This window comes from Kitasatospora putterlickiae, from assembly GCF_039527695.1.
Taxonomy (GTDB): Bacteria; Actinomycetota; Actinomycetes; order Streptomycetales; family Streptomycetaceae; genus Kitasatospora; species Kitasatospora putterlickiae.
This window is the reverse complement of record NZ_BAAAKJ010000105.1, coordinates 7,217-49,801: the sequence shown is the minus strand read 5'-3', so window position 1 is coordinate 49,801 and position 42,585 is coordinate 7,217. Positions and strand designations below refer to the sequence as shown.

Genomic DNA, 42,585 nt, shown 5'->3' with positions numbered 1-42,585 from the left:
CGGTTCACCGGACGGGCCTTCGGCCTCGCTGGCGGTAGCGGTGGGATTCGAACCCACGGTGGAGTTGCCCCCACACACGCTTTCGAGGCGTGCTCCTTTGGCCGCTCGGACACGCTACCGAGGGGAACTCTACCGGACGGGTGGCGCGGGAACGAAATCCGTTCCCGGGGCGGGATCCGCGGCGGGGGCCGGCGGTGCGGTTCAGCGGTGGGCGTCGAAGAAGGCGCGCAGCTGCTCGCCGCACTCGTCGGCGAGGACGCCCCAGATCACCTCGGGCCGGTGGTTGAGCCGCCGGTCGCGCATCACGTCGAAGAGCGAGCCGGCCGCGCCGGCCTTCTCGTCGAGGGCGCCGTAGACCACCCGGTCGATCCGGGAGAGCACGATCGCGCCCGCGCACATCGTGCAGGGCTCCAGGGTGACGACCAGCGTGCAGCCGTTCAGCCGCCAGCCCTCCCGTCGTCCGTCACCACCCTCGCCCGACGCGCTCGGCGCGGCCCCCCCGAGCTTCGCGGCGGCCTCGCGGATGGCGACCACCTCGGCGTGGGCGGTCGGGTCGCCGACGGCCTCGCGTTCGTTGTGGCCGCGGCCGAGGATCTCGCCGTCCGGGCCGAGGACGAGCGCCCCGACCGGGACGTCACCGGTGGCCGGCGCCAGGGCGGCCTCGGCGATGGCGAGGCGCATCGGCGCCGCCCAGCGGTCACGGACCGGGTCGGGGCGGACGGGAGCGGGCAGCGGCGGGATCGGGCGGACGGACTGCATGGCATCCAGTGTCGGGCATGGCGGCGGTCCGGCGTCCGGAGGGAGGACACGGAGCGTTACCGGACGGCCTCCAGGACCTCGCCGCAGCCGAGCGCCTCGGCGATCTCCTCCAGGGCGTCGCCGGGCACCGCGCCCTCGCCGCTGAGCGCGATCAGCTCGTCGGCGGCGAGGCCGAACTCGGTCAGCAGGTGGGCGTCGCCGAGCGGGCCGACCGGGACGCCGCCGCGGCCGTCGCCGTCCTCGTCGTCCTCCTGCTCCTCGGCCTCCGCGTCGTCCTCCAGCTCGGCGACCAGGTTGTCGAGGTCGCCGAACTCGCTCTCGCCGGCCTGGTCCACCAGCTCGTCGGTGAGGACGGAGCCGTAGGAGCTGCGGGCGGCGGCGGCGCCGTCCGACACGAAGATCCGCGGATCCTCCTCACCGTCCACCCGGACGATGGCGAACCAGGCGTCCTCCTGTTCGATGAAGACCAGGACGCTGTCGTCGTCCTGGGTCGCCTCGCGGGCCAGGTCGGCCAGGTCGGAGAGGGCTTCGACGTCGTCGAGCTCCGTCTCGCTGACATCCCACCCGTCCTCGGTGCGAGCAAGCACTGCAGCGAAGTACGCCACCAGGGACACTCCCAAGATCTCGGTCTCGGCTGTCGGCGCTCGCGGGCGGCGCGGAACTGGCCGCCCCCGCGCCAGAGGCGGTCCGCTGTTCGGACCGTCCCATCGGAATCGTGACAGAAAGCACGGCTTTGCGGGGGGTGTTCTGCAGCGCGTCTTTGCAGGTCGTGTCGGAAGGGCCGGCCGCCGGACGGTCTACCGGGACCGGGCGGCGGCGGGCGGGTGAAGGACTCGTGCGGGGCCCGTCAGAACCGGAAGGTTCGCATCCGCATCGCTTCGCGCATCCGGCGCTCCTTGGTCCGCCGGGGCTGCACCCGCTCGCGCAGTTCCCTGGCCTCGGTGAGCTCGCGCAGGAAGACGGCACGACGCCTGCGGCGCTCCGCCTCGGTCTCCGGCCGGTCCGGGGGCGGACCCGTGCGGTCGCCCGACGCGGCCGTGGCCCCGTCCGCCGAGCCGTCCCCGGGGTTCGGGTTGCTCGTCATAGGACGTGACTTTCCCAGATCGGCCGGGTTGATACCACAGGAGGCCGATCCGTCCGGACATTCTCACCACGTCACGGCGAGTCACCGCGCGACCCGCACCCGCCCGGGTCGGCCCGCGGCCCGGCCTGGCACGGCGTGTCGTACGGGCGTCCGGACCCGGGCTAACCTCGACGCATGCGGATCCACGTCGTCGACCACCCCCTGGTCGCCCACAAGCTCTCCACCCTGCGCGACGAGCGCACCGACTCGCCGACCTTCCGTCGCCTGACCGACGAGCTGGTGACCCTCCTCGCGTACGAGGCCACCCGGGACGTCCGCACCGACGCGGTGGAGATCACCACCCCGGTGGCCGTCACCACCGGCACCCGGCTGTCCTACCCGCGTCCGCTGGTGGTGCCGATCCTGCGGGCCGGCCTCGGCATGCTGGACGGCATGACCCGGCTGCTGCCGACCGCCGAGGTCGGCTTCCTGGGCATGGTGCGCAACGAGGAGACCCTGGAGGCCTCCACCTACGCCACCCGGATGCCGGACGACCTCTCCGGCCGCCAGGTGTACGTGCTCGACCCGATGCTGGCCACCGGCGGCACGCTGGTCGCGGCGATCCGGATGCTGATCGAGCGCGGCGCGACCGACGTCACCGCCGTGGTGCTGCTGGCCGCCCCCGAGGGCGTCGCGGTGATGGAGCGCGAGCTGGCCGGTCTGCCGGTCACCGTGGTCACCGCCGCCGTCGACGAGCGGCTGAACGAGAACGGCTACATCGTCCCGGGCCTCGGCGACGCCGGCGACCGGCTGTACGGCACCGCGGGCTGAGTCCCGCTCCGGCCCCGGTACGGGAAAGCCCCCCGGCGCTCCGCCGGGGGGCTTCGTCGTCGTGCGGGCCGGTCAGCAGCTGCCGGTGGTGCTCGGGGCCGGGACCGGCTTGGTGGCCAGGGCCAGCGCGGCGGCGGCCTGGGTCTCGTCCAGCAGCGCGTTGTAGCTGTCGCCGATGACGAAGTCCACGGTGGTGTCGGTGCGGGCGTCGGCGGTGCTGGTCGCGCCCGCGATCACCGAGCCGACCAGGGTGGACGCCCCGGCACCGGCCGGTCCGGCGATCACCTGGGCGGTGCCGGGCACCTTCTTGTCCAGCTCCGCCGGGGCGTTGCCGACCTTGCCGATGGTGAAGCCGCGCTTCTTCAGCTCCTCGGCGGTACGGGCGGCCAGACCGGCCTTGGCGGTGGCGTTGTAGACGTTCACGGTGACCGCCGCCGGCTGCGGGACGGCCGCCGGGTCGATCGGAGCGGCCGCCGAGCCCGGCGCGGTCGGGGTCGCCGCCGGGGCCGGGGCGGCCAGTGGCTTGCCGGACGGGGTGGCGCAGGCCTCGGCGGAGGCGTTCTTCCCCTTGCCGCTGAAGATGTCCCAGAGCTGGAGGCCGCCGAGCCCGATCAGGGCCAGCGCGAGTACCACGCCGATCAGCGCGAGCACCTTGCGGCTCCGTTTCGGCGGGCGGCCCAGCCGGGGGTACGAGTTGCCGGTGATCCGGTACTGCTTCCCCTTCAGGCCTTGGGGAGTCAACATGCTCACGGTTTGTCTCCCCCTCGTGCCAGGGCGGGGATCGGGTGACGGTGGGCGCAGGAACCACGCGAACGCGGTGTCACGCGGACGCGGTCGCGGCCGTAGTCAGCAGATTAGTGCCGGACAGCGGTGAAGGTACTAAACGATCATCATCAGGAGTACGCCGGTACCCGAATGGCGGCACCGCGAACCGCGCCCGGGTACGAACGGACCGCCCCGCGGAAGCAGCCGCGGGGCGGTCCGAACGCGTGCGGGGCCGTTCGGCTGGTCCCCGGTCATTCCATTTCGAGGACACGGGCGTGCAGCACCTGGCGCTGCTGGAGCGCGGCGCGGACCGCGCGGTGCAGTCCGTCCTCCAGGTACAGGTCACCGTGCCACTTCACGACGTGCGCGAAGAGGTCCCCGTAGAAGGTGGAGTCCTCCGCCAGGAGGGTTTCCAGATCCAGTTGTCCCTTGGTGGTCACCAGTTGGTCCAGTCGCACCGGGCGCGGGGCGACGTCCGCCCACTGGCGGGTGCTGGTACGGCCGTGATCCGGGTACGGCCGCCCATTGCCGATGCGCTTGAAGATCACACGGAAAGCCTACCGTTTGGGCGGCGGATGGCGCAGCAGCCGCGACGCCGCCACGCGCACGGGTACGGGCTGCGGGCGGGGGATTGCGGCTGTTTCATGGGAAATGTCGTGTAGGTCCCGCGTGGCAGCCGTCCCTTCGCCGGACCGCCGTACCGCTCTGGAGGGTCGTCCGATGTCCGCTGCCGTTCCGTCCGCCGTCCGGGAGATCGCCGACGGGTACGCCTTCACCGGGCCCGCGCTGGACCTCGGCGCGGTGCTGCTGGACGGCGCCGCGTACGCCGGCGCTCCGGTGCGGGTGCCGCTCGGGGTGCTCAACCGGCACGGCCTGGTGGCCGGGGCCACCGGCACCGGCAAGACCAAGACCCTCCAGCTGATCGCCGAACAGCTCTCCGACCAGGGCGTGCCGGTGTTCCTCGCCGACATCAAGGGCGACGTCTCCGGGGTGGCCGCGCCCGGCGAGCCGGGCGAGCGGACCGCCGCCCGGGCCGCCGAGGTCGGCCAGGACTGGCGGGCCCGGGGCTGCCCCGCCGAGTTCTACGCGCTCGGCGGCCAGGGCACCGGCATCCCGCTGCGGGCGACGGTCACCAGCTTCGGGCCGCTGCTGCTGGCCAAGGTGCTGGAGCTGAACGAGACCCAGGAGGCCTCGCTCGGCCTGGTCTTCCACTACGCCGACCGCCGGGGCCTGGAGCTGTACGACCTCAAGGACCTCACGGCGGTCATCACCTTCCTCACCTCGCCCGAGGGCAAGGAGGAGCTGAAGGGCATCGGCGGGCTCTCAGCCGCCACCGCCGGGGTGATCCTGCGTTCGCTCACCCTGCTGGAGAACGAGGGCGCCGGGGCGTTCTTCGGCGAGCCGGAGTTCGACACCGCCGAGCTGCTGCGGCGGGCCGAGGACGGCCGGGGCGTGGTCTCGGTGCTGGAGCTGCCCGCCGTGCAGGACCGGCCGAGGCTCTTCTCGACCTTCCTGATGTGGCTGCTCGCCGACCTCTACCAGGAGCTGCCCGAGGTCGGGGACCTCGACCGGCCGAAGCTGGTCTTCTTCTTCGACGAGGCGCACCTGCTGTTCAAGGGTGCCTCCAAGGCCTTCCTGGAGGCGATCACCCAGACCGTGCGGCTGATCCGTTCGAAGGGGGTGGGGATCTTCTTCGTCACCCAGACGCCGAAGGACGTGCCGGGGGACGTGCTGGCGCAGCTGGGCAACCGGGTGCAGCACGCGCTGCGGGCGTTCACCCCGGACGACGCCAAGGCGCTCAAGGCGACGGTGTCGACCTTCCCGAAGTCGCCCGCGTACGACCTGGGGGAGGTGCTGACCTCGCTGGGGACGGGCGAGGCGGTGATCACGGTGCTGTCCGAGAAGGGCGCGCCGACGCCGGTCGCGGCGACCAGGCTGCGGGCGCCGCAGTCGCTGATGGGGCCGCTCGATCCGGCGGCGCTGCGGGCGGCGGTGGACGGGTCGGCGCTGGTCGGGAGGTACCGGGACGCGGTCGACCGGGAGTCGGCGTACGAGAAGCTGGCGGCGCGGGCGGCCCGGCCGGAGGCGGAGCCGGTGCCGGAGTCAGTGCCCGAGCCGTCCGGGGAGCCGCGGCGGGAACCGGAGCGACGGGAGAAGGAGGGCGGCGGGCTGCTCGGGTCGTTGCTGAGCAATCCGGCGCTGAAGTCCTTCGCCCGCTCCGCCGGGACGCAGCTCGGGCGGGAGATCTCCCGGAGCCTGTTCGGGACGTCCCGGCGGCGCAGGTGAGCGAAGGGCCGTCCGCGCTCGGACGCCGCCTCGGACGCCCACGCGGCCGCAGCCGGCGCCGTCGGGCTCAGATGCCCAGGTCGTCGAGTTCCTTGAGCAGCGCGGTACCCGGGCCGCTCGGGTTCGCGGCGGTCTTCGGGGTGTCCTTCGGGGCGTCCTTCGGGGCCCGGTCGCCCCGGTTCCGCAGCAGCCAGGCGCCGGCCAGGCCGCCGATCAGCCCGCCCAGGTGGCCCAGCCAGCTGACGCCCTGCGCGCTCGGCAGCACGCCCAGCAGCAGGTACGAGTACACCGCCGCCACGGCCACGCCGATCAGCGTGTCCACCAGGTTGCGGTCGAAGATCCCGCGCAGCACCACGTAGCCGAAGTACCCGTAGACCAACCCGCTGGCCCCCGCCGTCACGGTGTCGGGCCGCTCGAAGAGCCAGACCGTCAGCCCGCTGGACACCACGATCAGCAGCGTCGCCAGCAGGAACCGCTTCATCCCCCGGTAAGCGGCCAGGAAGCCGAACGCGAACAGCGGCCAGGAGTTGGCCTCGATGTGGTCCCAACCGAAGTGCAGCAGCGTGCTGGTGAAGATGTCCGGCAGCTCGTCCAGCCGCCCGGAGCTGATCCCGTACTCGTAGGAGAGCCGGTAGTCGTCGAGCCAGTTCGCCACCTGCACCGCCCAGATGACGGCCAGGGCGCCGAGCATCGTGAACAGCGCGGCGCGGGAGTCGCGGAGCAGACGGGCGAATCGCGGGGACATAACCCGACTGTAGGGCCGGAGTGGACGGTTGGTCACCCCACTAAGGTGAATCCTGTGCGTCCTGTCCGACGGCCCGAACCGGGGCCCGGGCAGCCCCTTTCCCGCCGTGCCGAGAGGTGACCCTCCATGAGTGTGCGTCCGCCGCTGCCGTACGAGTTCCTGCCGCAGGTGCCGTCCTTCCCGCTGACCAGCGAGGACATCACCGAGGGTGGGACGCTGGCCAAGGAGTTCGTCCACGGCGGGGACAACGTCTCGCCGCAGCTGGCCTGGTCCGGACTGCCGGAGGGGACCCGCTCGATCGCCGTCACCTGCTACGACCCGGACGCGCCGACCGGCTCCGGCTGGTGGCACTGGCTCGCCCTCAACCTGCCGGCCGACACCGCCGGGCTGGCGCGGGGCGCCGGGGCCTCCGACGCCGACCTGCCGGGGGAGCGCTCGTTCCACGCCCGCAACGACTTCCCCGGCAACAAGTACGACGGCGCCGCCCCGCCGCCCGGCCCGGCCCACCGCTACGCCTTCGCGGTGCACGCCCTCGACGTGGACGCGCTGGACGTCGCCGCCGACACCCCGCCGGCCCAGGTCGGCTTCAACATCACCTTCCACACCCTGGCCCGCGCCGTCATCACCGCCGAGTACGGGGTCTGACCCGCGTGCCGGCCGCTCCGACCGCCGAGGTCTGGCGACTGCCGGAGCAGGACGTCAGGGCCGGCCGTCGGGCGGTGGCCTGGACGGTCGGTCCGGACGGCGGGCTCGCGGTGCTGCTGGTGGACGGCGGGCGGGCCGGGTTCGTGCTGCCGCCGTTCGACGGGGAGTTGGTCACGCTGACCGACCGGGGCGAGCGGCGGCGGCCGCTCGCCCAGGTGCCGGTCCAGCCCGGGCATCTGGCGCTGCTGCCCGGCCACCGGGTGCTGGTCGCCGCACACCGCGCGGGTCGGGGGGACGACGACGCGGCGCCGAACGCGGTCGTCCTCGACGGCGAGGGACGGCCGGTCCGTGACCTCTCGCTCGGTGACGACCTCCTGGCGCTCACCACCGACCGCGACGGCCGGGTCTGGATGGCCTTCGGGGACGAGGGCGTCTACGGCGACCACCCCCTGGCCCGCCCCGGACTGGTCGGGACCGACGCCGGCGGGCGGGTGGTCTGGCGGCCGGGCAAGGGCGAGTTGCCCGAATGGCCGCTGGAGGGCCTGGCCGCGGCGACCGAGGGCGAGGCGGCCTGGCTGGCCTGGTACTCGGAGGACCTGACCGGCTTCCTCACCCGGATCGACCCGGCCGCCGGGACCTCGCGCAGCGTGCCGTCCCCGTTCAGGGAACCGCTGGGCTTCGCGATCACCGGCGACCGGGGTGTCTTCCTCACCCGGGGCGGCGAGTTGGCCTGGTACGGGCGGACGGCCGGCGGCCGGTGGACGGAGCGGCGGCGCGGTGTGCCGCCGCTCGCCGGGGAGCTCGACCAGGAGCGCGCGTTCGGTCGGGACGGTGTGCTGTGGTTCCGGGCGGGCAACGCCTGGTGCCGGGTGGAGGCCTGAGCCGATCGTCAGCCGGCGGCGCGGGTGGCGCGGCCGGCGAGGTCGTGGAGGCGGGTGCGCATCTCGGGCGGTGAGTGGACCTCGAATTCGCAGCCGAGCATGAGCAGCCGTACGGCCAGCCAGTCGAGGGCGTCGGTGCGCGAGCGGAAGCGGCAGCTGTGCTCGTCGAGCGGCTCGATCTCGTCGGCGTCGCCGTAGCCGCCCAGCCGGTGGCGGGCCTCGTCGGCGGGCAGGTGGAGGGTGGCCTCCAGGGTCGGGGTGGGGGACTGCCGGCGGAGCTTGCCCGCGACGTACGCGGCGGCGTCCTCGGCGGGGAGCGGGCGCGGGGTGAAGCGGGCGCCGGTGGCGAAGGGCTCGCTGATCCGGTCCACCCGGAACAGCCGCCAGTCGTCCCGGTCGAGGTCGAATCCGACCAGGTACCAGCGGCGGCCGGCCGAGACCAGCCGGTCCGGTTCGACCTGGCGCCGGGTCCGGGCGCCGTCGCCGGCCCGGTAGCCGAAGCGCAGGCGCTCGCGGTTGGCGACGGCGCCCGCCAGCACGGTGAGGTCCTCCGGGTCGACGGTCGGGCCGTCCCCGGCGAGCAGCGGGAGGGTGGCCCGGTCGAGGGTGGCGACCCGGTGCCGGAGCCGGCCGGGCAGTACCTGGAGCAGTTTGCCGAGGGCGCGCACCGAGGCCTCCTCGATGCCGACCACGGCGTGCCCGGCCGCCGTCCGCAGGCCGACCGCGATGGCCACGGCCTCCTCGTCGTCGAGCAGCAGCGGCGGCATCGCGGTGCCCGCGACCAGCCGGTAGCCGCCGACCGGGCCCATGGTGGCCTCGACCGGGTAGCCGAGGTCGCGGAGCCGGTCGATGTCGCGGCGGATGGTGCGCGGACTGACCTGGAGCCGGTCGGCGAGCTCGCTGCCGGGCCACTCGCGCGGGGTCTGGAGGAGGGAGAGCAGGCTGAGGAGTCGTGCCGGGGTGTCCGTCATGGGATCCAGGGTGCCGGAAGTGGCGGTCAGGACCTGACCTAGATGCCCCGTAACCTCGTCGACGTGCTGATGAGGAACGGCGACGAGGAGCGTGTGGTGGGCAGGGACAAGACGGGGGATCCGGTGGCGGACCGGCGGAGGTGGATCGCGCTGGCGATCGTGATGACGGCCTCGTTCATGGACCTGGTGGACGTCACGATCGTGAACATCGCGATCCCGAGCATCCAGGAGTCCACGGGCGCGTCGTTCTCCGCCGTGCAGTGGGTGACCGGTGGGTACGCGCTGGCCTTCGCGATCGGCTTGATCACCGGTGGCCGGTTGGGTGACATCTACGGCCGCAAGCGACTGTTCCTGATCGGCATAGCCGGTTTCACGTTCGCTTCGGCGCTGTGCGGTTTCGCGGGCGGCTCCGAGATGCTGGTCGCGATGCGGATCCTGCAGGGCGGCACGGCGGCCCTGATGGTGCCGCAGGTGCTGTCGATCGTGCACGCGACCTTCCCGGCGGAGGAACGCGGCAAGGTGTTCGGCCTGTTCGGCGCGGTGGTCGGGCTCGGCGCGGTCAGCGGACCGCTGATCGGCGCGCTGCTGACCGAGTGGGACGTGCTCGGCCTCGGCTGGCGCCCGATCTTCCTGATCAACCTGCCGGTCGGGATCGCCGGCCTGCTGCTCGGCCGGGTCTACATCGGCGAGTCGAAGGCCGAGCGGGCCCTGCGGCTCGACCTGCCGGGCGTCCTGCTGGCCAGCGCCGCACTGCTGATGCTGATCTACCCGCTGACCCACGGCCGGGAGGCCGGCTGGCCGCTCTGGGGCCACCTGGTGATGGCCGGCAGCCTGCCGGTGTTCGCGCTGTTCGTCGCCTACGAGCGGGTGAAGACCCGGCGGGACGGATCGCCGCTGGTGGAGCTCTCGCTGTTCCGGGTGAAGTCGTTCGCGGCGGGCATCGGCGTCCAGCTGACCTTCGGCGTGGTCTCCGGGATCTTCTTCCTGGTCTGGACCCTCTACATGCAACTGGGCCTCGGCTGGAGCCCGCTGAAGGCCGGGGCGACCGGCATCCCGTTCTCGATCGCCGTGTCGACGGCGGCCGGCGTCTCCGTGCAGAAGCTGGTCCCCCGGTTCGGGCGCAAGGTGCTCCAGGCGGGCGCGCTGGTGATGGCGCTCGGCGTGCTCGTCTACATCGCCGAGGCGCACCGGTACGGCGCCGGCATCGCGCCCTGGCAGATGGCGCTGCCGCTGGTGGTGATGGGCCTCGGGATGGGCCTGATCGTCGCGCCGATCACGAACGCGGTGCTGGCGGAGGTGCCGAGGGAGCACGCGGGTTCGGCGTCCGGACTGATCAACACGGTGAACCAGGTGGGCCTGGCGCTCGGGCTGGGCCTGGTGTCGGTGGCGTTCTTCGGCGAGGTGCCGGCCGGGGCGGTGGCCGGCGAGCCGTTCATCGGGGCGTTCCAGCACGCGATGTGGTGGGTGCTGGGGGTGCTCGGGGTGGTGTTCCTGCTGATGTTCGCGCTGCCCGGCCGGCGGAAGGCGGCGGTCGCCGGGGCCGTGGCGGAGAAGGCCGAGCGGGAACCGGTCCTGGTGTAGCCCCCTCGGTGACGGACGTCCGGCCCCGGTCGCGCGACACGCGCGGCCGGTGCCGGACCCTCAGGCGCGGACCTTGGTCTTCGCCCGGGCGTCCTTCGCGGCCTTCTCCTCCTTGGCGGCGCGCTTCACCTCCTGCTTGGTGGCGCGCACCTGCTCCAGCGACTCCGGCCCGGTGATGTCCGCGACCGAGCGGAACGACCCCTCGTCGCCGTACAGCCCGGCCGCCTCCCGCCAGCCCGCCGGCCGCACGCCGTACTGCTTGCCGAGCAGCGCGAGGAAGATCTGCGACTTCTGCTTCCCGAACCCCGGAAGGGCGTTGAGCCGGCTGAGCAGTTCGCGCCCGGTCGCGACGTCCTTCCACAGCGCGCCCGCGTCCCCGTCGTACTGCGCCACCAGGAACTGGCAGAGCTGCTGCACCCGCTTCGCCATCGCCGCCGGGTACCGGTGCACGGCGGGCTTCTCGCACAACAGCGCGACGAACTCCTCCGGGTTGTAGGTCGCGATCTCATGCGCGTCGAGGTCCTCGTGCCCCAGCCGCCGCGCGATCGTGAGCGGGCCGGTGAACGCCCACTCCATGGGCACCTGCTGGTCCAACAGCATCCCGACGAGCGCGGCGAGCGGGCTCCGCCCGAGCAGCTCGTCTGCCTCGGGCTGCTGTGCGAGCCGCACGGTGACGTTCATGGGGATGACCTCCTCGGAGCGTGGACTCGGGTCGCGCCCAGTCTGCTGGACGGGCGCTGAGGGGGCCGCGTCAACACGCCATGACCCGGTGATTCCTTGGAACCAAGGGGTGGTTCGTCGGCAGAGTGTGTGGAGGTGCGGCGTGGCTACTCCAGGCCGAGGGTCAGGTGGGGGTAGCCGAGGTGGACGCGGGGGCCGAGGGCGGCGTCCAGGGTGCTGATGAAGGCCTCCAGGCGGGCGGTGGCCTGGGGGACGGTGTCGGCGTCGCCCTTGAACTCGAACTCGACGAAGTCGCCGAGGCCGGCCACGGTGTCGAAGGCGACGGCGATTCCGTCGAGGTGCCACTCCTCGCGGGTCTTGTCGACGACGGTCAGCTCGGTGAAGTCGAGTGAGTCGAGCAGCCGCCGGACGGCCTCGGCGTCGGCGACGGCGCTCTCGTACTCGTCGCAGTGCGTCTTGACCGGTGACGCGATCGGGTGGAAGCGCTTGAAGTTGACCGACGCCGCCCCGTCCTCGACCCGGACGCGCAGCCATTCGGAGACCACCTCGTTGTCGAGGAAGTCCCGGTGCGGGGCGTTGTAGTACGTGTCGACCTGCCGCGCCGGCCGTCCCGGCGTGGCGCCGAGGGCGGTCAGCCGGGCCTTCAACTCGGCTGCGGGGCTGAGGAGTCGGAACTTCTGCTCGACCTCGGTGTACTTCACGGCGGGTGCTCCCCTGGGTGGAACGTTGATCGGGTTCGACGTTCGAGGCTATTCGATCGCGGTGACCGGGGCCGTGAATTCGGATCGGCGGTCAACTCGGTTTGTCCGCAAGGCGAGTAGCCAATTTGTCGGCACGGCGGAAAAGAGGAAACGGGAAACGCCCGCAATCCCCGTTCGGCCTGGCGGTGTGCGTGTCACCATTCTCGGCGGAGGCAGGGGAGAGTCCGCTTCCGGTCCCGGATGGCGACAGGTGGCCGGACGGTTCGAGGAGGGGGTTGGCATGCGCACGTCCAATTCGCCCGCGAGTGGTTTCGGTCCCGAGCTGCGCAGACGGCGGCTGGCGGCCGGACTGACGCTCACCCGGCTCGCCGAAATGCTCAATTACAGCAAGGGCCACCTCAGCAAGATCGAGCGCGGGCACAAGGCCCCGCCGCCCGACCTGGCCCGCCGCTGCGACGCCCAACTGGGCGCCGGCGGCGAGCTGGAGAGACTGGCGCCGCCCGAAACGGCCGCCGGGCGCGGAACGGGGGCGGGCGCGGTCGCGGACGACGAGGAGTCGGTGCTGCTGCGGGTCGACCGCGACGGCGTCCGCTGGCCCGGCGGTGGGCTCGGCAGCGGGCTCGGGCGGCGTCAACTGCTCACCGCCGCCGGTGTGGTGGGGGCGGTCGGAGTGGTCGGGGCGGGGCGGGCGGAGGCTCAGGAGGCGGCCCAGGGGACACCCCGGCCGGACGCCTCGCCGGCGGAGATCTTCCGCGCCCAGTTCGACCACATGCGCCTGCTCGGCCAGAGCACCGACCCCGCCCTGCTGCTGCCGATGCTCACCGTGCAGACCCACACCCTGCGCGAACTCGCCCTCCAGGCCGACGCGGTGGCCCGCGTCCGGCTGCTCGGACTGGCCGCGCGGTACGCCGAGTTCGCCGGCTGGATGGCCCAGGAGGCGGGCGACGACCCGTCCGCGCTCTGGTGGACCGCCCGCGCCGTCGAGCTGGCCGAGGGCGGCGACGACCGGGACCTCGGCTCGTACACCCTGGTCCGCCGCGCGCTGGTCACCTTCTACGCGGGCGACGCCGCCGCCACCGTCGGCCTGGTCGACCCCGTGGTCCGGGACGGTCGGCTGCCGCCGCGCATCCGCGGCCTCGCCGCCCAGCGGGAGGCCCAGGGGCACGCCCTGGCCGGTGACCACACGGCCAGCCTGCGCAGTCTCGACCGGGCGCGCGAGCTGCTCGCCCGGTCCGCCGCCGACGGGGGTGACGGGGGTGACGGGGGTGACGGGGAGCCGGTGCTGGGCAGCGGCAACCTCGCCGACCCCGCCGCCATGGTCACCGGCTGGTGCCTCTACGACCTCGGCCGCCCCGACCGGGCCGCCGAGGTGCTCGACCGCGAGTGCGCCGCCATCCCCGCGCACGCGGTGCGCACCCGCGCCCGGTACGGCCTGCGGCGCGCCCTCGCCCATGCGGCGGCCGGCGAGGTCGAGCACGCCTGCGCGCTCGCCGCCGACCTGCTCGCGCTGGTCCCCGGACTGCGGTCGGCGACGATCGCGACCGACGTCGCCCGGCTGGACCGCGAGCTGTCCCGGTTCCGGGCCAACCAGGCGGTGCGCGGCCTCCAGCCCGCGCTCGCCGCCGCGCTCCACCCCGGGTCCTGAGGACCCCGCCGTCGCGCTTCCCCGGCGCCGACCCGTCCGGCCGTCCACCGGCACCCACTCACCGGAGAGGTGATTCCGCCATGCCCGACATCTTCGTGAACTACCGCAGCAGCGACGAGGACACCGGCGCCGCCCTGATCGAACGCGAGCTCTCCCGGCGGTTCGGCAGCGAGCGGGTGTTCCGCGCCAGCAAGTCGATCAAGGTCGGCCGCCGCTTCCCGCAGGAGCTCCTGACCGCCGTGCGCCGCAGCAGCGTGCTGGTCGCCGTGATCGGCGAGCGCTGGGCCGACGCCCGCACCGCCGACGGCTCCCGGGCGCTGGACGACCCGGAGGACTGGACCCGGCGGGAGATCGTCGAGGCCTTCGAGAGCGGCGCCCTCGTCGTCCCGGTGCTGATCGGCCGGGCCACCCGGCTCAACCGGTACGACCTGCCGCCCGAGCTGGCCGAGTTGGCCGACTGCCAGTACCGCCGGCTGGACACCCGCAACGCGGAGGGCGACCTCGCCCGGATCGGCGACGACCTCGCCGAGGCGGTCCCCAGGCTCGCCGAGGCGGAGCGCGAGATCGCCCGCAGCGCGGAGGCGGTCGGCGAGGCCGGCGACCGGGCGAACGCCGGGTTCGGCCGGCCCCGGAACTCCACGCACCGGCAGAGCGGCGGGATCGGCCCGGTCGGCGGCGACGTCGGCACCTTCATCGGCAACGCCAGCGGCCCGGTGAACACCGGCAACGGCTCGCAGGACCTGCGCGGCGGCGTGCACTTCAACGGTGACGGCGGCAACTACGTCGAGCGGGGAACGGCGCAGCAGTGGTTCGGCGCCCGTCGGACCGGCCGCGAGGACCGCGACCGGTGACGGAGGGCACGGCCGGCACGGGCGGCACCTGGATCGACGAGGCCCGGGGGCCGACCAACACCGGGCCGGGGCCCCAGTACGTCCTCTACGGCGCCGCCGGACTCCCGGCGCCCCGGCCCAGGGTGGACCCGGCCCGGGTGGCCCTGGAACACCGCCGTTGGCTGCGGGGGCGGTTCGTCCCGCCGCCCGGCTTCGGTGAGGCGCAGAAGCGGCTGGAACGGCCCGGCACGACCGTCCTGCTCACCGGACCCCCGGGCAGCGGGCGGCGAACGGCCGCGGTGATGCTGCTGCACCGGGTGGAGGGAACGACGACGTCGTTCGTCGAACTCTCCTTCTCCCCCAATGACGAGGACGGCACGGCCCCGGAGGCGGGCCACCGGCTGCTGCTGGACCTCTCCGGCATCTCCGAGGAGGACTACGAGGCGACCCAGCGCCACCTGTACGGCTACTGGGCCAGGGTGGAGCAGGCCGGCGCCCGCATGGTCGTCGTCCTGCCGTCGGGCGGCGGCCAGGAACCGCTGCCCGACCTCCAGCAGCTGGTGGTCGGCATCGGGCGGCCGAGGGAACTGGCGGTGCTCCGCAGGCACTTGGCGGGAACCCAGGTGTGGTTGGCGCCGGAGGAGCTGCGCGGACCCGAACTCACGGAGCACCTGCGCGACTTCGCGATGCGTGACGTGCGGCGCTTCGCGGGCTTCGTGGCCCAGGCGAAGACGGACGAGCCGACCGGGGCGCCCGCCGGGTGGATCGGCCGGGCGCTGGGCGCACTCAGCGACCGTGCCGGGGAGGTGGCGCTGCGGGTCGCCGCCCTGGAGTCGGGCCCGCAGCGCGCGCTGCTGCTCGCGGCCGCCATGCTGGCCGGCGCCCCGGCGGACGCGGTCTTCCACCACGCCGAGCGGCTGCTCGGCCTCGTCCCGCACACCCCGGACGAGAAGCCGCTGCTGGAGCGGGCCGACCTGGCCGAGCGGCTGAAGGCGCTGCCGTCCCTGGAGGTCGACGGGCGCGGCCGGATCCGGTTCGTCGGGCTGGCGTACGACGCGGCCGTCCGCACGCACTTCTGGACGTACTTCCCCGGGCTGCGGGAGGGGCTCGGCCGGTGGGTGGAGGACGCCGTGCGCGCGCCGCACCCCGCGCTGGGGACGGCGGACCGGCGGCTGCTGGTCGAACGCTTCACCGAACAGAGCCTGCGGGCCGCCGACTGGCGGGTGCTGCACGCGCTCGCGGGCACGTGGGCCGCGGATCCCCGCCGGGCGGACGAGGCGATGACGGTGCTCCGGCTCGGCCTCGAACACGAGCGGTACGGTGCGGGCTTCCGGTCCAGGATCTACGAGTGGGCGATCGGACAGGTGTCTCCGGCGCTGGCCACCGTGCTGGCCCGGGCCTGTGGCGAGGTCATGGCCCGCGGGCACCCGGACCAGGCCCTGGTCCGGCTGCACCACCTCGCGCGCCGCACCGGTCGCGACGGCCCGGCGGACGTGGCGCAGGCCCTGTACGAACTCGTGCGCCGGGACCGGCGGTTGTACCTGAAGCTGCTCGCCCGGTTCTGGGACGGGCTGGCCTCCGGGCGCGACGCGGCGGCCGACGTCCGGCTCTTCCTGGAGCTGGTGGGCGAGCCGCCGCCCCGGCAGGCGGTGCCGGACGACGCGCTGGCCACCACCTGGGCCAAGGTCCTGGCGGTGGCCGGGCGGGAGCGGTGGGCGGAGGCGGTGCACCGGTGGCTGACGGTGGCCCGGGCCGAGCCGCGGGCGGGCGAGCGCCTGCTGGACGTGCTGGTCGAGGCCGCCGAGGCGCGGCCGGAGCGGTTGACCGCGCTGTACCTGACCGCGCACGCGTGGGCGGTCGACGGGCCCCCGGACGAGCGCTCCGCGCGGGCCGGGGTGGCGGCGCGGTTCTGGCGGAGGATCGACATCGCGCAGGGCATCGAGCCGGACGAGGAGCCGGTCCGGGTGCCGCGCGCCGAGGAGGGGACCAGGTGAGCTCCATGGAACAGACGCGTACGGCGGCGGCGGCCGTCGCCGCGGGGGCGGTGCCCGTCGCGCTGGGGCTGGCGATGGGATGGCCGGCCCCGGTCTGGGCGCCGGCGGGCGCCGCGGTGGTGGCGCTGGTACTGCTGGTCTCGGCGACCCGGGTGCGGCCCGCGCCCGGGCCTTCGCCGGTCCCGGCGGCGGCACCGCCGCCCGTCCCGGATCCGGATCCGCAGCCGCCCGTCGAGCCCCCGTACCGGCGGACCTCGGTGACGGGGGTGGCGCTGCCCAGCGCGGTGCCGGACTACGACTTCCTCTTCTCCGCGACGGTGTGGTGGCGGGAGGTGGCCCCCCGGGGCGGCGTCGCCCACGCCGCGCCGGGCAGCCTGGCGATCGAGGCGGTGCTGGCCCGCGCCAGGGCGGTCACCGAGCAGGAGCACCCCGGGCGGCCGGAGTTGGTGCGGCACCGGCTGGACGGCGTCCTCGGCACGCCGAGCCCGGACACCTCCGGGATCGTGGTGGCGATGGCCGAGGGGGTGGGCCTGGGGCTGTCGGCGGCGGACCGTGAGCGGCTGGACCGGCTCTCGGAGGTGCGCAAGGCGGAGGAGGTCTGGGAGCACGAGCGCCGCCACGAGCGGAGCAGGCGCGCCTACCTCGGTGAGGACGTGCTCAAGTCGCCCGGCAGCGCGGTGGTGTGGTGGCTGGCGCGGAACGAGGAGGAGGTGCGCGAGGCGGTCGACATGATCGGCCCCCTGGCGCGGCTCGCGGCGGCGGCCAACGACGAGGCGGTGGACGCGCTGTACGCGTACCCGGCGGCCGGGGCCCCGTTCCTGGACCGCGTCGTACCGGCGATGGCGGCGGGGGGCGGTGCGGCGGAGGCGGACGAGCGGGGGCCTTCGGTCGTCGGACCGCTGAACAGCCTGATGCGCGACATCCGGCTCCAGGGGGCCGACGCGCGCACGGTCTACGCGCACCGGGTGGCCCGGATCACCGAGGCGGCCGGCCGGCCCGAGGAGGCGGCCCGGATCCAGGAGAGCCTGGTGGAGGACGCGGTCCCGGCGGAGGACCCCGACGGGGTGCCGGGGCGGCGGGGGTTCGTGGTGGGCCCGGTGCGGCCGCTGGGTGCGGGCGAGTCGGAGCCCGGGCCGGTCACCTCGGCGTGGGAGGTGCTGCGCGGGCCGGTGAACGGGGATCCGCGGGGGGCGGGGGCCTCGCCCGAGGAAGGGTGGGGTGGGGCCGACCAGTCGCACTAGTGATCTAGCCGAGGGCGGCGAACTGGGCAGGTGTTCGAGTGGACTGACCTATCTCATATGACTGTTCCGTTTCTCCGGCTGAGATCGTTGAACTCGGGTAAAGCTGAGTCGGCCTTGTCGACGCGCCCAGAAAGGCTCGCCCGGTGTCCCAGCCGTTCGAACTGCCGTCCTTCTACGTGCCGCACCCCGCGCGGCTCAACCCGCACCTCGACGAGGCCCGGGCCCATTCCTCCGAATGGGCCCGGGACATGGGCATGCTGGAGGGATCGGGGGTCTGGACCCGGGCGGACCTGGACGCCCACGACTACGGGCTGCTCTGCGCGTACACCCACCCGGACGCGTCGGCGGAGGCGCTGTCCCTGGTCACCGACTGGTACGTCTGGGTGTTCTTCTTCGACGACCACTTCCTGGAGGTCTTCAAGCGCACCAACGACCGGGAGGGCGGCAAGGCGTACCTGGACCGGCTGCCGCTGTTCATGCCGGCCGACCCGGACGCGGCCGTGCCCGAGCCGACCAACCCGGTCGAGGCCGGGCTGGCGGACCTGTGGCGGCGCACCGTGCCGGTGATGGGCGAGGACTGGCGGGTGCGGTTCGCGGAGAGCACCCGCAACCTGCTCAACGAGTCGCTCTGGGAGCTCGCCAACATCAACGCCGGCCGGGTCGCCAACCCCGTCGAGTACATCGAGATGCGCCGCAAGGTGGGCGGCGCGCCCTGGTCGGCCGGGCTGATCGAGTACGCGGCCGCGGCGGAGGTGCCGGCGGCGGTGTCCGGATCGCGGCCGCTACGGGTGCTGATGGACGCCTTCTCGGACGCCGTCCACCTGCGCAACGACCTGTTCTCGTACCAGCGCGAGGTCGAGGACGAGGGCGAACTCAGCAACGGCGTCCTGGTGCTGGAGAGGTTCCTGGAGTGCACCACGCAGGAGGCGGCCGAGTCCGTCAACGACCTGCTCACCTCGCGCCTCCAGCAGTTCGAGAACACCGTCGTCACCGAGCTGCCGCAGCTGTTCGCGGACACCGGGCTGGACCCGGACGGCTGCGCCCGGGTGCTGGCCTACGTCAAGGGGCTGCAGGACTGGCAGGCCGGCGGGCACGAGTGGCACATGCGCTCCAGCCGGTACATGAACGGCGGCGGGGCGGCGGCGGGCGCGGCCACCTGGTGGGACCCGTTCGCGATCGGCGGGGTGGGGACGTCGGCGCTGGACGTCCTGAAGTCGGGCGGGGCGCTGGACGACCTGGCCGGTGAGCTGGGCTCGTTGAGCCGGTCCGGGCCGGTGACGGCGGCCTGGGCGCCGACGGTCGGGGAGTCGCCGGTGGCCGGGCTGCTGGAGGCGCTCAGGGCGGCGACGGCGGGCCGGGGCGCGTCGTTGGAGTCGCCGGGGACCGGCCCGGTCGGGGGTTCGCGCGGGGACGTCGACCCCGGGGTGCGGCGGGCGCGCTCGCACGCGCACGTGCCGTTCCAGGCCGTCGGGCCGTCCCGGCTGCCGGAGTTCCGGCTGCCGTTCACGGTCGAGCTGAACCCCTGCCTGGAGGCCTCCCGGCTGCACACCCTCGAATGGGCGGGCCGGATCGGGCTGCTGGAGACCCGGCCGGACGATCCCAGCGCGGGGGTGTGGACCGCCGAGCGCATGGCCGACTACGACCTGGCGCTCTGCGCGGCCGGCATCCACCCGGACGCCTCCGCCGACCAGCTCGACCTCACCACCGACTGGCTGGCCTGGGGCACGTACGCGGACGACTACTTCCCGGCGGCGTTCGGCCGGACCGGCGACCTGGCGGGCGCCAAGGCGGTGCACGCGCGCTTCCGGCTGTTCATGCCGGTCGACGGCGAGCCGGCCGCGGAGCCGCTCACCGCGCTGGAGCGCGGGCTGGCGGACCTCTGGGAGCGGACCGCCGGACCGATGACCGCCGAGGCGCGCGGGAGGTTCCGCGAGGCCGTCGAGAAGATGACGCTGAGCTGGATCTGGGAGCTGAACAACCAGGTGCAGAACCGGATCCCCGATCCGGTCGACTACCTGGAGATGCGCCGCTCCACCTTCGGCTCCGACCTCACCATGAGCCTGTCCCGGCTGGCGCACGGGAACGTGGTGCCGCCCGAGGTGTACGTCAGCGGTCCGATGCGCTCGCTGGAGAACGCGGCCGCCGACTACGCCTGCCTGATGAACGACCTGTTCTCGTACCAGAAGGAGGTCGAGTACGAGGGCGAGGTGCACAACGCCGCCCTGGTGGTGCAGAACTTCTTCACCTGCGACTACCCGGCGGCGGTGCGGATCGTCGACGACCTCATGCACGCGCGGCTCGACCAGTTCCGGCACGTGGTGGCCGAGGAGTTCCCGGTGCTGTTCGAGGACTTCGGGCTGGACGGGCCGGCTCGGGCGGTGCTCGCCGGGTACGTCGGGGAGCTGGAGAACTGGCTCGCCGGGATCCTGATCTGGCACCGGGGCTGCCTGCGGTACCGGGAGGAGGACCTGCTGCGGCACTTCGGGCGGGAGGCGGCCGGGGTGCCGGGCACCGTCGCGGAGGAGGCCGTCGAGCCGGGCGGCGGGGTGCTGGGCGCCCTGCTGGTGCGGCCGACCGGGCTGGGGACGTCGGCGGCCACGGTGGCGGGCGCGGTCGGCACGGTGGGCGTGGCCGGGTAGCGGGCCGCCGGGGTGTGCGGCGGTCCGCCGGGGGTTCCGGCCCCGACCGGCCGCCGCCTTCCGCTGTGCGCGCGCGGACGGGCGGGGGACTGACTAGGGTGGCGAATCGGGACAAAACGTCACACGAGAGGGCTTCGTCATGGTTGCGCTACCCGAGGGGACGCCCTGCTGGGCCGACGCGATGTTCGCCGACCTGGAGGGCGCCAAGGCCTTCTACGGCGATGTGCTCGGCTGGACCTTCGGCGAGTCCTCGACCGAGTACGGCAGCTACACCCAGGCCTACTCCGACGGCAGGGCGGTCGCCGCGATCGTCCCGCCGATGCCGAACCAGGAGGGCGCGGTGACCTCCGCCTGGTGCCTCTACCTGGCCTCGCCCGACGCCGCCGGCACCGCCGAGAAGATCCGCGGCAACGGCGGCGAGGTGCTGATGGGCCCGATGACGGTCGGCGAGTTCGGCTCGATGGTGATCGCCAAGGACCCGGCGGGCGTCGTCTTCGGCGTCTGGCAGGCCGGCACCCACGAGGGCTTCGAGAAGCAGGGCGCGCCGGGCGCGTACACCTGGGCCGAGGTGGTCACCCGCGACGGGGGCGCCGCGGACGGCTTCTTCCCCGCCGTCTTCCCGTACGCCGTGAAGCGGATGGAGTCCGGAGAGGTCGACTACAAGATCTACAGCGTCCGGGAGCAGCCGGTGCTGGGCCGGATGCAGGCGGGCCCGCGGGACCTGCCGCCCGAGGCGCCGAACTACCTCAGCGTGTACTTCGCGGTGGACGACTGCGACACCACCGTCGCCAGGATCACCGAGCGGGGCGGGAAGCTGTACTTCGGGCCGATGGACAGCCCGTTCGGCCGGTTCGCGGCCGTCGGCGACCCGCAGGGGGCGGCGTTCGGCGTGATCGACCTCGGGAGGACGGCGGGGGACGTGCCGGCCATGGCGGCGGAGTGACCTCCGGCGGCACGGCGCTGCACGGGGAGCGGGCGGACCTGCTGCAGACGCTGGACAGGCACCGGGGCTTCCTGCGGTACACCGTCCGCGACCTCACCGACGAGCAGGCCGCCCGGCGCGGCACGGTCAGCGAACTGTGCCTGGGCGGGCTGATCAAGCACGTCAGCGGGACGGAGGCGCGCTGGATGCGGTTCGCCGTCGGCGGCGCGGCGGCGATGGAGGCCGAGCCGGTCGACTGGGCGGGGCAGTTCCGGATGGCCGAGGGGGAGACCCTGGCCGGGCTGCTCGCCGCCTACGAGCGGGTGGCCGCCGAGACGGACGCGCTGGTGGCGAGCCTGCCGGACCTCGACCGGGCCCACGCGCTGCCGGCGGCGCCGTGGTTCGAGCCCGGGGCCGCCTGGTCGGTCCGGCGGGTGCTGCTGCACGTCATCGCCGAGACGGCGCAGCACGCCGGGCACGCCGACATCATCCGGGAGGCGCTGGACGGGGCGAAGACGATGGGCTGAGGCCGGGGCGGGAGCGGAGCGCGACGCGGGGCGGCTCGTACACGGCGCGGTCGCCGCGGGGATCAGTCGCCGGTCAGGTACCGGCGGCCCGGGATCTGCTCGAAGATCAGATTGGTCCGGGTCTGCGCCACCGCGGGGTGGGTGGTCAGGTGGTCCACGACGAAGTCGCGCAGCTCCTCCGGGCCGGCCACCCCGACGTGCAGCAGGTAGTCGTCGGACCCGGCCATGTGGAACACCGCCAGCACGCCCGGCAGATCGGGGGCGCTGCTCCGGAAGCTCTCGATCCGCTCGCGGGTGTGCGCCCGGAGCCGGACCGAGATCATCGCCTGCAGCGGCAGCCCGATGGCGGCGGGGTCTATCTCCGCCCGGAAGGCGCGGACGATGCCGCGGTCGCGCAGCGCGCGGACCCGCGCCAGACAGGTCGAGGGGGCGATGCCCACGGCCTCGGCGAGCGCGTTGTTCGGCGTGCGGGCGTTCTCGGCGAGGACGCGCAGGATCGCGCGGTCGGTGTCGTCGACGGGCGCCCGGTGGGCCTGCGGAAAATTCGGCACGCCGCTCAGAGTCCCCGACCGTGCCGCAGATCCGCAAGGCGGGCACGGGTGATTCCGAATCTTCTGCGGAAGACTTTCGCGCGGGCGGTCGAAAGTTCCATCCTGGCGGACGAGCGGCCCCGGTCGCCCCCGTCCCCAGCGAACCCGGAGCGCCGCGCCCATGAGCCCCACGACCGTCCACGCCGCCCCGGCGCACATCGACGCGGCGCCCGAGAGCGGGGACTTCGCGATACCCGCCGAGGGACTCACCGACGGCGAGCGGCTGCGCGCCCTCGACCGGATGGACGGGTACCTGACGCGCAAGCGCCGGCACCTGGTCGGCTACCAGGCCACCCAGGAACTCGCGGGCAGCGCCCTCGACCTGGCCCGCTTCATGCTGAGCAACATCAACAACCTCGGCGACCCGTTCCAGAGCGGCGGCTACAAGCCGAACACCAAGGTCGTCGAACGCGCCGTGCTCGACTACTACGCGCGCCTCTGGCACGCCGGGCGCCCGTACGACCCGGCCGACCCCGAGTCGTACTGGGGCTACATGCTCTCCATGGGCTCGACCGAGGGCAACATGTACGCCCTCTGGAACGCCCGCGACTACCTGACCCGCCCCGGCGCGCCCCGCCCGGTGGCGTTCTACTCGGAGGACACCCACTACTCCTTCGCCAAGGCCGTCCGGGTGCTGGGCGTCGACACCTTCCACGCGGTCGGCGCGGCGGACTACCCGGACGAGTGCCCGCTCGGCGGCGACTGGCCCGCCGAGGTGCCCTCGCTGCCCGGCCCGTCCGGCCACCCCTGGGACGGTCCCGGCGCCGTCGACGTCGACAAACTGGCGGCGCTGGTGGAGTTCTTCGCGGCGAAGGGCCACCCGGTCTTCGTCAACTTCAACCTCGGGAGCACGTTCAAGGGCGCCCACGACGACGTCCGCGGCGCGTGCGAACGGCTGCTGCCGGTCTTCGAACGGCACGGCCTGCTGCCGGAGGCCGGAAGCGGCGAGCGCCGGGGCTTCTGGATCCACGTGGACGGGGCGCTCGGCGCCGGGTACGCGCCGTTCCTGCGGATGGCGGCGGAGGATCCGGCGGCGTACGGCTGGGCGCCCGAACCCGGGGCCGGCGCGCCGGAGTTCGACTTCGGCCTCACCCTGCCGAGCCGGGCCGGCGGGGACGTCGACCCGGTGGCGTCGATCGCGATGAGCGGCCACAAGTGGGCCGGCGTGCCGTGGCCGTGCGGCGTCTTCATGACGAAGGCCAAGTACCAGCTGGAACCGCCGACCCGGCCCGAGTACATCGGCGCGCCGGACAGCACCTTCGCCGGATCCCGCAACGGCTTCTCCCCGCTGGTGCTCTGGGACCACCTGTCCCGGCACTCCTACCGCGATCAGGTCGACCGGATCCGCCGCTCCCAGGAGCTGGCCGGCTACCTGGAACGCCGCCTGCGCGAACTGGAGGAGCGGACCGGCGCCGTGCTCTGGCCGGCCCGCACGCCCGGGGCGATCACCGTGCGCTTCCGCGAGCCCGGCGCCGACCTGGTCGCCAAGTGGTCGCTGTCCTGCGAGACCGTCCTCACCACCCCCGGCGACCCGGGCACCCCGCGCCGCTACGCGCACGTCTTCCTGATGCCCTCCGTCGACCGAGCGAAGCTCGACGCCCTCCTCGCCGACCTCGCCCGCGACCCGGTCATCCTCGGCGCCACGGCCTGACGGGGCGGACGGGGCGGAGGGGGCGGAGGGGCCGGACGGGGCCGGTTAATTCGGTGGCACGGGCGCCGGCGGGGTTGTTACGCTCGCCGCCCCGACCGCTTCCGTCGGGTTTCATCTACTTTGGGCCACCGTGCCCGCCGAGAGGGTGTCTTGATGTCCCGGACCGCGCCGAGTGCGCCTCGCCACACTGTCTGACGGATCGTCGTCGAGGCCGCTCGGCCTGCTCTTGCTGTCATCGTTGACCTCCAGCAAGGAGCACCCCGGGTGTCCAGCACCACCAACACCACCGGCAACACCGGCAACACCCTGAAGACCGCCACCTTCGCCTGCGCCTGGTGCGGCCTGACCGTGTCCACGTTCGCCTCCGACGGCGCGCGACGCAACCACTGCCCGTCCTGCCTGCACTCGCGGCATGTCGCCGACCACGTCGAAGGCGGACCGAGCGCGTGCCACGGGCGGATGTCGCCGATCGCCATCGCCGTGCTGCGCACCGGCGACTGGATGGTCGTCCACCGCTGCGTGCGCTGCGACGAGTTGACGTCCAGTCCGGTCTGCCCGGACGACAACCAGCTCATCCTGATGCGCGTCGCCGTCCGGCCGCTGGCCCAACCCCCCTTCCCGCTCGAAGCGTTCGGGTCGCTCTGAACCGCCCGGTGAGAGGGGGAGGCGAACCGTGCCACGCCAGAAGAACCGCGACCACCGCCGCCGGCAACGCCCCAAGGACGTCCCGTACGCGCGGGGCGGGCGCCGGGCGGGCGATTTCCGGTGCGTCGGCTGCCGGTTGGACGTCCCCACGGACGCCCCCGGGACGGCGCACCGCAACCACTGCCCGAACTGCCTGGCCAGCCTGCACGTCGACCGCCGGATCCCCGGCGACCGGGCCGCCGACTGCCGCGGCCGGATGGAGGCCCTGGGCATGTCCGTCCGCGCGGACGGCGAGTGGCTGATCGTCCACCAGTGCCTGTCCTGCGGCGAGTTGAGCACCAACCGGATCGCCGGTGACGACAATCCGGTGCCGCTGCTGAGGCTCGCCCTCAAGCCGCTGCGGGACGCGGCCTTCGCCCGTCGCACCCTGCTCAACCTGTAGCGACGGCAGCGGAGACGAACGGAAGGAGGGGAGGGGACGGGGAGCGGGGTACCGGGTCCGGGACTCCGGCGGGAGCCGGGTCCTCCTGCCTCCGGGCGACGCCGGGCGGGGAGCCCGCTCCCTAAGGTCGGGAGCGTGATCACCGCGGTCCGCCCGCGCGGCGGGCACCGCCGTCACCCGCGTTCCCTCCCCCTTCCGCGCCCTCGTCGCGCCGTACCCAAGGAGCCTGCGCATGTCCGCTCGCCGTTCCCGCCACCCCCTGGGCGGCCGTGCCGCCGTCACGGGCACGCCGCCCCGGCGCGCCCTCGCCCTGCTGCTCGCGACGGCCGCCGCGCTCGGCGTGGCCGGCACGGTCCCCGCCGCGGCGGCGCCGTCCGCCGGCCCGAAGGACGATGTGCGGGCCGGACTGGAACGGCTGGTGAAGGAGGACCGCTACCCCGCCGCGATGGCCGCGGTCTCCGGACCCGACGGGCGCGTCCGCAACTACACCGCCGGCGTCGCCGACCTGCGCACCGGGGCGAAGGTGCCGGTGGACGGCCAGGTGCGGGCGGGCAGCAACACCAAGACCTTCGTCGCCGCGGTCGTCCTGCAGCTGGTCGGTGAGGGCAAGGTCGAACTCGACGCCCCGATCGACCGCTACCTGCCCGGCCTGGTCCGCGGCGAGGGCATCGACGGCCGGGTCATCACGGTGCGCCAGCTGCTCCAGCACACCAGCGGGCTGCCCAACTTCACCGACGACATATTCGACGCCGTCTTCGGCGAGGGACGCCACCGCTACTACCAGCCCCGCGAGCTGGTCGACATGGCGCTCGCCCACAAGGCGCTGTTCGCCCCCGGCACCGACTGGTCGTACAGCAACACCAACTACATCCTGGCCGGCCTGCTGATCGAGAAGATCACCGGCCGCCCGCTCGCCGAGCAGCTGACCAAGCGGGTGATCGACCGCATCGGACTGCGGCACACCTACTTCCCGGCGGTGGGCGACGAAGGCATTCGCGAGCCCCACCCCCACGGGTACACGGTCCGGCCGGACGGGTCGCTCTCCGACGTCACCGACCTGGACCCCTCCTGGGGCTGGGCCGCCGGGCAGCTGATCTCCACACCGGGCGACCTGAACCGCTTCTTCTCCGCCCTGATGGGCGGCAGGCTGCTCAAGCCCGCCCAGCTCGCCGAGATGCGCACCACGGTGAAGGTCCCGGACGGTCCCGGGGTGCCGAAGGGCGAGGAGCACGGACTCGGGCTCATCCGCCGGCCGCTGAGCTGCGGCAAGGTCGTCTGGGGGCACGGCGGCGCCACGCCGGGCTTCCACACCTTCCCGGGGGTGACCGAGGACGGCCGCGCCGTCACCGTCGCCGTCACCGCGAACCTGGCGCCCTCCCCGCAGGGGGCCGAGCATGCCCAGGCGCTGTTCGACGAGGCCCTCTGCGCGAAGCGGTGACCGGGCCCTAACCCCGCCCGCCGGCCTGGTCGCCGCCCCCCGTACGGGCGGTGACCAGGCCGGTCTCGTAGGCCGCGATGACCGCCTGCGCCCGGTCGCGGACGTCGAGCTTCCCGAACAGGCCGGTGATGTGGTTCTTCACCGTGGACTGGCTGATGTCCATGGCCCGGGCGATCCCGGCGTTGTCGAGCCCGGTGGCCATCAGCCGCCACACCTCCACCTCCCGGGGCGTGAGCTCCCCGGTCGCGGCGGCGGGCGGCGGCTGCGCGGCCGCGAGCGGCGCCCGGACGTAGGCGGAGATCAGCCGGGTGAGCAGGCGCGGGGCGACCACGGCCTCCCCGGTGTGGACGGTGCGGATCGCCGCGCCCAGGTCCTCCGGCGAGACGTCCTTGGGCAGGAACCCGTACGCGCCGGCGCGCAGCGCGGCCACCACGTACTCGTCCATGTCGAAGGTGCTGAGCGCGAGGACCCGGCACCCGGGCAGGGTGCGGGCCAGCTCCTCGGTCGCGGCGACCCCGTCCATGACGGGCATCCGGATGTCCATCACCACGACGTCGGGGTTCAGCCGGTGCGCGAGCGCGACGGCCTGCTCGCCGTCCTCGGCCTCGCCCACCACCTCCAACGACGGGTCCGGCGAGAGGATCAGCGACAGACCGCGCCGCACCAGCGGCTGGTCGTCCACGACGAGGACCCGGATCCCCTGGACTTCGGTGCTCACCGGTGGACCTCCCCGCGCTGGACGGCCGCCTCGACGTTCTCCTCCGGGGCCAGCGGCAGTTCGGCCAGCACCGCGAAGCCGCCCTGCGGCCGCGGCCCGGCCTCCAGGGTGCCGCCGTGCAGGGCGACCCGCTCGCGCATGCCGACCAGGCCGAACCCGCCCCGGTCCCCGGCCGCCGGTCCGGTGCCCTGGGCCGGCACGCCCGCGCCGTCGTCCCGCACCTCGACGGTGACCCCGTCCGGGCGGTACGTCAGCCGGACGCTCGCCCGGGCCGGGCCCGCGTACTTGCGGGCGTTGGTGAGCGCCTCCTGGACGATCCGGAACACCGTCAGACCGACGGTCGGCGGCAGCGGGCGCCGCGGTCCGTGGACGTCCAGACCGGTCGGCAGCCCGGCCTGGCAGGACTCGTCCACCAGCCGGTCGAGGTCCTCGGCCCCGGGCTGGGGCGGCGTCGGGCCGGCGTCCGGCTCGTCACCGGCGCGCAGCACGTTCAGCAGCTGGCGCATCTCGCGCAACGCCAGCCGCCCGGACGACTCCAGGGTGACCAGGGCGTCGCGGACCACCTCCGGGTTCGCGAGATTGGCGCGGGCGCCGCCGGCCATCAGCTGCATGGTGGTGATGTGGTGGGCCACGATGTCGTGCAACTCCCGTGCGATGCGGCGGCGTTCCTCGGCCACCGCGCGGTCGGCCAGCAGCTTGCGGTTGGCGTCCACCTCGCGCTGCCAGCGGGCGACCGCGAGGCCGGCGCCGGCCACGAACGCGGTGGAGGCGGTGGACGCGACGGCCGCCTCCAGGGAGGGCAGGGGGAAGCCGCTCTGGCTCAGCATCGTCACCACCGCCGTCACCGCGGCGGCGCCCGCGGTGACCGGCCAGGCGCGGTTGCGGCCGACCGAGTACACCGCCACCGTCAGGACGCCGCCGAAGTGGATGCCCATCGGGGTCGACAGGTCGATCGCCGACTGGAGCACCAGGACGGCGGCGAGCGCCGGTACCGGGCGGTGGCGCCGGGCGAGCAGCGGCACGCCCGACAGCACGAGGAGGACGAAGCCCGGCACGCCGACGCCGCGGGTGCCCTCCACCTGGCCGACGAGCAGGTGGGTGATCAGGTCCAGCGTGCCGACGCCGACGGCCACCAGCGCGTCGGCCTGGGTCCACGGCAGACCGGCCGTGAGGTGCCGTGGCACCCCGCCCACGCCCGTGCCGGGGCGCTGAAGCCCGTCCATCCTCGTCCTCCCGGCCCGACCAGCGTTGACGCCTCATTCTGGCACCGGTCCGGCCGGCCCCGGATGGTCCCTCCGGCCGAGGGCGGGCGCACGGACCAGGAGCACGGTCCCGGTCGCGGACCCCCGGGGGGAGCGGAGGCCCCGGCGCGGATCGTCCGCTGCCCGGACGCCCGGCACCCCCTTCACCTGATGGTCTGGAGACCGGCCGGGAACCCCCGGCCGGCTTGGCCGACGCTCGCGACCATCCGCCGGAGGGCACCCGTGATCCGCGCACTGACCGGATTCTCCACCAGACACGCGTGGAAGGTCATCGCCCTCTGGGCGCTACTGGGACTGGTACTGGCCGGGCTGAGCCCGATGCTGCTGGGCCGGGTCACCCAGGCCCAGACCGGTGACTTCCTGCCGAAGAGCTACGACTCGGCCGCCGCGCTGCGCATCGCCGAGGAGCGCTTCGGGGTGAAGCCCGACGCCACCACGGTCACGGTGCTGGTCGCCCGGAGCGACGGAAAGGCGCTCACCGAAGGCGACCAGCGGCGGATCGAGGCCGAGGCGGCCGAGCTCGGCAAGCGCCGGGTCGTCATGCCCAGGAAGGAGGACGAGCCGGCCTTCCTCACGCCCGACCGCTCGCAGACCCCTCGGGTGGCCCCGGCGATGACGGCGCCCGACCGGAGCTTCGAGCTGATCTCCGTCGAACTGACCGGCAGCGCCGTGGACGAGGGCGTCCAGGAGGTCTACCGGACCTTCCGGGACTCCGCCCGGGAGCGGTTCGCCGACGCCGGGATGCGCACCGGGTTCACCGGCGGCCTGGCCGAGACCGTCGACAGCACGGACGACAACCGGACCGCCGCGCTCGTCGGCAGCAGCCTCACCATCGGGCTGATCGTGCTGCTCAACGTGCTGGTGTTCCGCAGCGTGCTCGCGGCCGTGCTGCCGCTGCTCGCGGTCACCTTCATCAGCGGCGTGGCCACCGGGGCGGTGGCCGGGGCCGCGGAGCTCACCGGCCTCAAGCTGGACGTCTCCACCCCGGGTCTGATCGCCGTGGTGCTGCTCGGCATCGGCGTCGACTACCTGCTGTTCCTGCTCTTCCGGTTCCGGGAGCACCTGCGCGCCCGGCCCGAGCAGCCCGCCCGCGAGGCGGCCGCCGAGGTGTCCGGCCGGGTCGGCACCGCCATCACCTCCGCCGCGCTGACCATCGTGGCCGCCTTCGCCACCCTGGGCGTGGCGACCTTCGGACAGTTCCGCTCGCTCGGCCCGGCGATCGCCGTCGCCGTCCTGGTCATGCTGCTGGGCAGCCTCACCCTGATGCCGGCCCTGCTCGCCGCCTGCGGCCGCAAGATCTTCTGGCCCTCCCGCAGCCTGCGCCGGGAACCGCGCGGGGGCGTGGCCGCCCGCTACGGCGCGTTCGTCGCCCGGCGCCCGCTGGCCCTGCTGCTCGGCTCCGTCGTGCTGCTCGGTGCCCTGGCCGCCGGGATGACCGGGGTCCGGATGGACTACGGCCAGGGCGGTGGCTCCGGGACGGCGGCCGCCGCCACCGCCGCGGAGATCTCCCGGGCCCTGCCGGCCGGCGTGTCCGACCCGACCACCGTCTACGTCACGGCCGACGACGGCGGCACCCTCGACCCCGCCCGGCTCAACGGCCTCTCCCGCGCCCTCGCCGGGGTGGAGGGCGTCGGCCAGGTGGCGGACACCGTCCTCAACCAGGACCGCCGCGCCGCCCGGATCGACCTCTTCCTCACCGCCGACCCGCAGAGCGCACGGGCGCGCGAGCTGGCGTCCGGCCCGGTGCGAGCCGCCGTCGCCGCCCACACCCCCGCCGGGACGAGCGCCCACGTCGGCGGCACGGCGGCGATCTTCGCCGACATCGCCGTCGCCGTCGACCACGACCTGACGATCGTCTTCCCGGTCGCCGCAGCCCTCATCGCCCTGATCCTGCTGCTCCTGCTGCGCAGCCTGCTCGCCCCGGTGGTGCTGATGCTCGCCGTCGGACTCGGCTTCGCCGCCACCCTCGGCGCCGCCACCCTGCTGTTCCAGCACGTGCTGGACGAGCCCGGCGTCAACTTCACCCTGCCCCTGGTGCTCTTCCTGTTCGTCGTCGCGCTGGGCACCGACTACAACATCCTCATCACCGACCGGATCCGCGAGGAGATGCACCACCCCGGCCCGGCCCGCTCCGCCGTCGCCCGCGCCGTCCGCCACACCACCCCCGCCATCGCCACCGCCGGCCTCGTGCTGGCCGGTTCCTTCGCCAGCCTCGCCACCACCCCCGGCAGTGAGCAGATCGCCTTCTCCCTGACGCTCGGCATCCTGCTCTCCGCCGTCGTCCTCTCGCTCGGCCTGGTCCCGGCCCTGGCCGCGCTGCTCGGCCGCGCCCTCTGGTGGCCCCTCCGCCCCACCCCGCCGCCCGCCCCCACCCACACCCCGACCCCCGCCCCCGCCTACACCCCCACCTCCACCTACACCTCAACCCGCGTCCCCACCCCCTGACCGGCGCCCGCCTGCCCAGGGCGCCCCGGAGGCCCGGCCCCACCCCGAGGGCCGGGCCTCCGACCTTGACGTGCTCACCGTTCTCCGTGGAGCGCGTCACTCACGGCTGCTGGCGGGGGAGGGGGGTGTCCTGGCCGTGCGCGGGGGGCGCGGGGTCGGGGATCGACGTGGCCCACTCGGCCATGGTCTGGAGCACGGGTCCCAGGCCCTCGCCCAGCGGCGTGAGGCGGTACTCCACGCGTGGGGGGATCTCGGGGTAGGCGGTCCGGGTGACGAGGCCGTAGGTCTCGAACTGGCGCAGCCGGCTGGTGAGGGTGTGCGGGCTGATCCGCGGCAGCGCGGTGCGCAGTTCGGTGAAACGGTGCGGGCCGTTCAGCAGCTCGCGCACGATGAGCGTGGCCCAGGGTCCTTCGAGCAGGACGAGGAACCGGGCTACGCCGCACTCGGGGAGGGGAGTGGTGGACACATCGGTACTGTAGGCCAATAGTGCAGTTGAAGTAACTGGTGCACTGTATGCACTAATGGGTTCATGAGCTACGTGATCCATGGCGCCACCGGCGCCCAAGGAGCCCCCGTCGCCGCCGCCCTCGCCGCCGTCGGCGCACCCGTCACCGCCCTCACCCGCAACGCCGGGGCCGTCGTCGCCGGCGCTCGGGTCCGGGCGGTCGACCTCCGCGCCACCGACACGCTGGCCGACGCCTACCGCGGCGCGGACGGCGTCTTCGTCCACCTCCCCCTCGGCGGGCCGGAGGACCGGCTGCGCCACGCCCACAACGTCGTCGCCGCCCTGAACGCCGCCCGCCCGGGCCGCGTGGTGTTCTCCACGAGCGGCGGCACGCCCGTGGAATTCGCCGACCCGGCGGTCACGGCCGTCATCGACGGGCTGCGGCGGAGCGGCCTGTCCCACGCGGTGATCGCGCCGCGCCTGTTCCTGGAGAACCTCCTCCTGCCGCCGGTCGTCACCGGAGCCCGCGAGCAGGGTGTGCTGCGCTACCCGCTGCCCGACGGCTACCCGGTGTCGTGGGTCTCGCACCTGGACGTCGCCGACGCCGTGGTCGCGCTGCTGGGCCGCCCGGACGTCACCGGTCTGATCGAGGTCGGCCTGCGCCCCGCGGTCACCGGCCCCGAACTCGCCGAGGCGTTCGCCGCCCGCCTGGGGCACGCCGTCACCTACGAGGCGCTGACCCCGGCGGCCTTCGGCGACCTGCTCGCCCCCTTGCTCGGTACCGACGCGGCCGCCGGCGTGGCGGGACTGTACGACTTCCTCGGCACCTTCCCGGACAACGCGATCGCCCCCGAGCGCTCCGCCCAGGCGGTGCTCGGCCTGCACCCCCGCACCCCCCTCCAGTGGCTGACGGACGCGGTCGGCTAGCGCCGAGGACCGCGTCGTCGCAGATCAGGCGGGCGAGCCCCCGGTGGCTGCCGGTCGACCGCCGAGTGGGGTGATCTCCACGGTGATCCGCGGCGGCCGGGGGACGGTGCCGCGTCCGTTCCGTCGGAGCGGTCGGTGACCAGGAAACGACGAAGGCCCGGACCGTGCGCCGAGGTTCGGGCCTTCTGCCCGCGGAAGGTGCGGAGGTTGCCCGCGAGGCGGGGTTCGACGACTGCCCGCGCCTCGTCCGGGCTCGGGTCAGGCCCGGATGCGCGCGGCCTCCCAGGCCAGGCCGTCGGGGTCGGTGAAGTCGTGGTCGGCGGCGATGGCGATGCGGCGGGAGCCGGTGCCTTCGGGGTCGATCCCGGCGTCCTTGGCGGCGGCTCGACGGGGGTACAGGGCCAGCTTGAGGCGCGACGGGGCCGTGTCGAACTCGACGTACTTGTTGCCGAAGCTCTTGGCGACGGTCAGGCCGTGGTCGGTGTAGAACCGCTTGGTCGTCTTGACGTCGTCCACGCCGAGGAGCAGGACGAAGTCGTCGATCCTGCGGGTGGCCGGAGCGGTGTCCTTCCTGGCCGAGGTCGCGATCTTCCAGATGGCGCCGTCCGGGGTCCGGATCACGCCGCCGTAGCCCCAGAGGCTCTTCCTGGCCGGCTTGACGACGACGGCGCCGCCGTCGAGGGCCGAGGCGGTGAACAGGTCGACCGTGCCCGGCTGGGACACCACGAGCGACAGCACGTGGCCGCGGAAGCCGGTCGTCGGCTCGTCGGAGGCACGGAAGCGCAGCCGGTCGCCCAGGCCGAACGCGGCGGAGTAGAAGGCCTCGGCCGTCCCGGGCTCGGGCGATTCGAGGATGACGGATTCGATGACGGGCACGGCGGAGCTCCTTCGGGGGCCGGAACGGCTGGAACGGCTGGAACGGCCGGAACGGTCGGGGCGGCTGGAACGGTCGGAAGGTGCGGCGGCGCGGGGCGTCTCAGCTCGCGGCGCGGGTCACGAGGTCGGCGATCCGCTGCTCGTCCGCGGCGGTCAGGGTCGTCAGGGCGAAGGCGGTGGGCCACATGGTGCCGTCGTCGAGGTTCGCCGGGTCGTTGAAACCGAGGGTCGCGTAGCGGGCCTTGAACTTCGCCGCGCTCTGGAAGAAGCAGACGACCTTGCCGTCCTTCGCGTAGGCGGGCATGCCGTACCAGAGCTTCGGCGTGAGCGACGGTGCCGCCGTCCTGACGAGGGTGTGGACCTGATGCGCCAGGACGCGGTCCGGCTCGGCCATCTCCTCGATCTTCGCGAGGACGTCGGCCTCGCCGTCGGCGGCGGATGCCTTCGCGCCTCGTCGCTTGGCCGCCTTCAGCTCCAGCGCGTGGTCCTTCATCGCGGCGCGCTCGTCGGCGGTGAAGCCGTCGTACCCGGCGGCCGCTTCGGTCTTCGGGGTCTTCTTCGCGGTGGTCATGTCGCTCTCCTGGCTCTGGTTCTGTCCGGCTCGGGAATCGGTGGCGGCGCGCCCGCGGGTCACTGGTCCTGGATCAGACCCAGGACGTTGCCGTCGACGTCGGTGAAGGTGGCGACCAGCCGGCCGCGGCCCACGTCGCGGACGGGCTCGGCGACGACGGCCCCGGCGGCGGTCACCGCGGCCAGGCTCGCCTCGATGTCCGGCACGTGCCAGTAGGCCACCGGCGAGGTCATGCCCTGGGGGCCGCCGCCGGGCACGAGGCCGATGTGCTGGCCGGCGACGTCGAATCCGACGTAGTACGGCGAGTCGGTCTGCGGGTCCGTGCCCAGCAGCGCCGCGTAGACGGCCTTCGCCTTCGCCAGGTCGGTGACGGGGTGCAGCACGGTCTTGAATCCGTACGTCGCGGGATCGGACATGAGCGCTCCTGGGGTCGGGCCGGCCGAACCGGCTGTGCTCACAGCGTCGCGCTCGACGGGGTGCGGTCACATCCGTGCTCACCACGGAGTCGTCCACGGAACGGGGTACGCAACAATGGCCCCGTGGACACCACAGGGGAGGTCTCGGCCCGGGAGGCCGAGGTGCTGGCGCTGCTCGGGGAGCGTCTGAGCAACGCCGAGATCTCGGCACGGCTGTTCATCTCGGTGCGCACGGTCGAGAGCCACGTCTCGTCGCTGCTGCGCAAGTTCGACGCGCCGGACCGGCGTGCGCTGGCACAGCGGGCGGTCGGGGCGGTTGGGGCGGCGGGGGCGGCCGTACCGGGCGTGCCGGCGCGTTCCGGCGCGGCGTCCCGGCCGGCACCGGACCTGCCGCGGCCGCTGACCGCGTTCGTCGGCCGTGTCGCGGAGTGCGCCGAACTGGCCGGGCTGATCCGGACGCACCGCCAGGTGGTCGCGATCGGGCCCGGCGGTGTCGGCAAGACGAGGCTGGCGCTGGCGGTCGCCGCGCAGGCGGCCGAGGACTTCCCGGACGGCGTCTGGTTCGTCGATCTGGTCCCGGTGTCCGAGCCCGGCATGGTCGGGGCCGCCGTCGCCGCCGCGCTCGGGGTGGGCGAGCAGCCGGGTCTCCGCCTGGAGGATTCGGTGACCACGGCGCTGGCCGGTCGCCGCGCCCTGTTGGTGCTGGACAACTGCGAACAGGTCCGGGACGGGGTGGCGCCGTTCCTGGAGCGGCTTCTCGGGGCGTGCCCGCGGCTGTCGGTGCTGGCGACCAGCCGGGCCCGGCTGATGGTGCCCTTCGAGCAGGTGTACACCGTCCCGCCGTTCTCCTTGGCCGGCGGTGGCGACTCGGACGCGGTCGCGCTGTTCGCCAGCCGGACCGCGGCGGTCGGCTGGGCGCCGGACCCGTCGCAGCGCGAGCGTGTCGTCGAGGTCTGCGAACGGCTCGACGGCATGGCGTTGGCCATCGAGTTGGCGGCGGCACGGCTGCCCACGCTCGGGCTGGACGGAATCACCGCCGCGCTGTCCGATCCGCTGCGGATGCTGACCGGCGGCTCGCGCGCCGACGACCGTCACCGCTCGGTGCGGGCCGCGCTGGACTGGAGCCACGCCCTGCTGGAGCCGGACGATCAGCTGCTCCTGCGACGGATTTCGGTGTTCGTGGCGCCGTTCACCGCCAGGGCGGCTGCCGAGGTGTCGGGGTCCGACGTGGGCGTCGTCGCCGACGGACTGGCGCGGCTGGCCGAGCAGAGCCTGCTGACGGTGACGGCATCGAGTTCCGCGACCGCGTACCGCACGCCCGAGACGATCCGCCTGTACGGGACCGAACGGCTCGCCGCCGTGGGCGAGTTGGCCGGTGCCAGGCTTCGGCATCTGCGGTGGTCCCTGACCGCCGCCGCCGCACTCGCGGTTACGGGAAGCGACCGGCGGGCCCGGTTCGACACCGTGGCCGACGACCTGCGCGCGGCCCTGACCTGGGCGGCCGAGCAGCCGGACCAGCGGGCGGACGCCTGCCGGCTCGCGCGGCACCTGGCACAGGCGGCCTTCACCCGTCAGCTGATCGGCGAGTCCCAGCGGCGCTACGAACAGGCGGCCGGACTCACCGACAGCCCGTCCACCGCCGCGGAGATGCTGCGCCACGCCGCCGCCGTCGCGGGATGCCGGATGCACGGTGACGACATGCACCGACTGCGCCGCGAGGCCGCCGAAGCCGCCCGCCGGTCCGGGGACCTCGGCTCCGCCGCGCACGACCTGGCGACCGCCGCCGCCGACGCGTACCGGTTCTCCAGCAAGTTCGCCCAGCCCCTGCCGCCGAAGGAGGCGAGCGCGCTCATCACCGAGGCGCGTGAGCTGGCCGGCGAAGACCCGGCGGCCCGGGCCGCGGTGGCTCTGGCCGAGGCCGGACGGATGCTCACCGAGGCCTTCGCCGCCGAGCAGCCGGTCGAGGACGCCGCAGCGGGGACGATCGCGGCGGCGGAGCGCGCGGTCGCCCTCGCGCGCCGCACCAGTGACCCGCTCGCCGAGTCGGCAGCACTCGACACGCTGGTCGGCGCGCAGAGCTGGGCCGGCGACGCCTTCGCCGCCGCGGCCACGGCGCGCCGCCGGGCCGCGCTGCTGGAGTCGCTGCCCGACACGCCCGCAGCCACGCACGAGCTGATCGAAGCGCTCGGCGAGGCCACCGAGGCCAGCCTCGGCACGGGAGACCTGCCGGGCGCCCGCCGGTGGGCACGGCGGCTCGCGGACCACCCCCTGCTGACCGAGGTCGGCCATCGTGCCACCAGCGCGCTGCTGGTGACCGGCGCGCTCGCCGGCGACGTCGAGGACGTCCTGACGGTCAGCGGCCGGTTCCTCGAAGGCTGGCAGCGGGCCGGCAGACCGACCGGGTCGGTCCTCGGTCCGGCGGCGGCCGGCGTGGCGATGATCCACGGTCTGCGCGGAGACGATGAGGCCCGGCACGCGTGGGACACGGTGTCGCGACAGCTGGGCGGATCACCGTGGGAGACCTACGGGTACGGTGCGATCTTCGAAGCACTGGTCCTGCTCCACCGGGGGCGGCCCCAGGAGGCACTGGAGCGGATGACGCCGGGGCCGGACGCGGTCTGGAGATGGGTCACGTGGACATGGCTCCACTGGTACACGGCCCTGCGCTCCGAAGCCGCCGTCCTCGCCCGCAGCCCCGACGCCCGCGATCACGTGACCGAGGCCCGGGCCGCCGTGGCGGGCAACCCGATCGCGAGCGCCCTGGTCGAGCGCGCCGACGCACTGCTCACCGGCGACCGGGAACGGCTGCTCGCCACAGCGGCCGCCTTCGACGCCGCCGACTGCCGATATCAGTCGGCCCGGACCATGGCACTCGCCGGCGGGGAGCACACCGTCCGGGGCGAGGCGGCGCTCGCGGATCTCGGCCTCGCCCCGATGGGCACGGGCCGGTGAAACCGTGATGCCGAGGGGTCTATCGGCCCGTGCGCGTCGTCGGCAACCGCAACCAGAACTGCAATCGCGAGACGGAGAAGGCCCTGACCGGAAACCCGGTCGGGGCCTTCAACTGCCCAGCCCGGCAGAGGCGGAGGAGACGAGATTCGAACTCGTGAGGGCCTGCCCTCAACACGCCTTCCGATTCTCCCGAACGGTGCCTACCAGGGTTCACACCCGTCATGACCTGCAGTGGAGCGAACCGCCGGATGGCGGCCGAACCCGGCTGGACGGGGATGAATGAGACCAGAACTGAGACCGGTGTGCTGTTGGTCCGTTGGCCCTCCGGGCGTCTGAACGGCCAAAAGGTGCTTCGGGGATCGGTTTCGCGGGTGATCTGAGGGCCTGTCAGTCGCGCGCGCGATGATGGCGACGGGGGTGACGTGCCCTCCGATCGCGCGGAGAGGAGAATCGGTGAAGAGCTGGTTGCTGCTGGCGCAGGAGAGGGGATCGGCGTCCAGCGCGAGTCCCAAGATCGAGGAGTGGGAGAACGGGCACTTCGCGGTCGCGGACTCGTCTGCCCATGCGGGTGACTCCGTGCTGCTGTGGCGCCGCGGGCGTGGCGGCGGGGCCGTCGCGCTCGGGCGGATTGTCGAGACGGCTGTCATCGGGCCGTCGGCGTCTCTGCGGTCGATGATTCGGGGCCAGCCGGACGGTGAGGAGACCACGCAGACCGATGGGGTCCGTGCGGCTCGGTGCAGGGTGCGCGTGGACTTCGACAGGCCATTTCCGGCCTCACCGCTCTCGGCTGGTTCGTGGGGTGTTCCCACGTTGGGGCAGATCGTTCGGGCAGCGGGCCGCGACCTGACGCCAATCTCTTTGACAGATGCGCAATGGGAGGCGCTCAATCGATGGATTGAGCGTCCGCAGCCGCCAGCGGACTGGCTTTCGGCGTGGAATATTCCCCCAGGGTCTGTGGTCAGTCGTACCCAACTGCACGATGTCTATGGTGGGAACTCGCGGGTTGTGGCCGGTCCAAGTGCGAAAACGCGAAACGTATTCCTCTTCCTGAATCGAGATCCCGCCGTTGCCGAGTTAACTCCACGTCTGAGCGGGGATGTGCTGCTCGCGCCTGGACAAGTGCAGCTTGGTGATCAACTTTCCATGGAGAATCTTGGAGTGCTGAGCCATCTCCGACGCGGACTGCCGTTGCGTGTCTTCGAGGTGCGGCGTGGTGAGTGTTTCTACCTTGGGGAGTTCGCCGTTGTCGAGGACCTCCCGGTTGCCCGGTGGATTGAGGCCGGTGAGCCAAAAGTCAGCAACTTTGGAGATATGGAATTCGTCCAGGTGCGGCAGGCGCCGATTTTGCGGCTTCGCCAGCTGAACGGTATTCGACCGTTCGCTGACGGGTCCGACTTTTTCGATAGGGCTCCCCGGATCAGTCTGAGTCTCCGGCTGGCTAGCACGGACGACGAGTGCGATGCGACCCCTGGGCGTAGCGGTTCTGAACCGCCAGTCGAGGCGGCCCCGGCGGAGGCAATCTGCGAGGCGAGCGGCAGTGCGGGAGCGGACACCGTCCGAAGGCTGCTGAGCCTGCTGGAGCACGATCCTGAAGCCGCCCAGGCGATCGGCGAGATCGACGAAGCCCAGGCATTCGCGACTCTTGTGCAGCATGCGAGGAGGCGCACCGATCTCGCTGAGTTGCGTGTCGTGGCAGAGAACCCGGATAGCACGGAGAGTGATCTCCAGAAGTGCCTGGAACGCATGACCTGGGTTTTTGGTGCGGAGTTCCTCTCCGGCTCCGCTCGGCGGGACCTGACAGCGCAGGATCAGCTCGACCTGTCCCTGATCAGGCCGGATGGGTCTCTGCATGGTGTAGAGATCAAGAAGGCCAAGATCAGCAGTCTCATCAAGAAGCATCGCAACCACCTCACGGTCGGCGCCGACATCAATGATGCGACGGGTCAGGCGCTGAACTACCTGCGAAGCCTCGACGAGCATCGGCATCAGATCTTGGCCGAATTCAACATCGACTGCCGCCGCGCCACGATGACCGTCGTAGTCGGGCATGCGTCGTTCGTTACAGGAAAGATCACTGCGGAGCAGGTCGCCGAGACGATCAGGACTTATAACAGCAACATGACCCGGATCACGGTGGTCACCTATGACCAGCTCATCGAAGCTGCGCAGCGCAGTCTCGATCTCGCGGGGCCGTCTGCTGTTGATCGGTAGAACGTGCTGTGGGATCGGGCGAGGCCAACGTCGGTCGGGCGTTCTCCGGGGCGAGCCGTCAACTTGAGGCAACACCGGGTGGCACTTCAACGGCCGCATGCGCTTGAACGCATAGGCGTAGAGGACGATGAAGGGCCCGACCGCAGTGCGGTCGGGCCCTTCGTTTGCCCTGGCGGGCGAGGGCCGAGGATACGAGATTCGAACTCGTGGGGGGTGCCCCCGACGCGCTTCCAAATGTTCGTTCGGCTGTCCGGGAACGGCGTAGGCCTTTTGGCCTACGGCGGAGTGGCCTTCCGGCCCGGCGCTGAAAGGTGTTGGACAGGGGCGAATTTAACCGAAAATGCAACCATGAAGGTGTCGGGTCGTGGTCAAGGCGACGGCCTTGCTTGTCCGTCGGCCAGCCAAATCTCTGTTATCGCCAGGAGTAGAAATCCCGCCGCGATTTCCTGTGACTCCCCGACGGTCATCATCCAATCGGGCACATGACGCCTTACCGTTTCCGGGGAAAGGGGCTGCTTAGGGGAGATCGCTATGAGCATGGTTGGTACGGCTGGATGGCTAGTCCAAGTTGCAGGCCTGGTGGGGTCTGGGACGGTGCTGTACGGGACTTGGCGGCCTCGTACTCCAGCCAGCGCTTCCAGATGGCCTTGCCCGCGTTGAGGATGTCCTCGGCGCGGCGGCCGAAGTCCTCGGGCGGCGGTACGTAGGGCCCGGTCTATTCGGCGGCCTCGACGCCGAGGTCGGCGAGCAGGCTGCGGATTCGGGCCTCGATCTGGTCGCGGATCGGCCGGACCGCGTCGATGCCCTGGCCGGCCGGGTCGTCCAGCTTCCAGTCAAGGTAGGTCTTGCCTGGGAAGAACGGGCAGGCGTCGCCGCAGCCCATGGTGATCACCACGTCGGAGGCCTGGACGGCCTCGACGGTCAGGACCTTGGGGATCTCGGCGGAGATGTCGATCCCGACCTCGGCCAGGGCTTCGACCACGGCCGGGTTCACGGTCTCGGCCGGGGCGGAGCCGGCCGAGCGGACCTCCACCCGGTCGCCTCCGAGGCGGGTGAGGAACGCGGCGGCCATCTGGGAACGGCCGGCGTTGTGCACGCAGACGAACAGCACCGAGGGCTTGGACTCAGGCACGGGCGGACCCTTCAGGAGCGGCGGCCGGGCGGCCGACGGCGGGCTGGGGGAAGTAGCGGCGGGCGGCGAGGGCCACGTGGACGAGGCCGATCAGAACCGGTACCTCGATCAGCGGGCCGACGACCCCGGCGAGGGCTTGGCCGCTGGCGGCACCGAAAGTGGCGATGGCGACGGCGATGGCCAGTTCGAAGTTGTTGCCCGCGGCGGTGAACGCGAGGGTGGTGGCGCGCGGGTAGTCCAGGCCCACCGCACGGCCCATCGCCAGTGATCCGGCCCACATCACGGCGAAGTAGACCAGCAGGGGCAGGGCGATCCGGGCGACGTCCAGGGGCTGCGAGGTGATGGCGCGACCCTGGAGGGCGAACAGGATGACGATGGTGAACAGCAGCCCGTACAGGGCGAACGGGCCGATGCGTGGCAGCAGCACGCCCTCGTACCAGGTCCGGCCGCGGGCCTTCTCGCCCAGACGGCGGGTGAGGTAGCCGGCGGCGAGCGGGATGCCGAGGAAGATCAGCACGCTGCGGGCGATCTCCCACACCGACACGTTGAGGGCGGTCTGCTCCAGGCCGAGCCAGCCGGGCAGGACGGACAGGTAGAACCAGCCGAGCGCGCCGAAGGCGATGACCTGGAAGACGGAGTTGAGGGCGACGAGGACGGCGGCGGCCTCCCGGTCGCCGCAGGCGAGGTCGTTCCAGATGATCACCATGGCGATGCAGCGGGCGAGGCCGACGATGATCAGCCCGGTGCGGTACTCGGGCAGGTCGGGAAGCAGCAGCCAGGCGAGCGCGAACATCAGCGCCGGGCCGACCAGCCAGTTCAGCACCAGGGAGGGCACCAGCAGGCGGCGGTCGCGGGTGACGGTGTCGAGGCGGTCGTAGCGGACCTTGGCGAGCACCGGGTACATCATCACCAGCAGGCCGAGCGCGATCGGCAGCGAGACACCGGCGACGGTCACCTTCGCCAGCGCGTCACCCAGGCCCGGGACCAGGCGGCCCAGCCCGATGCCGAGCGCCATCGCGGCCAGGATCCACACCGCGAGATAGCGGTCGGTGAACGAGAGCCGGCCGGCCACCGGGGCGTCCGCCCGGGCGGTGGTGTTCACGAGGCGGCCCCGGCGGGTGCGGGCGAGTCCGCGGGGCGGGTGAGGATGTCGGCGAGGCGGTCGGTGGTCTCGGGGACCAGCCGGTAGTACACCCAGGTGCCCCGGCGCTCGGAGTCGATCAGCCCGGCCTGTCGCAGCAGCTTCAGGTGGTGGGAGATCGTCGGCTGGGACAGGTCGAACGCCGGGGTCAGGTCACAGACGCACACCTCGCCCCCCTGGCCGGAGGCGATCATCGACAGCAGCCGCAGCCGCACGGGATCACCCAGCGCCTTGAACAGCGGAGCGAGTTCGGCGGCCTGGGCCTCGTCCAGCGGGGCGCTGAGCAGACCGGGGCAGCAACCGTCGCTGTCGTCGTCCTGGCCGAGCACCCGAAGTTCCTGATTCGACATGCTTCTATGTTGACGAACTTCAATCCAGTGCGCAAGGTTGTATTGACAGACATCGATCCAGCCTGTTGGAGGCCGCCATGTCCCGTGTCCAGCTCGCCCTGCGTGTCGCCGACCTCGAAGGCTCCATCGCCTTCTACTCCAAGCTCTTCGGCACCGAGCCCGCCAAGCGCCGCCCCGGCTACGCGAACTTCGCCATTGCCGAGCCCCCGCTCAAGCTCGTCCTCATCGAGGGCGAGCCCGGCGTCGAGACCCGCTTGGACCACCTCGGCGTCGAGGTGGAGAGCGCCGAGCAGGTCACGGCTGCCACCACCCGCCTCAAGGACGCCGGCCTGGCCACCTTCGAGGAGAACGACACCTCCTGCTGCTACGCGCTCCAGGACAAGGTCTGGGTCACCGCCCCCGGCAAGGAGCCCTGGGAGGTCTACGTCGTCAAGGCCGACGCCGACACCCTCGGCAAGAGCGCGGACGGCGTGCCGAATGCCTGCTGCACTTCTGACGCGCAGCTTCTCGAACCCGCCCAGAGCCCGGTGAAGGCCGGGGTCGCCACGGATTGCGTCTGCGGGAGCTGATCCGCGCAGCGGCTCGGGCCAAGCGGAGGGCCCGCGTTCGAACGAGACCATCGAGGCCGGGGCCGTGGGCGAGCGCCCGCCACCCCGGCCCAAAATC

At 73.2% G+C, this 42,585-nt stretch carries 40 protein-coding genes and 2 tRNA genes; 21 read left to right on the top strand and 21 right to left on the bottom strand.

Features of this window, described 5'->3' with window-relative positions; genetic code table 11:
• Positions 1-29: 29 nt before the first annotated feature.
• From ABD308_RS11190 to ABD308_RS11175, 4 genes are all read right to left on the bottom strand, one after another.
• Positions 30-119: transfer RNA gene (locus tag ABD308_RS11190), tRNA-Ser, on the bottom strand.
• 82 nt (positions 120-201) lie between these two features.
• On the bottom strand, positions 202-759 hold the full coding sequence (locus tag ABD308_RS11185) for a nucleoside deaminase (protein WP_344331805.1): 558 nt from the start codon (positions 757-759) through the stop codon (positions 202-204).
• A 56-nt stretch (positions 760-815) separates the two neighbouring features.
• Positions 816-1,346 carry a tRNA adenosine deaminase-associated protein gene (locus tag ABD308_RS11180; protein WP_344331803.1) on the bottom strand — a complete coding sequence of 177 codons (531 nt, stop codon included), beginning with the start codon at positions 1,344-1,346 and terminating at the stop codon, positions 816-818.
• Positions 1,347-1,606: 260 nt separating this feature from the next.
• Entirely contained in the window at positions 1,607-1,843 is a 237-nt protein-coding gene (locus ABD308_RS11175; protein WP_344331801.1) for a hypothetical protein, read from the bottom strand.
• 174 nt (positions 1,844-2,017) lie between these two features.
• On the opposite strand from ABD308_RS11175, the gene upp reads away from it, so the two are divergent.
• Positions 2,018-2,653, top strand: a complete 636-nt coding sequence (upp, locus tag ABD308_RS11170) for a uracil phosphoribosyltransferase (RefSeq protein ID WP_344331799.1) — start codon at positions 2,018-2,020, stop codon at positions 2,651-2,653.
• 72 nt (positions 2,654-2,725) lie between these two features.
• Here the strand turns inward: upp and ABD308_RS11165 are convergent, their stop codons facing one another.
• Both ABD308_RS11165 and ABD308_RS11160 read right to left on the bottom strand, forming a co-directional pair.
• Positions 2,726-3,397 carry a LytR C-terminal domain-containing protein gene (locus ABD308_RS11165; RefSeq protein ID WP_344331824.1) on the bottom strand — a complete coding sequence of 224 codons (672 nt, stop codon included), beginning with the start codon at positions 3,395-3,397 and terminating at the stop codon, positions 2,726-2,728.
• A gap of 272 nt (positions 3,398-3,669) precedes the next feature.
• The gene (locus ABD308_RS11160; protein ID WP_030061387.1) at positions 3,670-3,966 is read right to left on the bottom strand and encodes a type II toxin-antitoxin system VapB family antitoxin; all 297 of its coding nucleotides are present in this window, start codon (positions 3,964-3,966) and stop codon (positions 3,670-3,672) included.
• A gap of 172 nt (positions 3,967-4,138) precedes the next feature.
• On the opposite strand from ABD308_RS11160, the gene ABD308_RS11155 reads away from it, so the two are divergent.
• Positions 4,139-5,704, top strand: coding sequence for a helicase HerA-like domain-containing protein (locus ABD308_RS11155; RefSeq protein WP_344331798.1), 1,566 nt, complete (start codon positions 4,139-4,141; stop codon positions 5,702-5,704).
• Between the two features lie 67 nt (positions 5,705-5,771).
• On the opposite strand, the gene ABD308_RS11150 is transcribed toward ABD308_RS11155, so the two are convergent.
• On the bottom strand, positions 5,772-6,449 hold the full coding sequence (locus ABD308_RS11150) for a rhomboid family intramembrane serine protease (RefSeq protein WP_344331797.1): 678 nt from the start codon (positions 6,447-6,449) through the stop codon (positions 5,772-5,774).
• Positions 6,450-6,575: 126 nt separating this feature from the next.
• Here ABD308_RS11150 and ABD308_RS11145 point away from each other — a divergent pair, with 126 nt between their 5' ends.
• A complete protein-coding gene (locus tag ABD308_RS11145; RefSeq protein ID WP_344331795.1) occupies positions 6,576-7,094 on the top strand; it encodes a YbhB/YbcL family Raf kinase inhibitor-like protein in 519 nt (172 codons plus the stop codon).
• 5 nt (positions 7,095-7,099) lie between these two features.
• Entirely contained in the window at positions 7,100-7,975 is an 876-nt protein-coding gene (locus tag ABD308_RS11140) for an NHL repeat-containing protein (RefSeq protein ID WP_344331794.1), read from the top strand.
• Positions 7,976-7,983: 8 nt separating this feature from the next.
• Here ABD308_RS11140 and ABD308_RS11135 read toward each other — a convergent pair whose 3' ends face one another.
• Positions 7,984-8,946, bottom strand: coding sequence for a helix-turn-helix transcriptional regulator (locus ABD308_RS11135; protein ID WP_344331793.1), 963 nt, complete (start codon positions 8,944-8,946; stop codon positions 7,984-7,986).
• 69 nt (positions 8,947-9,015) lie between these two features.
• Here ABD308_RS11135 and ABD308_RS11130 point away from each other — a divergent pair, with 69 nt between their 5' ends.
• Positions 9,016-10,527, top strand: a complete 1,512-nt coding sequence (locus tag ABD308_RS11130) for an MFS transporter (protein ID WP_344331822.1) — start codon at positions 9,016-9,018, stop codon at positions 10,525-10,527.
• A gap of 60 nt (positions 10,528-10,587) precedes the next feature.
• On the opposite strand, the gene ABD308_RS11125 is transcribed toward ABD308_RS11130, so the two are convergent.
• Together ABD308_RS11125 and cyaB are read right to left on the bottom strand one after the other, a co-directional pair.
• Positions 10,588-11,208 (bottom strand): HhH-GPD-type base excision DNA repair protein, encoded by a 621-nt coding sequence (locus tag ABD308_RS11125; RefSeq protein WP_344331792.1) that lies wholly within the window; start codon positions 11,206-11,208, stop codon positions 10,588-10,590.
• A gap of 146 nt (positions 11,209-11,354) precedes the next feature.
• Complete coding sequence (cyaB, locus tag ABD308_RS11120) at positions 11,355-11,909, bottom strand: class IV adenylate cyclase (protein ID WP_344331790.1); 555 nt, start codon at positions 11,907-11,909, stop codon at positions 11,355-11,357.
• Positions 11,910-12,189: 280 nt separating this feature from the next.
• Here cyaB and ABD308_RS11115 point away from each other — a divergent pair, with 280 nt between their 5' ends.
• The 7 genes from ABD308_RS11115 to ABD308_RS11085 all read left to right on the top strand — a co-directional run bounded on the left by ABD308_RS11115 (position 12,190) and on the right by ABD308_RS11085 (position 21,707).
• On the top strand, positions 12,190-13,554 hold the full coding sequence (locus ABD308_RS11115) for a helix-turn-helix domain-containing protein (protein WP_344331789.1): 1,365 nt from the start codon (positions 12,190-12,192) through the stop codon (positions 13,552-13,554).
• Positions 13,555-13,634: 80 nt separating this feature from the next.
• Complete coding sequence (locus ABD308_RS11110; RefSeq protein ID WP_344331787.1) at positions 13,635-14,405, top strand: toll/interleukin-1 receptor domain-containing protein; 771 nt, start codon at positions 13,635-13,637, stop codon at positions 14,403-14,405.
• Positions 14,402-16,378: a hypothetical protein gene (locus ABD308_RS11105; protein ID WP_344331785.1), complete on the top strand. Its 1,977-nt coding sequence runs from the start codon at positions 14,402-14,404 to the stop codon at positions 16,376-16,378. Before ABD308_RS11110 ends, ABD308_RS11105 begins: the two co-directional genes overlap by 4 nt.
• A 5-nt stretch (positions 16,379-16,383) precedes the next feature.
• Positions 16,384-17,619, top strand: coding sequence for a hypothetical protein (locus ABD308_RS11100; protein WP_344331784.1), 1,236 nt, complete (start codon positions 16,384-16,386; stop codon positions 17,617-17,619).
• A 143-nt stretch (positions 17,620-17,762) separates the two neighbouring features.
• Positions 17,763-20,258 (top strand): terpene synthase family protein, encoded by a 2,496-nt coding sequence (locus ABD308_RS11095; protein WP_344331782.1) that lies wholly within the window; start codon positions 17,763-17,765, stop codon positions 20,256-20,258.
• 139 nt (positions 20,259-20,397) lie between these two features.
• Positions 20,398-21,201 carry a VOC family protein gene (locus ABD308_RS11090; protein ID WP_344331780.1) on the top strand — a complete coding sequence of 268 codons (804 nt, stop codon included), beginning with the start codon at positions 20,398-20,400 and terminating at the stop codon, positions 21,199-21,201.
• Positions 21,198-21,707 carry a DinB family protein gene (locus ABD308_RS11085; protein ID WP_344331778.1) on the top strand — a complete coding sequence of 170 codons (510 nt, stop codon included), beginning with the start codon at positions 21,198-21,200 and terminating at the stop codon, positions 21,705-21,707. The genes ABD308_RS11090 and ABD308_RS11085 overlap by 4 nt, the downstream gene beginning before the upstream one ends.
• 62 nt (positions 21,708-21,769) lie before the next feature.
• Here ABD308_RS11085 and ABD308_RS11080 read toward each other — a convergent pair whose 3' ends face one another.
• A complete protein-coding gene (locus tag ABD308_RS11080; protein WP_344331773.1) occupies positions 21,770-22,258 on the bottom strand; it encodes an Lrp/AsnC family transcriptional regulator in 489 nt (162 codons plus the stop codon).
• Between the two features lie 160 nt (positions 22,259-22,418).
• Between ABD308_RS11080 and ABD308_RS11075 the strand changes: the two genes are divergently transcribed.
• The 4 genes from ABD308_RS11075 to ABD308_RS11060 all read left to right on the top strand — a co-directional run bounded on the left by ABD308_RS11075 (position 22,419) and on the right by ABD308_RS11060 (position 26,473).
• Positions 22,419-23,948: a PLP-dependent aminotransferase family protein gene (locus tag ABD308_RS11075; protein ID WP_344331766.1), complete on the top strand. Its 1,530-nt coding sequence runs from the start codon at positions 22,419-22,421 to the stop codon at positions 23,946-23,948.
• Positions 23,949-24,212: 264 nt separating this feature from the next.
• Entirely contained in the window at positions 24,213-24,593 is a 381-nt protein-coding gene (locus ABD308_RS11070; RefSeq protein ID WP_344331759.1) for an RNHCP domain-containing protein, read from the top strand.
• A gap of 28 nt (positions 24,594-24,621) precedes the next feature.
• Positions 24,622-25,035: an RNHCP domain-containing protein gene (locus tag ABD308_RS11065; RefSeq protein WP_344331754.1), complete on the top strand. Its 414-nt coding sequence runs from the start codon at positions 24,622-24,624 to the stop codon at positions 25,033-25,035.
• 232 nt (positions 25,036-25,267) lie between these two features.
• Positions 25,268-26,473, top strand: a complete 1,206-nt coding sequence (locus tag ABD308_RS11060) for a serine hydrolase domain-containing protein (RefSeq protein ID WP_344331751.1) — start codon at positions 25,268-25,270, stop codon at positions 26,471-26,473.
• A 7-nt stretch (positions 26,474-26,480) separates the two neighbouring features.
• Here the strand turns inward: ABD308_RS11060 and ABD308_RS11055 are convergent, their stop codons facing one another.
• Both ABD308_RS11055 and ABD308_RS11050 read right to left on the bottom strand, forming a co-directional pair.
• Complete coding sequence (locus ABD308_RS11055) at positions 26,481-27,191, bottom strand: response regulator (protein ID WP_344331748.1); 711 nt, start codon at positions 27,189-27,191, stop codon at positions 26,481-26,483.
• Positions 27,188-28,414 carry a sensor histidine kinase gene (locus ABD308_RS11050; protein ID WP_344331742.1) on the bottom strand — a complete coding sequence of 409 codons (1,227 nt, stop codon included), beginning with the start codon at positions 28,412-28,414 and terminating at the stop codon, positions 27,188-27,190. The genes ABD308_RS11055 and ABD308_RS11050 overlap by 4 nt, the downstream gene beginning before the upstream one ends.
• A 261-nt stretch (positions 28,415-28,675) precedes the next feature.
• On the opposite strand from ABD308_RS11050, the gene ABD308_RS11045 reads away from it, so the two are divergent.
• Positions 28,676-30,898 (top strand): MMPL family transporter, encoded by a 2,223-nt coding sequence (locus ABD308_RS11045; protein WP_344331735.1) that lies wholly within the window; start codon positions 28,676-28,678, stop codon positions 30,896-30,898.
• 100 nt (positions 30,899-30,998) lie between these two features.
• Here ABD308_RS11045 and ABD308_RS11040 read toward each other — a convergent pair whose 3' ends face one another.
• Complete coding sequence (locus tag ABD308_RS11040; RefSeq protein WP_344331730.1) at positions 30,999-31,364, bottom strand: winged helix-turn-helix transcriptional regulator; 366 nt, start codon at positions 31,362-31,364, stop codon at positions 30,999-31,001.
• Between the two features lie 63 nt (positions 31,365-31,427).
• Between ABD308_RS11040 and ABD308_RS11035 the strand changes: the two genes are divergently transcribed.
• The gene (locus ABD308_RS11035; RefSeq protein ID WP_344331727.1) at positions 31,428-32,270 is read left to right on the top strand and encodes an SDR family oxidoreductase; all 843 of its coding nucleotides are present in this window, start codon (positions 31,428-31,430) and stop codon (positions 32,268-32,270) included.
• A gap of 258 nt (positions 32,271-32,528) precedes the next feature.
• Here ABD308_RS11035 and ABD308_RS11030 read toward each other — a convergent pair whose 3' ends face one another.
• From ABD308_RS11030 to ABD308_RS11020, 3 genes are all read right to left on the bottom strand, one after another.
• Positions 32,529-33,146, bottom strand: a complete 618-nt coding sequence (locus ABD308_RS11030; protein ID WP_344331725.1) for a VOC family protein — start codon at positions 33,144-33,146, stop codon at positions 32,529-32,531.
• Between the two features lie 100 nt (positions 33,147-33,246).
• The gene (locus ABD308_RS11025; RefSeq protein ID WP_344331722.1) at positions 33,247-33,717 is read right to left on the bottom strand and encodes an iron chaperone; all 471 of its coding nucleotides are present in this window, start codon (positions 33,715-33,717) and stop codon (positions 33,247-33,249) included.
• A gap of 59 nt (positions 33,718-33,776) precedes the next feature.
• Positions 33,777-34,133, bottom strand: a complete 357-nt coding sequence (locus tag ABD308_RS11020; protein WP_344331719.1) for a VOC family protein — start codon at positions 34,131-34,133, stop codon at positions 33,777-33,779.
• 123 nt (positions 34,134-34,256) lie between these two features.
• Between ABD308_RS11020 and ABD308_RS11015 the strand changes: the two genes are divergently transcribed.
• Together ABD308_RS11015 and ABD308_RS11010 are read left to right on the top strand one after the other, a co-directional pair.
• Complete coding sequence (locus tag ABD308_RS11015) at positions 34,257-37,085, top strand: ATP-binding protein (protein ID WP_344331717.1); 2,829 nt, start codon at positions 34,257-34,259, stop codon at positions 37,083-37,085.
• Positions 37,086-37,538: 453 nt separating this feature from the next.
• Positions 37,539-39,296 (top strand): Shedu anti-phage system protein SduA domain-containing protein, encoded by a 1,758-nt coding sequence (locus tag ABD308_RS11010; protein WP_344331716.1) that lies wholly within the window; start codon positions 37,539-37,541, stop codon positions 39,294-39,296.
• Between the two features lie 179 nt (positions 39,297-39,475).
• Here the strand turns inward: ABD308_RS11010 and ABD308_RS11005 are convergent.
• The 4 genes from ABD308_RS11005 to ABD308_RS10990 form a co-directional block, all read right to left on the bottom strand.
• Positions 39,476-39,596 (bottom strand) — tRNA-OTHER (locus ABD308_RS11005).
• 415 nt (positions 39,597-40,011) lie between these two features.
• On the bottom strand, positions 40,012-40,428 hold the full coding sequence (locus tag ABD308_RS11000) for an arsenate reductase ArsC (RefSeq protein ID WP_344331714.1): 417 nt from the start codon (positions 40,426-40,428) through the stop codon (positions 40,012-40,014).
• Entirely contained in the window at positions 40,421-41,530 is a 1,110-nt protein-coding gene (arsB, locus tag ABD308_RS10995; protein WP_344331713.1) for an ACR3 family arsenite efflux transporter, read from the bottom strand. The genes ABD308_RS11000 and arsB overlap by 8 nt, the downstream gene beginning before the upstream one ends.
• Positions 41,527-41,919, bottom strand: a complete 393-nt coding sequence (locus ABD308_RS10990) for an ArsR/SmtB family transcription factor (protein ID WP_344331712.1) — start codon at positions 41,917-41,919, stop codon at positions 41,527-41,529. The genes arsB and ABD308_RS10990 overlap by 4 nt, the downstream gene beginning before the upstream one ends.
• A 77-nt stretch (positions 41,920-41,996) precedes the next feature.
• Between ABD308_RS10990 and ABD308_RS10985 the strand changes: the two genes are divergently transcribed.
• Positions 41,997-42,488, top strand: coding sequence for an ArsI/CadI family heavy metal resistance metalloenzyme (locus tag ABD308_RS10985; protein ID WP_344331710.1), 492 nt, complete (start codon positions 41,997-41,999; stop codon positions 42,486-42,488).
• The last annotated feature ends 97 nt before the right edge of the window (positions 42,489-42,585 follow it).

Coding starts and splice junctions, on each gene's coding strand:
- ABD308_RS11130 (WP_344331822.1), top strand. CDS start 9,016: ATGAGGAACGGCGACGAGGAGCGTGTGGTGGGCAGGGACAAGACGGGG.
- ABD308_RS11020 (WP_344331719.1), bottom strand. CDS start 34,133: ATGTCCGATCCCGCGACGTACGGATTCAAGACCGTGCTGCACCCCGTC.
- ABD308_RS11060 (WP_344331751.1), top strand. CDS start 25,268: ATGTCCGCTCGCCGTTCCCGCCACCCCCTGGGCGGCCGTGCCGCCGTC.
- ABD308_RS11155 (WP_344331798.1), top strand. CDS start 4,139: ATGTCCGCTGCCGTTCCGTCCGCCGTCCGGGAGATCGCCGACGGGTAC.
- ABD308_RS11125 (WP_344331792.1), bottom strand. CDS start 11,208: ATGAACGTCACCGTGCGGCTCGCACAGCAGCCCGAGGCAGACGAGCTG.
- ABD308_RS11090 (WP_344331780.1), top strand. CDS start 20,398: ATGGTTGCGCTACCCGAGGGGACGCCCTGCTGGGCCGACGCGATGTTC.
- ABD308_RS11110 (WP_344331787.1), top strand. CDS start 13,635: ATGCCCGACATCTTCGTGAACTACCGCAGCAGCGACGAGGACACCGGC.
- ABD308_RS11100 (WP_344331784.1), top strand. CDS start 16,384: ATGGAACAGACGCGTACGGCGGCGGCGGCCGTCGCCGCGGGGGCGGTG.
- ABD308_RS11135 (WP_344331793.1), bottom strand. CDS start 8,946: ATGACGGACACCCCGGCACGACTCCTCAGCCTGCTCTCCCTCCTCCAG.
- ABD308_RS11025 (WP_344331722.1), bottom strand. CDS start 33,717: ATGACCACCGCGAAGAAGACCCCGAAGACCGAAGCGGCCGCCGGGTAC.
- ABD308_RS11145 (WP_344331795.1), top strand. CDS start 6,576: ATGAGTGTGCGTCCGCCGCTGCCGTACGAGTTCCTGCCGCAGGTGCCG.
- ABD308_RS11050 (WP_344331742.1), bottom strand. CDS start 28,414: ATGGACGGGCTTCAGCGCCCCGGCACGGGCGTGGGCGGGGTGCCACGG.
- ABD308_RS11175 (WP_344331801.1), bottom strand. CDS start 1,843: ATGACGAGCAACCCGAACCCCGGGGACGGCTCGGCGGACGGGGCCACG.
- ABD308_RS10985 (WP_344331710.1), top strand. CDS start 41,997: ATGTCCCGTGTCCAGCTCGCCCTGCGTGTCGCCGACCTCGAAGGCTCC.
- ABD308_RS11150 (WP_344331797.1), bottom strand. CDS start 6,449: ATGTCCCCGCGATTCGCCCGTCTGCTCCGCGACTCCCGCGCCGCGCTG.
- ABD308_RS11165 (WP_344331824.1), bottom strand. CDS start 3,397: ATGTTGACTCCCCAAGGCCTGAAGGGGAAGCAGTACCGGATCACCGGC.
- ABD308_RS10990 (WP_344331712.1), bottom strand. CDS start 41,919: ATGTCGAATCAGGAACTTCGGGTGCTCGGCCAGGACGACGACAGCGAC.
- upp (WP_344331799.1), top strand. CDS start 2,018: ATGCGGATCCACGTCGTCGACCACCCCCTGGTCGCCCACAAGCTCTCC.
- ABD308_RS11035 (WP_344331727.1), top strand. CDS start 31,428: ATGAGCTACGTGATCCATGGCGCCACCGGCGCCCAAGGAGCCCCCGTC.
- ABD308_RS11075 (WP_344331766.1), top strand. CDS start 22,419: ATGAGCCCCACGACCGTCCACGCCGCCCCGGCGCACATCGACGCGGCG.
- ABD308_RS11185 (WP_344331805.1), bottom strand. CDS start 759: ATGCAGTCCGTCCGCCCGATCCCGCCGCTGCCCGCTCCCGTCCGCCCC.
- ABD308_RS11115 (WP_344331789.1), top strand. CDS start 12,190: ATGCGCACGTCCAATTCGCCCGCGAGTGGTTTCGGTCCCGAGCTGCGC.